Consider the following 57051-nt stretch of genomic DNA (forward strand, 5'->3'; position numbering starts at 1 on the left):
AACACGTCATATGGGCTCCACGTGGAGTTGCTGGCGATGCCCTGGTAGTACTTCTTGTCGAACACGTTGTTGATGTTCAACTGCGTGTCCAGGTGCTTGTTGACCTGGTAACCCGCCATCAACCCGACCAGCGCATACGCCTCCTGCTCGACATGGTAGTTGCCGAACACATTGCTGCCCTTGTTGAAGGTCGCGCTCTGGCTATAGAGGTTGGCCCCCACACGCCACTGCTTCAGATCACCCTGCAACTGGTACGTGGTACTGGCCTTGAACATATGACGCGGCAGGTCGGTGTCGAACAGCCGGCCTTCCTTGGCCTTGTCGGCATCCTTCTCGTACTTGGCCTGGGCGAACGTATAGCCGGCGCCCACTTGCCAGTTGGGCGTCAGCGCACCATTGATCTCGAACTCGATGCCCTGGCTGCGCACCTTGCCGGCCGCTTCATAGCACCCGTAGCTACCCACCGGGATGACCTTGCACAGGCTTGCATCCGCCACCTCGGCCGCGCGGTTGAGCTGGTCGATCTGGAACAGCGAAGCACTGGCATTCAGCGCGCCGCCAAAGTACTCACCCTTGATACCCACTTCGTAGTTTTCACCGGTAATAGGCTCGATGCCTTTGCCTTGGCCGTCCTTCTCGGTCTGCGGCTGAAAGATATCGGTGTAGCTGGCATACACCGAATGGTTGTCGTCCAGGTCGTAGATAACCCCGGCATAACGGGTGACGTTGCGCACCACCTTGGTCTTGCCCGAGGTGTAGTACTGGTCGTTGATCTGGTCATAGATGGCCGTGGCGTCGTACCAGTCCAGGCGTGCACCGAGTATCACCTTCAGCGGGTCGGCCAGGTTCCAGCGCGAGGTGAGGTAGAGGCCTTCCTGATCGACCTTGTCGTCGATGGAGTAGATGTCCGGCACGTTCGGTCTGGCAAGGCCACCCGGGTTGAAGCGGTTGATGTCCGGCACATCGACGAACACCGTGCCGCCGGTGGCTTCGGTCTTGAGCTGGCGCTTGCTGGCGCCGACCACCAGTTCATGCTCGCGCCCCAGCAGTGTGAACGGGCCTGTGGCGTAGACATCGTAGGTGGACTGATCGAAGTCGCGGTTCTGGTTGAAGATGCGCTGGCGGTAGGTGGCGTCGTTGTTGCGCTCCAGCACGCCGCCCATCATCTTGAATTCGGACCAGTTTTTCGACGCGCCCAGGTGAAGGCGCCAGTCGTTGTCGAAGCGCTGGTCGAGCTCGACGAACACGGTCTTGTTCTCGACGTCCTGGTGCGACCAGCTGTAGCCGAAGGTCTTGGAGCGAGAAAAGCCCATGTGGCTGCCATCGGGGTTCACCGGCAGGCCGCCCCAGTTGATGTTGTTATTGTCGTTCTGGTCGGACGCGCCCACGGTCAGGGTGGTGCTGTCGGTGAGGTCGAACTCGCTGATGCCGTAGAACACCCCGCGCTCGCGCCCGGCGTAATCCTGATAGCTGCCCTTGTCGTTGTACGCGCCGACGATGCGGCCACGCACGCTGGCGCTGTCGTTCAGCGGGCCGGACACATCCAGCTCGCTGCGGTAGTTGTCCCAGCTGCCGGCGCTGCCGGTCACGCTGGCCTGGAACGCCTGGGTAGGGCGCTTGCGCACCATGTTGATGGCGGCCGACGGGTTGCCGGCCCCTTGCATCATGCCGGTGGCGCCGCGCACCACTTCGACGCGGTCATAGGGGGCCAGGTCGGCGGTGGCCACCCAGTCGGCGTTGTAGGTGGTGGGCAGGCCGTCGAACATCAGGTTGGTGATGGGGAAGCCGCGGGCGAAGAACTCGCTGTTGGCCGGGCGCGCGGCCGACAGGCGCAGCCCGGGCGTGGCCTGCACCACGTCGTCGAGGCTGCGCATGCCCTGGTCGTCCATGCGCTGGCGGGTAATCACCGTGACCGACTGCGGTGTTTCGCGCAGCGACAGCGGCAGCTTGGTGGCGGTCTGCATGGCGCCGGTGGTGTACGAACCGCTGTGCTCGGTGGTCGAGCCCAGGCCCAGGCCGCTGATGGTGGTGGCGCCCAGTTCCAGGGCATCTGCGCTTTGGCTACGGGCAATCAGCAGGTAATTGCCGCTGGCGGTGCGGGTAACCGTGAGGCCGCTGCCGGCCAGCAGGCGTTCGAGGCCATCCTGCACGGCATAGTCCCCACGCAGTGCCGGGGCGCGCTTGCCCTGCACCAGCGCCGGGTCGAACGGCAGGCTGATGCCGGCCACCTGGGCAAAGCTGTTGAGCGACTCTTCCAGCGGGCCTGCCGCCAGCTCGTAGTGGCGGCTGCTTGCCTCGGCGGCCTGCGCGGCCGCACTGGCCAGCGACACGCTGGTGGCACCGGCCAGCAACATACTGCGCAGGGTCAGTGCCAGCACGCTGCGCTGCAAAGGCCGGGTGGGGATAAAAGCAGAAGACATGGACGGCGTGCTCCTTTCGAATGACGAGGTGTATTGCCTGTCTGTCGAAGAGGGTGGCAAAACCCGTAAAAGTTTTTGAGATTTCTTCTCATCAGCCTTACCGGGCGACGATACGGGTCCATAACGGGGTAAAGCGTTCCACCCGCACCGGCAGCGAATCGCTCAGGGCGCTGAGGGCCTGGTCGATGTCATCGAGCTGGAACACGCCCGACACCTCCAGGTGCGCAATGGCCGGGTCGCAGCGCAGCCAGCCGTGGCGATAGCGCGCCAGTTCTGCGGTCAGCTCGCGCAGTTGCATGCGCTTGGCCACCAGTTGCCCGCGCGCCCAGGCGCTGGCGTCGAGGGTGCTGGTTTCGACCCGCTGGCTGCCGATTGCATCGATCAGGTATTGCTCCCCGGCGGCAACCATCACCGGCTGGCCCTTGCCCTGAATCGCCACCACCCCATCCTCGACCCGCAACCGCGTGCCGCTGGCTTCATCACGCACCGCAAAGGCCGTACCGATGGCCTGCAACTGTGCATGCCGCGTGCTGACCCAGAAGCTGCGACGCCCGCCCGCCGTGGCGGCGTCCTTGCCGGTGTCGATAAAGATTTCGCCGCGCCGTAGCACGATCAACCGGCGCTGGGCGGTGAACTGCACGTCCACTGCACTGGCTGTGTTCAGTTGCAGGCGGGTGCCGTCATCCAGCACGAACTGACGGCGCTCGCCCACCTCGGTGGCGTAGTCCGCGCCCCAGGGCACCAGCGTGCTGTCACGCATCGACCAGCCGGTAACGCCGCTGGCCAGCAGCCCCACGCCCAGCAGCTTGAGCGCCTGGCGTCGGCTGTGACGACCGCCTTGCAGGCGTTGCAGCGTGTCCCGCGCCACCGAGCCGGGCAGTGCGGCCAGGCCCTGGAAGGTGGCATCGCTTTTCTGCAGCGCTTGCCAGGCCACCTCATGCAGCGCGTGCGCCTGACGCCAGCGTTGGCAGGCCTCCAGCAGTTGCGGGTTGGCGCCGTCGGACTCGATGCGCACCAGCCAGCCGATGGCCTGGTCCAGCACGTTGTCGGGCAGTTCGGGCAATGGCGGGCGGCTCATCGCTGGGCTAGGTAGCAATGGCGAATGGCGCTGGCCATGTACTTCTCCACCGAACTCAGGCTTACCGCCAGGCGCTCGGCGATCTCCTTGTAGCTCAGGCCCTCCAGGCGCGACAGCAGAAAGGCCATGCGCACCTTGGGCGGCAGGCCGTTGAGCAGGGCGTCCACACGGGTCAGGGTTTCCAGCAGTATCAGCTGCGACTCGGGCGACGGCACCTCGGCTTCGGGCAGGTGTGCGATGGCCTCCAGATACGCCCGCTCGACCCGCTGGCGGCGCACGCGATCCACCAGCAGCCCGTGGGCCACGGTGCTCAACCAGGCACGCGGCTGACGCAACTGCTGCAGCTGCTCCGGCTTGCCGAGGATGTGCACGAAGATGTCATGGGCCAGGTCCGCCGCGTGGTCGCCGTGGCGCATGCGCTTGCGCAACCAGCCCAGCAACCAGGCGTGATGGTTGATGTACAGCGCACGAACATCGGAGTGAGGGGTGGGGGAAGTGGATGGCGACGACACGGAAAACCTCAGCATGATAGCCAGGTGCATTTGAGAATTTGTCGCATCCTAGTGCCAGTGGGCCGTGGACAGCAAGGGGAGAGTGCGTGATGTGGGGGGGCAGGTGGGGTTTTGGTGGGCGGAGCGAGCTCGGTAGGCCGCGTGTGCGGCCCGTGTGTTGCGTCGTTACTCGGGTGCCGCGTTTGCTTCCATGCCGTCCAGCACGGTGTCGATCAGTACGGTGCTCATTTCCAGCGATTGCTGTGCGGCGATCAGCAGCGTCTTGAACTGCTCGTCGGCGCGTTCGCAGGCTTGGGCGGTGGTGTCCTTGGCGCATTGGATCTGGAGCGATAGGTGAACCAGGGCGTCTTCCAGCTCGATGCCTTCGCAGACTGAAAACAGGGGCGGGTGATTGCCGTTGCAACAGCCGAAGGCGGTGTAGGTGGGTTTGCGGCGGGGAGTAGCTGGCGGATCGGGAACGATTTTACTCATTGTGGAGCTCCTTCTGCAGTGGAGCTGCCACCGTTCGCCGCGACGCGAATGGGGTGGCAGCTGTACGCGGGTTCGCGGACCGAGGCAAAAGGAACTCGGCAGACCCGAAGGTCTCCCACGCACAGCCGCCATTACACAGAAAGCAGGCACAAAAAAAGCGCCTGCAATTTGTAGTGGTGGGGCGCTGTAGCGCCTTTTGCATTAGCGGGCCGCGACGCCCGGTCGCTGGATTGACAGCGACGTCGCAAGATTAGCGGGGTTGGGGTGGGGATTCAAGACGTTCTACAGCGGTATGCGCCCCCCCCCTGAAGCGGGAGCCGGATGCTTGTGCATTATTGCTAAGGCAGCAAGGCTGGATCCGCTCGATGCAACTGGCAAAGTTGACAGTTGTGACAAGCAAAATGACGTAGCAAGCTATCCAGGAGCACATAGCCGAGTGCCTTTCCTGGGAGCATCGATCATGAGTGCAACATCCTTCAGCGTACAACTCCAAAACGAAATGGAGGGTAAGATCAATTATTTCCACTACCAAAAGTTCGGCGACCCCGCCTCGGGTACAAAATCCGCATTAACATCGCCCCAAACTACTTATGACTTCAATCTCTACCCCGGCGGAAAGTTTATAGCGACGACCGCCGAGTCCTACCAAACGCAGCTTGAAGATCCAAAACTTCTTCGATTCAGATTTACAAATAATTCAGGTTTTCCTGTCGGGTTGCTCCGCGTATACGGTGAGCCCCCTTATCCCGACTGGGTAATAGCCGCGCTGGAGGACATTCCGGGGGACGAAAGTGACAAAGACGTTCAATCTCAGCGCGAGTCAATAATCGATAGATACAACAAAACGGTTGGGGGGGTGAATACAGGACCGAAGCAGTTTCCAGGGGGGGTACTACGGCGCTGGATCGACTACGAACCTCGCCGTGGCGACCCCTCTAAATGGTACGCATGGCTGCTACGTCCAGGAAGGTCAACTAGTGTGGCGGTAATCGAAGGAAGCGTATGGGCGGTGAGCGAAGCAAAAAACGAAGACTGACCTTTTCCCCTGGCAGCGCAACGGGGAGCTTGGGTGCTGTACAGAACTCAAGTGACCCTAGTTCAGCTCTCGCGTCGTCAGCATTTTTAAGTAGTGCATGCGTTGAACAGAGGAGGGTGATTGCCGTTGCAACACCCTCCCTTTTTGAGTGGAGCTGCCATCTGATGTTCGGGTGGCGCAGTAGCAGTGCGCGAGGCCCGTTCGCTGGATTGCCTGCGAGCTTGCAAGGTTAGCGGGTTGGGCGCGGGGCTTCTACACGCTCTACACCTGTATGCGCACCCCCCATGAAGCGGGAGCCGGATGCTTGTGCATTATTGCTCAGGCAGCAAGGCTGGATCCGCTCGATGCAACTGGCAAAGTTGACAGTTGTGACAAGCAAAATGACGTAGCAAGCTATCTAGGAACACAAAGCCGCGTGGCTATCCTGGGAGCATCGATCATGAGTGCAACATACTTCAACGTGCACCTCCAAAATGAAATGGAGGGTAAGATCAATTATTTCCACTACAAAAAAGTCAACGACCCCACCACGGGTACAAAATCCCCATTAACATCGCCCCAAACCATTTATGACTTCAATCTCTACTTCGGCGGAAGGTTTATAGCGACGACCGCCGACTCCTTAACTGTGCCGCCTGAAGGGCCAGAAACTCTTCGATTCAAATTAACAAATAATTCAGATTTTAAGTTCTATCTGATTGAGCTGGACTCTACCGACGTTGTCATTATGGAATGGCTCAACTCAGACAATTCTACGAAGAAAGCCCCCTTCAAGCCTCATTATACAATGAGGCCACTGTTGCCCAATGTGCCTGTGACGTTGGAGGTCCCCAACGGAAGCCACTGGTATGTGGACGTGGTGTCAGATCGGAACCGCACCTAGCCGCGCAATGAGGAGCTTGGTTTTGTAGAAAACTGAAGTGACGATAAATGCGTTCTCGAGCTGTCAGCAGTTGCCACATAAGTTCCAAACATTGGAGGTAGGCAACGCAAGTCAATGGGAAGTAGATGACTACATCGGCGGTCGCGCCAAGCAGGTAGTGTTCGTGCGCGGCTTCGACCGCCTGCCGGTGCCGGTGTATTTTCGTGGCATCTACATCTTTATGTGACACATCCCACACAACTCCAGGAAGTTTCTCCATATCTGAGAATTCCTTGCCCTCGTACCCTTTTGCCTTCATGGACCACCCAGGGCGCTTCGCCCCTGCCTAGGAAGGCTATCCCCGATGTCTGCTTCCCCCACAGCGTCCACGCCCAGCGAGCGTGAGATCCAGATTGCGATTGCCCCACTCGAAACCCTGCTCAGTGAAGACCTCGGCGCTGCCGCCGTCTCTGTCGACCACTGGCTGCGCGAGGCCACCTACGGCCTGGTGAACCTGCAACTGCTGCGCCAGGCCGGCGAAAATGTGCCGGTGGTCTGTAATGCCCTGGCCGGTGTGGATGTACTGATCGACATCCTCACGCTGCTGGAAAGCCCGTCCCCCGACCCGCTCGACTGGGTCAGCCTGGGCATCAACCTGATCGGCGTAGTGCCGTTTCCCCCAGGCCTGGCCAAGGCGCGCATGGTGCTGCGCCCGGTGCTGCAATTGACCCGCCAGACCCTGCGCCGTCGCCCGGGGGCGAACATCGGCGCGGTGATCCTGGAGATCATCGACGGCCACCTGCATGCCAACATCCGCGGCGCCCTGGAACACTACGTACGCGAGGCGCTGGCCCAGTTGCCGGCCATGCTCGGCGAGGCCGCCGACACCGCGCGCCTGTTGTTCACCACGCTGGCCAGGGCCATAGAAGCCGCTGCCCGGGGCCAGCTCGACGCCGCAGCCAGCCACCAGTTGTCACGCACCCAGATGACCCAGGCGGCGCTGTACGACTCGCTGCTGAGCACTGACGCCTGGCGCCTGGCGCTGTCGGCCTTGGCCAATGCCTCCGAGGGCAACCTCAAGGCGGCCTACAACCATGTCGCCAGCCACTTCGGCGAGGCGCTGGAAAGCCTGATGCGCCCGCTGGTGCACACACTCGACGGGTTGGCTGCGTCGGTGCCGGATCGCCTCGAAGCCCTGGGCGCCCCTGGCATGCAAAACAGCATTGCCTGGCTGCTGAGCCGCCTGCTGGAAACCGTGCTGGCACACCCCGCCAGGCGCGGCGTTGCCACCAGCATTCGCCCCGGGGTCACCCAGCAGGCGCGGCACATCCACAGTGAAGGCCCGACCGAGGTGGTCAGCCGCCAGGTCAGGGCCAAAAAGGCCCCCAATACCGACAAGAATGGTATCTGTCCCTGTACCGGCCACAGCATCGGCCATGTGCTCGGCGACGAGACCGTCGTTCATCAGGACTTCGCGTTGTCCGGCCCGTTCCCGGTGGATTGGGCCCGGGTCTACAACTCGCGGCTCGACGCGCTGGATAGCGGCACCATAGGCGCACGCTGGATCACCGAGTTCACCACCTGCATCGATGTGGTCGACAAGGGGCTGGTGCTGCATGACAGCGATGGACGCAGCCACGACTTCCCGTGGCTTGAGGTCGACACCTGGCACCACGACCCCATCGAGTACCTGACCCTCAAGCGCACCAGTGCACATCAGCTGACCCTGGTGCGGGGCCAGGAGCGGTTCGAAACCTATGCCCAGGTCGGCGAGCGCTTTTACCTGACCCACATTCGCCTGCGCAGCGGTGCCGGTGCCATGCTGCATTACGAGCATCGCCACAACGGCCAGCCGGTGCTGTCCGATATCAACACCTACCAGGACGACGACCTGAGCAAGGTGCACCTGCAACTGGGCACCCTGCTGGATGAGCAGGGGCATATCCAGGGTGTGTGGCAGGTGGTCGATGGCAAGCCGCTGCGCCAACTGTGCGCCTATCACTACGACGGCGCGGGTGACCTGGTGACGGCTCAGGATGAAAACGGTGCCGCCTGGCACTATGAGTACCAGCATCATCTGATCACCCGTTACACCGACCGCACCGACCGTGGCCTCAACCTCGAATGGGATGGCACAGGCCCGCACGCCAAGGCGATTCATGAATGGGCGGATGACGGCAGCTTCGAGACCCGTCTGGCGTGGGACCCGAACATCCGCCTGACCTACGTCACCGACGCCCACGGCCAGGAAACCTGGTACTACTACGACGCCCTTGGCTATACCTACCGCGTCGTACATCCCGATGGCCGCGAGCAATGGCTGTTCCGTGATGCACGCAAGAACATCATCCGCCACGTGCACCCCGACGGTAGCCAGGACCGCTACAGCTTTGATGAGCGTAGCAACCTGCTGCAGCACATCCGTCCCGACCACAGCACGCTGCACTACGCCTACGACGACCATGACCAGCTGATTAAGATCCGCGATGCCGAGGGTGGCCTTTGGCTGCGCGACTACGACGAGCGCGGCAACCTGGTAGAGACGGTCGACCCGCTGGGCAACAAGACCGAATTTGCCTACACCCCAAGCGGCCTGGTAAGTGCGATCAAGGACGCCAACGGCAACCAGAAGGCGCTGGCCTACAACGACGCCGGGCAACTGCTCGAGTACGTCGACTGCTCCGGCAAGACCAGCCAGTGGGCCTACAACGACTTCAGCCAGCTGGTGCAGTTCGCCGACGCAGCGGGCAACTCGACCGCCTATGAGTACAAGGCCGGGCAACTGTCCAGGGTCACCCACCCCGACAACACCGAAGAGCGCTTCGAGCGTGATGCCGAAGGCCGTCTGCTGGCGTACCTCGACGCGCTCGACCGCTGCACCACCTGGACCTATTCCGGCGCCGGGCTTCTGGCCGAGCGCGTCGACGCCAACGAGCACACCCTGCGCTACCGCTGGGACAAACTGGGCCGGCTGATCGGCCTGGAAAACGAAAACACCAGCCAGGCGAGCTTCGTGTACGACCCGGTCGGTCGCCTGTTGCAGGAGACCGGCTTCGATGGCCTGACCACCCGTTATCAATACGACCCGTACAGCGGTCGCCTGACCTCGACCCAGGTCGGCCAGCGCCGCATCGACCTGCGTTTCGACCCCATGGGGCGGCTGGCCGAGCGTACCGCCAGGCTGGGCGATCAGTCCCAGACCGAGCGCTTTGCCTATGACGGCAACGGCAGGCTGATCCAGGCGATCAACGCGGCAAGCCAGTTGCAGTGGTTCCATGACGAGGCGGGCAATCTGACCCGCGAGCATCAGCATTACCTGGGGTTGCAGCAGCCGGTGGTGGCGGTGTGGACGCACGAGTACGACGTGCTCAACCAGCGCATCGCGACCGTGCGCCCCGATGGCCACACGGTCAGTTGGCTGACCTACGGCAGCGGCCACCTGCTGGGCATGAAGCTCGACCAGCACGACATGCTCAGCTACGAGCGCGATGACCTGCACCGTGAAGTGGCGCGCCATCAGGGCAACAAGCTGATGCAGACCCAGGCCTGGGACCCGGCCGGACGGCTGCAGGAGCAACTGCTAGGCAGCCACGACGGCAAGTCCACGTTGCTCAAGCGTCAGTACCAGTACGATGGCGCCGGGCAACTCACCGACATTCACGACAGCCGACGTGGTCAGTTGGACTACCAGTACGACCCTGTCGGTCGCCTGTTGCAGGCCACCAGTCGCCTGGGGGTGGAGACATTCGCGTTTGACCCGGCCGGTAACCTGCTGGACGAGAAGACGCAGCAGCTCAACCGCCCGCTGGACTTGGCCCCGAAACGCAACAGGTTGATGGACAACCTGCTGCGCGAATACGCCGGTACGCACTACAGCTATGACGAGCGTGGCAACCTCGCCGAACGGCTGCACAACGGCGTGCGTGCGCAGTTCGCCTGGGACCTGTTCGACCGGCTGCAGAGCTACAGCGACGACAAGCTCAAGGTCGAGTACAGCTATGACGCCCTCGGCCGGCGACTGCACAAACACTCGGTTGCGCATTACTCGAACAAGCCGCAGGCCGGCACGGGCTGGAATCAACTTGAACGGGCCAAGCGCCAGCGTGAGCTGGACTGTGGCTTCACGCTGTTTGGCTGGGACGGCGACACACTGGCGTGGGAAAGCTCCCCGCCGCGTGATGAAGGCGATACGGGCCGTACGGTGCATTACCTGTATGAGCCGGGCAGCTTTGTGCCGGTGGCCCAGGCCCTGCGCAGGGGGCCGGTGCGGCTGCACAAGCAGCCGGACTGGAGCCAGCGCAGTTACGACTTCGACCAGGACCCGTTGTGGCAAACGCACATGCCGCCGCAGGCGTTTGATGCGATTGCGTGGTACCAGTGCGATCACCTGGGCACGCCAATGGAGCTGACCGACCACAATGGCGAGATGGCGTGGGCGGGGCAGTACAAGGCGTGGGGGGAGGTGCGTGAGGAGCGCTCGGGCTGGGCAAGGCAGGTTGGGCTAAGTAACCCAATACGGTTTCAGGGGCAGTATCACGACCGGGAGACTGGGCTGCACTACAACCGGTATCGGTACTATGATCCGGGGGTGGGGCGGTTTGTTAGCAAGGACCCGATTAGTTATTCGGGTGGGTTGAACCTGTACCAATACGCACTAAATCCGACGGATTGCGTTGATCCATTGGGTTTGGCGGGGCGAAAAGTAGCTAAACCTCGTATTGATCCTGGCAATCGAAAAGAAGGCTGGCAACATATTGATGAGCGGCATGTGAGTGGCACCCATCCAGGGGGCCATGGCGACCTGTTTCCTGAGGGGACAACGCAAGAACAAATTCAGACGGCATGTGAGTGTCTTGTGAAAAAGGGTAATAGAGTTTCTGATCCTAGTAGCAGAATGCAAATCTATGAGAAGCGCATAAAAATAAATGGTCGCACCGACCGGGTTCGAGGTGTATTCGACTCTCATGATGGAAATAGGACAATTACGGTTTTCCCTGTTAGAGGAGGCTAATAGTTATGGAGTTCTACATTTCGAGATCCGAAGAGGGCGGTGAGCCAGAAGGATTTGACTTGGGGGATATGAGGCTTTCCTCTGGCGATCAAGGTATAGACTCCAAGGATGATTCAAGACTTCGGATGATGATATATTTGTCAATTACCTCCTTAATTGATGGCTTGGTGAAATTGAAAAGCACAAAATCTTTTGAATTTATCGGAGTTGATTCATCTTTTGCGTTATTATTTAAGATTAAAGGAGAAAGGCTTTCTATTTTTTATCAGGGTCGTTTTTTTGCCGAAGCTAGTTATCGTGTTTTTTTAGGGGTTATTGATCGTGAAGTCGATAGGTTCCTTGCTGAAGAAGGAATTTCTATTGTCGATCCGGTTTTTGGGGACGTGGAGGCTTCTAGGAAAAAAATCAAATCCTCAATCAACACTAAATAGAACGTGTGGCAGTTTCCGTTGGTTACGACGGTGAGACCAGGCTGCATTACAACCGGTATCGGTACTATGATCCGTGGTAGGGCGATTTAGTGGGCAGAGCCCGATTAGTTGTTCGCGTGGATTGAATATGCAATGCCGCGCCCCGGTGTTTTACATTAAAAATACGTATGCTGAGATTCAAATAGATGAAGTTACATGGGTTGTACGCAAAGATAATAAAAAAAGAAGCCTACAATGATCTGCGTTCCATGGCGGGCGCGTTCGACGATTTTGAAGAATTCCCCATCATTTCACGGGACAGCAGATTAAAAAAATTACAAAGGAAACTCGAGAAAAAAGACATCTCGGATTTTCTATTGGGGCTTGCTGTTTTCGTATTGAATACCGTACGTGCACTCGCCCGCAGCAATCAAAGGCAGTTAGAGCTGACTGCCATCACCTTCACACGCTTCGATGCCAGCGGTGGCTCCACGTTGGTGCCCCAACTCTTCATATACCCAAGTACTGCAGCCGGCGCACTTCGCCAAACGCTTATCAAGAATCAACCTGAAACGGACTCAATGGAAATGACCAAGGTCAAGCAGCTGTTCACGACCTGCGGCTTCGTTGAGAGCTTCGTTTTTCTAGAGAGCAGGTTCTTTGACCACGCCTGCAACGAGGAACTTGTACGTATTTATGCCATCCCTCGACAGACGATGTAGCGCGCCTGGAGGGTAGGGGGTTCGATGCGCTTGCCGGCACTCCGCTGACACCTTGCCGTCGAGCGCAAAGCCGCTAGAAGCCCCGCTTCTGGGTTGGTCAATTCGCTATATATTTTTTTGTACAGCGTTGTAACGTCCTGTGAACAACGCTAGCATTCCTGCCGTTTGGCCCTGCGCCATCCCGCTTTCCCCCTAAAGCAACCACCGGCTGATCACCTCCTGGGGAGGTCGTGACCAGAAAAACCGTCGGTCGCTATATAAAATAATACACAACGTCGCCCGGGCGCCGCCTACGTCAAGGCCGACACAGGAGCAGCAATGAAGCCGCTAACACCGCACGCCCTGATGGTTGCCGTCGCAGCCCTGGGCGCTGAATCCGCCCTCGCGGAGCAGAAAAACACCTTCACCCTCGGCGAAATCCAGATCTCCGCGCCCCAGGACGAAACCCTGTCCACCGGCGGCTCGGTCATCGACCTGAAGGACATCCGCCTGCACGACCGCGAAACCGTCGCCAGCGCGCTCACCCTGGCCCCCGGCGTCAACCTGGGCTATATCGGCGGTCGCGCCGAGCAAGTGGTGTTCGTGCGCGGCTTCGATCGCCTGCAGGTGCCGGTGTATATCGACGGCATCCCCACCTACGTGCCCTACGACGGCAACATCGACCTGGGCCGCTTCACCACCTACGACCTGTCGCGCATCCAGGTGGACAAGGGCTTTGCCTCGCTGCTGTACGGCCCCAACACCCTGGGCGGGGCGATCAACCTGGTTACCCGGCGCCCGGTGCAGGAATTCGAAGGCGAAGTGGGCGGGGGGCTGGAGCTGACCGACCACGGCAACGTGAACGCCTACCGCACCTACGCCAACGTGGGTTCCAACCAGGGCGCCTGGTGGATGCAGGGCGGGGTGTCGTATGTGGATTACGACTACACCCTGCTGCCCGACGACTTCAAACCCACCAACAACCAGCAAGGCACCGGCCGGCGCGAGAACAGCGACCACCGCGACACCAAGTTCAGCTTCAAGCTGGGCTTCACCCCCAACGAAACCGATGAATACGTGCTCGGCTACGTTCAGCAGGAGGGCAGCAAGGGCCAGCCCACCTATGCCGGCAAGCTGCCGCCGACCGGCCAGCGCGCACGCTGGTGGGAGTGGCCGCGCTCGGACAACACCAGTGTGTTCATCGCCACCAAAACCGGCTTTGGCGAGCACTTTCTGAAAACCCGCGTGTACCACGACACCTTCAAGAACTCGCTGGAAAGCTTCGCCTACCGCAACGGCGTGGTGGGTAACCTGCAGAAGGGCTTCCCGAGCAAGTACGACGACGAGAGCACCGGCTTCTCGGTGGAAGGCGACCTGGCCATGACCGAGAACAACCGCCTGGGCATCGCCTACCACTTCAAGGATGACGTGCACCGCTCCCGCGATGGCGACAGCCCGCAAACCCACTTTCGCGACCAGACCCAGTCGATTGCCCTGGAAGACACCCTGCGCCTGAACGAGATTTTCAGCGTGGTGGGCGGCGTTTCCTACAACTACCGCAAGAGCCTGGATGCCGAAAACTACGGCACCACCGCCAGCTCGCCCAAGCAGGCCGTGCTGTACGACGAACCCACCGGCAGCAACGACGCGGTCAACGCGCAGCTCGGCCTGTTCGCCAACACCAACCCGCTGCTGGGCACCGATGACAACGGCCAACTGCGCCTCACCGTGGCGCGCAAAAGCCGCTTTGCGACCATCAAGGACCGCTACTCGACCCGCTTCGGTACGGTCATCCCCAGCCCGGACCTGAAGTCCGAACGCGCCACGCACTACGAGTTCGGCTACAGCGGCCAGGTTGCCCCGCAATGGCAGCTGGACGCGGCGCTGTTCGTGGCCAATATCGAAGACTCCATCCAGAAGGTCACTGTGCCCGCGCAGGACAACTGCGCCGCGCCCTGCGGCCAGTTCCAGAACATCGCCAAGGCGCGCAACCAGGGGGTGGAGCTGGGCATCAACGGCGACCTGGGCGAGTGGGAGCTGGCAGCCAACTACACCTTCCTCGACCGCGAGAACCGCAGCGACCGCGACCTGCACCCCACCGACACCCCGCGCCACAGCCTGTTTGGCTCGGCCTCGTGGAACCTCGACGCCTGGAAGCACACCGCCAGCGTGGAGGCGGCCTCGCGTCGCTACAACACCTCCGACGCCACCCAGATGGCACCGGGCTACGCGGTGTACAACCTCAAGACCGGCTACCGCTTCAGCAACGACGTGCTGATCGAGGGCGGCGTGCGCAACCTGTTCGACCGTCTGTACGAGTACAGCGAGGGCTACCCGGAAATGGGCCGTCAATACTTCGTGCAATTCAATGTGCCGCTGTAACTGCTGGCTGGCGGGCCTGCTGCTGGCGTTCAGCGGCCTGCTGAGCGCGGCCCCGCAAAGCGTGGTGGTGATGACCAGCTACCCCGAGGAGGTGATGACGCGGGTGGAGGATGGCTTCGCCCAGGCCCACCCGGAGTATCGCCTGCAGGTCCTCTGGCGCCAGGGCTTCGATGCCTTGCCGTACCTGCTGCAAGCCAGACAGGGCGGGGTGGATGTGTACTGGGCGCCGTCGCCGGGCAACTTCACCCGGCTGGCGAAGGCGGGCAGTTGGCAGCCGCTGGGTATCAGCCTGGAGGGCCTGCCGGCGCAGATCGGCGGCCTGGCGTTGCGTGATCAAAAAAACCTGTACCAGGCGACTGAGCTGGCAGGTTACGGCTTTGCCATCAACGCCGCGTCGCTCGCCGAGCTGGGCGTGCCCACGCCCAAGGACTGGCCCGACCTGCTCGACGCCCGGTTGCGCGGGCGGGTGGCGCTGCCCGACCCGGGCCGCGTCGGGTTTGCCCCGGTGCTGCTGGATATCGTGCTGCGCGCCTATGGCTGGGAGCGCGGCTGGGCCCTGTGGAGCGAGCTGGCCGGGCAGGCGCGGCTGGTCACGCGCGGCGGCACGCTGGTGAGTGACGAGGTCACCAGCGGGCGGGCAGCGGTTGGCTTGTCGATCGACTTCTTCGTCGCCTCGGCCAAGGCCAATGGCGAGCCGGTAGACTTCGTGTACCCGGCCCACGGCGGGCTCAACCCGGCATTCATCGCCATTACCGCAAGCACCCAGGCGCCGGCCGGTGCCCGGGCGTTCGCACGGTACGTGTTGTCCGACGCCGGGCAGGCGCTGCTGGCCGATGCCGACATTCGCAAGCTGCCGGTGCGCCCGAGCGTGTATGCGCAGCTGCCCGCGCAGTACCACGACCCGTTCGTTGCCGCAGGGCACGGCGCCTATGACTACGGCAACGGCAGCTCGCGCGAACGCCTGGCGCTGATCAGTTCGCTGTTCACCCAATGGCTGGGCCTGCCCCACGAGGCGCTGAACGAACTCTGGACGCGGCTGCACGCGGCCGAAGCGGCGGGGCATGACGTAGCCGCCATACGTCAGCTGTTGACCGCGCCGCCACTGACTGCCGGGCAAGCCGAGGCCAAGCCGTTGCTGGGCCTGTTCGCGGCACGTCAGGACAAGGGCATGGCCCACGAGCCGGCAACCGACCAGGATGCACTGGGCCGCACCGAGATCACCTGGCAGTTCCAGGCCGCGCTGCAGCGGGCAGAGGCGGCGTGGTTGCTGGAGGGGCTGGGTCAGTGACCGTTGTGCGCATCGCCGGGCTGTCGATCGGTTTGCTGGTGAGCGCGCTCGCCAGCGCCGATGTCACCCACACTGCGGTCAACCGTGAAGCCTATGCCCAGCCCTTCGCCGGGCTGGACGAAGGCCAGTTGGAGCGTTTCTTTCGAGGGCGCAGCCTGTTCCGGCAGGCGTGGGTGGTCGCACCGTCTCGCGATGAAGCGGTGGATGGGCTCGGGCCGTTGTACAACCGGGTGTCGTGCATCGCCTGCCACCCCAAGAACGGTCGTGGCCAGGCGCCGCAGCAGGGGGAGGCGATGCGCAGCCTGTTGCTGCGCCTGTCCGTGCCGGGCCGCGATGCCCACGGCGGGCCGAAGCCTCATCCTGTGTATGGCGACCAGCTCAACGACCAAGGTGTGCCCGGCGTGCCGGGGGAAGGGCGGGCCCATGTGTACTGGCAGGAGCACGCGGTGCAGCTGGGCGATGGCGAAACCGTGATGCTGCGCATGCCGCGTGTCGAACTGCGCGAGCTGGCCTATGGGCCACTGGACGGGGTGTTGACCTCGGCGCGGGTGGGCTCGCCGGTATTCGGCCTCGGTTTGCTGGAGGCCATCGAGGCCAGCACGCTGCAGTCCATGGCGGCTGAAGCCAAGCCCGAAGGCGTGACCGGGCGCGTCAATCAGGTATGGAGTGTGGAGCGACAGCGTGCCGAGGCGGGCCGCTTTGGCCTCAAGGCCAACCAGCCCGACCTGCGCCAACAGATCGCCCACGCCATGCTGGGCGACCTGGGCATCACCTCCACCCTGGCACCTGAGCAGAACTGCACCCCTGCCCAACAGGCCTGCGCGCAGGCGCCCCACGGCGGCGAGCCGGAGCTGGACGCGATGCAGCTTGGTGACCTGCATTTCTACCTTGCCCACCTGGCCGTGCCTGCGCGCCGGCAGCAGGCCGAGCCTGCGGTTGTGCAGGGTGAAAAACTGTTTGCCGCGATTGGCTGCACGGCCTGTCACCGGCCTGAACTGGTCACGGGCACACACCCGCTGTACCCGGCGCTGAGCCAGCAACGGATCGCGCCGTACACCGATTTGTTGTTGCACGACATGGGCGAGGGGTTGGCCGATGGCCGTGAGGACTTTCTCGCCAACGGCCGCGAGTGGCGCACCCCTGCGCTGTGGGGGCTTGGGTTGGGTGAGCGGATCAACCCCGGCAGTGGCTACCTGCACGACGGCCGAGCGCGCACGCTGGAGGAAGCCATCGTGTGGCATGGCGGTGAAGCGCAATTGGCCCGGCAGCGCTATGTAACGCTGGGGGCGAAGGAACGGGCGGCGATTCGGGCGTTTCTTGAATCGTTGTAGGGGCCTGTGCCTGCGCAACGAAAGCGATCCTTGAAATCTGCGGGCTGCCCCTTTATGGTCTCGCGAAATAGGGAGAGTTCTGACTGATGGCACGGATAGGTTTGATACTGACACCCGGTTTTGCGGACTGGGAATATGCCTTTATTGCCGGGACCGCATCCCCGTTTTATGGAATAGACACCCGATTTTTCACCCCAGTTGCCGGGCAGCTAAGCTCGCAGGGCGGGCTGGCTGCAAGGGTCGACAGCACGCTGCAGGACTGCCTTGATTGGAAGCCGGACGTTGTAGTCGTTATTGGCGGCACGGCCTGGGAAGGCGAACAGGCACCGGATATTTCGGGCTTTCTTCGGGCAAGCCGTGCAAGTGGGGCGACCATTGCCGGTATCTGCGGGGGAACACTGGCGCTTGCGAGGGCCGGGCTTCTGAACACGGTTGCGCATACCTCGAACAGCGCGGGCTTCCTGCAACAGAACGCCGCAGGGTATGAAGGGCAAGCACACTATAGAAACAGCCCGGTTGCGGTGATTGCAGACCGCATCATTACTGCCCCAGGCCCTGCGCCCGTCAGCTTCACCTGCGCCGTGTTCGAAGGCGCCGGGCTGTCTGCAGAGGCTGTCACTCAGTTCAGGGCAATGCTGGCAGCGGAACACGGTTGACCCGCAGCGTAATTCAGCATGAGAAGGCTAGGGCATGAAGCCCTAGCCAACAGCAGCAGTCACTTTTTCTTTTTCGCAGGTTTATCTGCCTTGTCCGACTTCTTGGCCTTCTCGGGCTTGCTGTCCGATTTTTTTGCAGATTTCTTGGGTTCGGCATCTTTTTTCTTGTCTTTCTTTTCTTTCTTTTCAGAGGCTTTGGAAAGAGCCGATGCCGCAGCTGATTTCTTTGCCGATGATGACTTCTTGTCTTTCAAATCCTTGCTGGCTTTTGAAGACCCGTCTTTGCTTTTCTTCTCGTCCTTAGCCACGTTGACCACCTCTGATAGCGCTTGCCGGTATTGGCACGTTGCCTGTGGGATCATCCACATGCTGATCATTAGGCGAGTTCGCCCAGAGGCGGTTCAAATTATTTGAGGCGCTGGGCAGGGCCTTGGCGGATGTTGCGTCAGGTACCGGGGCTTGGCATGCCCGGCAAGCTGGCCAAGCTTGCATGGGCCTGCAGCAGTTGCTCTACTACGGGCCTTTCATCGATAGCGCTGATGATTACTATCAAAGGGCCCGCCTGTCGGCGCGGCAAAACCCGCTTGTATAATCGCCTTCGATTTTTCCCCGCTTCCCGCGCCTGCTCAAGGCGTCATTTCCCCCATGGAACCCAGCACCATGCCAAGCGCAAGCCAGGCCCCTAGCGGCCTTCCCGAACACAATCAACAGAGCGTCAAACAGCAGTGGCTAGCGATTCTCTCGGTCGCGGTGGGCGCCTTTGCCCTGGTGACCAGCGAATTTCTGCCGGTGGGCGTACTCAACGATGTCGCCAGCGACCTGGGCATCAGTGCCGGTCATGCCGGCCTGATGGTGACGCTGCCCGGCATCATGGCCGCACTCGCCGCGCCCTTGCTGTCGGTGGGCATCGGCGCGATGGACCGGCGCTACCTGCTGATCGGCCTGACCCTGATCATGATCATCGCCAATGCGGTGGTGGCCTACGCCACCGACTTCAGCCTGCTGCTGTTCGGCCGTGTGCTGCTGGGGGTGAGCATCGGCGGGTTCTGGGCCACGGCCATCGCCCTCAGCGGCCGCCTGGCCCCCAAGGGTGTGGGGGTAGCCCAGGCCACCTCGATCATCATGGTGGGTGTGACCCTGGCCACCGTGCTGGGCGTGCCCGTCGGCACCTGGCTCAGTGGCCTGATGGGCTGGCGCATGACCTTCCTGGTGACCGCGCTGGTGGGTGTACCGGTGCTGCTGGCCCAGGTGTTCCTGCTGCCGCGGCTCAACCCCGACAAGGCCATTCGCATCAGTGACCTGCCGGCACTGTTCATCAATCCGCAAGCCCGGGTCGGCCTGATTGCGGTGTTGCTGATCGGCCTGGCGCACTTTGCCGCGTACACCTACGTGGCACCGTTTTTCAAGCAAAGCGCCGGCTTCGATGGGCCGACCATTGGCTCGCTGCTGTTGCTGTATGGCGTGGCCGGGGTGCTGGGGAATGTCTTCGCCGGGTTTGCCGCCAACCGCAGCGTGCGTTACACGCTGATGCTGGTGGCGCTGATGATTGCCGTCAGCACGGCGCTGTTCCCTTACTTCGCCACCGGCATGACCGGTGCGGTGATGCTGATCGCGCTGTGGGGCTTTGCCTTCGGTGCCTTTCCGGCCTGCGCCAGTATCTGGATGTTCGTGGTAGCGCCCAAGGATGTCGAGCGCGGCATGCCGCTGTTCGTGGCTTTGTTTCAGGTGATCATTGCGCTGGGGTCGTTCTTTGGCGGGCGCATCGTCGACCAGATGGGCAGCTCGGTGCTGCTGAGCCTGGCCACGGCACTGGTGGGCTGCGGGTTTGTCACGGTGCTGGTGCTGGGGCGCAAGGTCAGTAACCGAATGGCGGTTCAGCCTTGCTAGCAGCCCGGCGTATGGGCTGACGTCAATCTTGATGGGGCCGCGTGTGCGGCCTTGCAGATCGCTGAGATTCGATAGCACCCAAATCAGCACTTCATTGCTGATCTACGGCGCATAGAAACACCCGCCCAGCGGGTCAGTCCACACCAGCTCCCCGGTAGCGGGGCGGCGCATCAGGTTGTCGAGCTTGGCATCCACGTCACATTCATGGCGCTGCGCAAATTCCGCCGCGCTGGCGAGTGTGATCAACACCCCCGCCAGCGCGGGATGCTCACCGGCCAAGGCCAGGCACTGTTCAGCAAGCACGGCGTTGGCCGGCAGATCATCATTGTCGTCGAGCAACCCCGACAGCAGGCTGGCAAGTAACGGCTCGCTGGCCTCATCCACGCTTATCAACCTTTCCACTTCGGCCAGCCAGTAGAACTCGTTTTCGCTTCCCCTGAATGAAGCGTCAGAGGGCCCCACGGCGCCATAGTCGTGAATGACCTCGACGACATTACGGTTGCCCTGGGCCCACTGCCGGGCAAGAAAATTGTGGCCGCAACCTTCGAGCGTGAGGCGATAGAGCCTGGTACCGTGCTCGAACAGCATGCTGCTCGAACCCTGGCAAAGGAACGTCGCCTGGTTCAGCGGCGCGCTTGCCAGAATCGCCTGGAAGTGTTTGCCCGCCAGCACCGGTTGATCAGCCATGCCCATTCCCCCCGCTGAAGTTGCCGACCCCTGATGCTTGAACAGCCGCTTTCGAGAGCAGGCCAAGCCTGCTTCTCGGGTGATCCCTTTCCCCAAGCCAGTTGGGGATCAAGGCGCCTTGCGCCGCAAAGTGCTCGACATGCACCACGGTGATTCTGCCGTCTGTGTAGGCCACGGCGTTGATCATCTTCCATGCGCCGGGGCGGGCATGGCGCAACAGCGCGTAGGCAGACGCGACATAGTTCATCCCCGTGCCCAGGCCGAACATCACGATCAGTCGGGTCTCTTGCGGCAGGTCGCGAAGAAAGGCCGTTGTACAGTTGCTGGCCACCGACTTGCCGAACGGGCTGGCAATGAACTTGTCCAGCATCCCGCCGCCTGATCCTTTCCAGGTACCAGCCTTGCGGTCGTGGCGCTCTACGGTGCAACGGATGAGCGATGCGAAATGAAAGCGCCCGTCGTCGTCCGCAATAAGGCGGTCCACCTGTTGCTTGAGCCTGTCAGGCGGGGCGGCGGGGATAAGGCCCACGTGGGCCAGAATCTTGCCCACATTGAGACGACTGCCCTTGTAGGCGATGTCGTCGTGAGGTGTGCTGGCAAGTGCCCCCGCCTGAGTGGGGCCCTTGGAGAAGCCCAGCACAACCACCTCTGGCGTAGTACTGCCCCATGCCAGCGGGTTTGCCGTAATACGCCACTCGCCCTCGGTGCGAGTGGCTACATCGAATGCTGGCGCACTCTCGGTGTGGCAACGCGAGCAGGAGACTCTGCCGTGACGGGGTAAGCAACTCATCAATCCTCCCAAGGTGCCGACGTTTGAAGTAGCAGGGCGCCACAAGATGGACTCGATCCGGCTATTACGCGGCAACTGCGAGCAGCGTAGTTGACGTTGTTTACTTTGCCATCAGCGTGTCTACCGCCCGTTTGTGCTTGGCCAATAGCCGACATGGCGCCTAGCCGGGCACGCGTGCTTCAGTGAGGCCAAGTCGAAGGAAGCTCAATGCATCCTTGTAGAGTGGGTGCCATGCGTCGGATGGCTCGCTATGGAGTGGATGCCAGAAAAACCTGAACGCGTGCCCTCCGTCATCCTGGGTAAAGTGAACCCAGGTGTCGGGAAGCTCGTGGGTGACGTGACACTCATGAAATGCCCACACATGCCCGGTTACCTCAGCGCGCCACACGCCAAGATTTCGTCCCACCGTGCCATTAATTCCGGCTTCCTCGAACAGTTCTCGTACAGCAGCGTCTTCACTCGGCTCACCTGGCTCCACACTTCCCTTGACCAACTGCAGGCCCGCCAACGGATGCGCGAACGCCAGAATCTCCAACGTTTCACGGCTGCGCAGCACCACCGGGCAAGCTTTATCCACTGCCATGTTGTTCTCCCCTTGGCTCATTGCTGTTGAGTGTTGAGCGCGTCGAAAGCTGAACGATGTCAGCTGCCTTCAACACTGCACGATCTTAAAGCATCCATCCGGCTCTGCCGGGTTTTTGCCTCCCTCCCAAGTTCAGGACAAACCAGGCAGCACACTGATGAACCCTGCCCACATGTTGCAGTTTGTTGCCGCAGCCAGATGCCTGGCCTTGAGGTTGACGCAAATCAAGCTGCTGCCTATGGGGTTCGGGAGACCATGGCGGCACGAAAGGAGCGGATCGACAGCAGGCCAACGCCTCGATCCGCATGCGCCACATTGCATAAGGAGCCCCACATGAGCCCGTTGAAGCACGTACTGGTTGCCACCGATTTGTCCACTTCTGCGCGCAACGCAGCAGAGCGGGCCGCACTCCTGAGCCAGGCGCAGCATGCCGCGCTGGACCTGCTCTACGTTGCCAACCCCGCGCCTTACGAGCGCCTCAAGCAGGTTGTGGTACCCGATGAAAACCTGTTGAATCGCGTGCTGGAAAGTGCCGGCGAAAACCTGCGTGCAGTGGCTGCCATGCTGTTCCACCGCTACGCCATCTCCGCTGGCACACAGGTCGCGCCCGGTTCGGTGGCTACCGAAATCACCCGTGTGGTGCAAGACAAACACACCAACCTGCTGGTATGCGGGGCCAAGGGGCAGAACCTGGCGCGCCGCCTGCTGGGCTCCACCGTGCAGCGCATGCTGAGCCGCATGCACTGCCCGATGCTGGTGGTCAAACAGGCCCCGCGCGAGGCGTACCGCCGCGTGCTGGTGCCGGTTGATTTTTCGCCTTCGTCGCTGCGTGCCATCGAGCTGGCAAAAGCCGTGGCCCCGCAGGCCGAAATCATTCTGATGCACGCGTTCGAAGCGCCCTTCGAGGGCAGCATGCGTTTTGCCTACATCGACCAGGACACCCTCACGCACTACCGCAACGCCATCAAGAAGGATGCCGTGGAGCAACTTGCGGCCCTGAGCGAAGCCGCCGGCCTGCCCAATGCTCGGCAGATCGTGGCACACGGCGACGCAGCCTGGCGGATCGTGGAAACCGAGCAGGAGCTGGACTGCGACCTGATCGTGGTCGGCAAGCAGGGCGAAAGCGCGCTGGAAGAGCTGCTGGTGGGCAGCGTCACCAAGCACGTGCTGAGCGAATCGCAGTGCGATGTGTTGGTGTCGATCTAGGGTCTGTAGGTAGGGCAGGGGGCCGGAAACGCTTGGCACAGCACACGCGATAACGGTTCTGTCGCAAGCGCCGTGAGGCGTTGGTGGCATCCGCAAGGCCCATGTTGCGGATGATGGCGTAATGGTATTGTTGGCTACCGTTACGCCATTCATCAATCGGCACAGAAGAAGTGCTTCATGATCGACACCGCACAGATGGCCCTGATTCTTGATGCGCTGCCCGACCCTGCCTTCATTCTGTCGCGCAGTGGCAAGTACGTTGCGGTGTTTGGTGGCCGCGACGCGCGTTATTACCACGATGGGTCCGGCCTGATCGGCCTGTATATTTCAGACCTGATCAATGCCGACAAGGCGAACTGGTTTCTGGAGCAGATTGCCCGGGCACTGGCCACGGGAAACCTGCTGGTCGCCGAGTACGAGCTGAGCAACAGGGACGTGAAGGGCCTGCCCGATGAGGGCCCCAAGGACCCCATCTGGTTCGAGGGGCGCATCCAGGCCCTGAACTTCAGGGTGGACGAAGAGGAGGTCGTGCTGTGGGTCGCCAGCAATATCTCCGAACGGCACACACTGGAAGTCAGGCTCAGGGAACTGAGCGATACCGACCAGCTCACCGGTCTGTTCAACCGCAGAAAGCTCGAACATGACCTGAAACTGCACCACGAGTCCCTGACACGCTATCGCGTGCCGACGTCGGTGTTCCTGTTCGATCTGGACAACCTCAAGAAAATCAATGATACCCAGGGACACCACGCCGGTGATCAGATCATCCAGGCGGTGGCCGAGATATGTCGTTGCGCGCTGCGCGCAACGGATTTCGCCTGCCGCCTGGGTGGCGACGAGTTTGTGGTGGGCCTGCCTAATACCGAGCGCGAGCAGGCGCTGCAGCTTGCCGAGCGTCTGCATGAGCGCTTCCGAAAAGAGCTGAGCCGCTATTGGGCAGGCGACACGGTGGTCACCGTGAGCATTGGCGCAACGGCCATGCTGCCCGAGGACCACGCTTACGAGGACACCTTGAAACGGGCCGATCGTGCCCTGTACGTGGCCAAGAGCATGGGCAAGGACCGGATTGTGTGGCTCTGACGCCAGGGTATGGCCAATGTCAGAAAACCCTTGACCTTCCAGACGTGGCAAGTCGGATAAGTACGCGAACGTTGCTTTGCCCCCGCAAAGCAGGTCGACACTCGTGCGAAAGGCCATGTGATGAACGTCAAACGCGTAACCCTTTTCACCGCGGCGCTAAGCGTCGCGCTCACCAGCGTCGGGTGCAAGGAGACGGCACCCGCGACTGAACCCGCCAAGCCTCCCAGTGTTCCGGTAGCCGAGGTGATCGTGCGCCCGGTAACGCCCCATGCCGAATTCACCGGGTCGCTGACCGCGATCAAGCGGGTCGAACTGCGCCCGCGGGTGGCCGGCTACATTCAGGCGGTGAGCGTGCCAGAGGGCCGCATGGTAGAGAAGGGCAGCCAGCTCTTTGTCATCGATCCACGGCCCTTCCAGGCCGCGCTCGACGCCGCCACCGCACGCCTGCAGGAGGCCCGGGCGGCGTGGCTGCTGGCCCAGGCAGACCATGCCCGAGCCCGGCAACTGTATGCGCAAAAGGTCGTTGCGCGGGACCGGCTCGACAGCGCAATTGCGGCGCTCGATGCGGGCCAGGCCCAGGTCGATGCCGCAAAGGCCGCGCTGGACGCTGCAAAGCTCGACCTGAGCTTCACGCGGGTTACTGCACCGATCAGTGGGCGTGTAGGGCAAACCCTGGTCACCGAAGGCAACTACGTCACCAATGGGGTGACGCCACTGACCACCATCGTCTCTGTCGACCCCCTGCATGTGTACTTCGATGTGGACGAGCGCACGTACCTGCGCTCGCTCGCATCAAGCCGCCCTGGCACGGGCGCGCAGGCGGCGAAGGTGAGTGTGGCGCTGGCCACCGACAAGCAGTACGCGCGGCCCGGCCGCGTCGATTTTCTGGCCAACGCCGCCGATCGCAACACCGGCACGCTGCGTGTTCGCGCAGTGGTCGACAACCCCGACGGGCAGCTGACGCCCGGTTTGTTTGCCAAGGTGAAGCTTGAGACCGGCACGCCACAGGCCAGGGTGCTGATCTCGGACCAATCGATTTCGACCGACCAGGGCAGCCGCTACGTACTGGTAGTGGGCAAGGACGACAAGACCCAGTACCGCCCGGTCGAACTCGGCCCGATGGTGGAGGGCTTGCGCGTGATCGAAAAAGGCCTGCAGCCCGGCGAGCGCATCGTGGTCAAGGGCCTGGTGCGCCCAGACATGCAGGTTACGCCGCAGCCCAGCTCGATCGAGGGTTCGCCCGTCAAGGCGCAGCAAACCCTGGGGGCGGCGCAATGACATTCCCGCGCTTCTTCATCGATCGTCCCATTTTTGCCATCGTCCTCTCGATACTGATGATGATTGCCGGCATCGTCGCCTTCTTCCAGCTGCCGCTGAGCGAGTACCCGGCGGTCACACCGCCGACCGTGCAGGTGACGGCGTCCTATCCGGGGGCCAACCCCCAGGTAATCGCACAAACCGTGGCCGCGCCACTGGAGCAGGCGATTACCGGGGTCGAGGGCATGCTGTACATGGCGTCGCAGTCTGCCACCGATGGCCGGATGGTACTGACCATCACTTTCGCCCAGGGCACCAATGCCGATATTGCGCAGATCCAGGTGCAGAACCGCGTTTCGCGGGTTCTGCCGCGCCTGCCGGCAGAGGTGCAGCACCAGGGCGTGGTCACCCAGAAGACCTCGCCGGACATGCTGATGGTGGTTCACCTGCTGTCTCCCGACAAACGCTATGACCCGCTCTACATGTCCAACTACGCCTACCTTCAGGTGCGCGATGAACTGTCGCGCCTGCCCGGCATCAGCGATGTGCTGGTGTGGGGCGCCGGGGAGTACAGCATGCGGCTGTGGCTCGACCCGGACCTGATCGCCGCGCGCGGGCTAACCGCAGGCGAGGTGATCGAAGCGGTGCGCGAGCAGAACGTGCAGGTGGCGGCGGGGTCGGTCGGCCAGGCGCCCAACGCCACCGCTGCGTTCCAGGTAACCGTGAACACCCTGGGGCGGCTGACCGATGAGCAGCAGTTTGGCGACATCATCATTCGCACCGGCGACGACGGTCAGGTCACGCGCCTGCGCGATGTGGCCCGTATCGAGATGGGCGCCGACTCTTACGCATTGCGCAGCCTGCTCGATGGCGAACCGGCCGTTGCGCTGCAGATCATCCAGAGCCCGGGCGCCAATGCCCTGGACGTTGCCCAGGCGGTGCGCGAAACCATGCAGCGGCTGGAGGCGAACTTCCCGGCGGGGCTCACCTCGCGCATTGCCTATGACCCCACGGTGTTCGTGCAGGCCTCGCTGGAGTCGGTGGCCATCACCTTGCTGGAGGCGATCATGCTGGTGGTGATCGTGGTGGTGCTGTTTCTGCACAACTGGCGCGCGTCGCTCATCCCGCTGATGGCGGTGCCGGTGTCGCTGGTGGGCACCTTTGCGGTCATGCACCTGATGGGCTTTTCGCTCAACACCCTGTCGTTGTTCGGCCTGGTGCTGTCGATCGGGATCGTGGTGGACGATGCCATCGTGGTGGTGGAGAACGTCGAGCGTCATATCGAGAACGGCGAGGCGCCGGCCCAGGCCGCCAGGCTTGCCATGGACGAGGTGACCGGGCCCATCATCGCGATCACCTCGGTGCTGGCTGCGGTGTTCATCCCCACGGCGTTCCTCAGCGGCCTGCAGGGCGAGTTCTATCGCCAGTTCGCACTCACCATTGCCATCTCGACGATTCTGTCGGCGGTCAATTCGCTGACCCTCAGCCCCGCACTCGCCGGGTTGCTGCTGCAGCCACGCCAGCACGGCAACACCCCCGACCCCCGCAGCCTGCGCGGGCGTGCCCGGCGGTTGCTCGGCACCCTTGGCCGGCCGTTCCAGCGTGCACCGCAGGCCTATGGCAACACGGTGCGCAAGGTGGTCCGGCTCAGCGGCCTGGTGCTTGTGGTGTACGTCGGCCTGCTGGGGTTGACCGCGTTCGGCTTCAATGCCGTGCCACCGGGCTTTGTACCGATGCAGGACAAGTACTACCTGGTGGCTATCGCCCAGTTGCCCAACGCGTCGTCGCTGGACCGCACCGAAGCGGTGGCCAGGCAGATGTCGCAATTGGCCCTGGCCGAGCCGGGCGTCGAAAGCGTGGTGGCGTTCCCGGGGCTTTCGATCAACGGTTTCGTCAATGTGCCCAACGCCGCGGTGATGTTCATCATGCTCGACCCGTTCAAGGAGCGTGCCTCGCCGGACCTGGCTGCAACCGCCATCGCCGGGCGCCTGCAGGCCAGGTTTGCGGGCATTCCCGATGGTTTTCTTGGGGTGTTCCCGCCACCCCCGGTGCCCGGCCTGGGTGCCACCGGCGGCTTCAAGATGCAGGTCGAGGACCGCAGCGGCGCGGGGCTGGAGGCCCTGGTGCAGCACACCCGCATCCTGATGATGAAGGCCACCGAGTCGGGGCAGTTGGCCGGGCTGATGACCAGCCTCGATATCAATGCACCGCAGCTCGACGTGGTCATCGACCGGGCCCAGGTCAAGAGCCAGGGCGTGCGCCTGACCGATGTGTTCGAGGCGCTGCAGGTGTACCTGGGTTCGCTGTACGTCAACGACTTCAACCGCTTTGGCCGCACCTACAAGGTCACGGCGCAGGCCGACACGGACCACCGCATGCAGGCCGAAGCCATCGGCCGCCTGCAGGTGCGCAATGCGGCCGGGGCCATGCTGCCGTTGTCGGCGTTTGTCAGCGTTACGCCAAGCTCCGGCCCGGACCGGGTGATTCACTACAACGGCTACCCCTCGGCGGACATTTCGGGGGGCGCGATGCCGGGCGTGAGTTCAGGGCAGGCGGTTGCGCTGATGGAGCGTCTGGCCGGGGACATGCTGCCTGAAGGCATGACCTTCGAATGGACCGACCTGACCTACCAGCAGAAGCTGGCCGGCGATTCGGCGCTGTTCATCTTCCCGCTGTGCGTGTTGCTGGCCTACCTGATTCTGGCGGCGCAGTACAACAGCTGGCTGCTGCCCCTGGCGGTGCTGCTGATTGTGCCGATGTGCCTGTTGAGCGCGATCATCGGGGTGTGGCTGATGGGGGGCGACAACAACGTGTTCGTGCAGATCGGGCTGATCGTGCTGGTGGGCCTGGCCGCCAAGAACGCGATCCTCATCGTCGAGTTCGCCCGTACCCTGGAAGCGCGGGGGGCGAGTGTGCTGGAGGCGGTTGTGGAGGCATGCCGGTTGCGCCTGCGCCCGATCGTGATGACGTCCCTGGCCTTCGTCGCTGGCGTCGTGCCGCTGGTGCTTGCCAGCGGCGCAGGTGCCGAGATGCGCCAGGCCATGGGGGTGGCGGTGTTTGCCGGCATGCTCGGGGTGACGCTGTTCGGGTTGTTCCTGACCCCGGTTTTCTATGTGGTGATCCGTGGCCTGGCGGCCCGCTTCGAGCGGCACACGCCCACAGCCCAGCCTGCCCTGGAGGAGCGCCGTTCATGAGCCTTTGCTATCGAGCTGTTCTGGCGCCCCTGGCCACCCTCATGCTGCTGGCCGGGTGTGCTGCAGTGGGCCCCGACTATGTTGCGCCGTCGCTGCCGGCAACGCAGCTTCCCGCACGCTTCGATGAGCTGCCTGCCGGGCTTGGCCCCGGTAGCGTCGAGGCCCGGTGGTGGGGTGCCTTTGACGAGCCCGCATTGACCGCGCTGGTGCAGCGGGCGCTTGCCGCCAACCATGACATCGCGATTGCAGCCGTGCGGCTCGAAGAAGCCAGGGCGATGTTGCGCGAAAGCCGCCAGGGTTTCCTTCCGCGTGGCGGCCCTGCGCTCAGCTACGAGAACCGCCGCTGGAGCGAAGTGCAGACACCGGCTGGCCAGTCGCGGCAGAACGAAACCTATCGGGGGGCGGTCGATGCGTCCTGGGAAATCGACCTGTTCGGCCGCGTGCGCCGCTCGGTGGAGGCCGCACGCGCCCAGGCCGGTTCGCGCGAGGCGTTGCTGCGCGGGGTGCAGGCGAGTGTGGCGGCCGAGGTGGCGGCCACCTGGTTCGAGCTGCGGGGCATCGAGGCCGAGTTGGCGGTTGCCGCCGATACCCGCCAAAGCCAGCGCGACAGCCTGAGCATGGTCGAACGCCAGGTGAACGCCGGGGCGGCCACCGAGTTCGACCGGCTGCGGGCCGAAGCCCTGTTGCGCTCGGTCGAGGTGAGCGTGCCCGAGCTGGAGCGTCGGCGTGATGCCTCGGTCAACGCCCTGGCGATCCTGCTGGGCGAGCCGCCGCAGCGGTTCACACCACCGGCCGCCGAGCCTGGGGATCAGGCGCTGGCCCTGCGCACGATCGCCGTCGGTGAGCCCACGGCGTTACTCTGGAGACGCTCCGACATTGCCGCCGCAGAACGCGCCCTTGCGGCCGCCACGGCGCAAATCGGGGTCGAGACGGCGGGCCTCTATCCCGAGGTGCAGGTGCAGGGCTCCATCGGTGTGGTCACCGGAAGCCTCGACGGGATGAGTGGCGCGGGCGCGCTGTCGAGCTTTATCGGCCCGATGATTCGCTGGTCGCTGCTGGACACCGGGCGTGTGCGTGCCCGCATTGCCGCCAGCGAGGCACGCGCCAGGGAGGCGTTGATCGTGTACGACCAGACGGTATTGCGCGCGTTGCAGGAAACCGATGATGCCTTCAAGGCCCACGGGGCTGCGAGCAATACCCTGAGGCTGCGATTGCTCGAATCGGCGGCCAACGGCGAGGCGGCGCGGCTTGCCCGGGCGCGGTTCTCGGAGGGCGAGGGCGTCTACCTGGATGTGCTTGAGGCCGAGCGCGCCGATTACGCCAGCCGACGCGCCCTGACCGCTGCACGTACCCGACAACGCCTGGCGGTTGTGGGCATCTACAAGGCGCTGGGTGGTGGCTGGGAAGTCTGCGCGCAGGCCCGGCAGCCGTGCGACGGCGCCTCTCTCTAGCCTTCCATCAGACAAAAATAATCCCCGAAACCGGGGATTATTTTCATACGGCTTCCACCAGCGTGTTACTGCTGTTCAGTAGCGTCGGGCAACGCATAGGCAATGATGTAGTCGCCCACATCAGGTGAATGGCTCATGCCGCCCGCCGAGATCACCACATACTGCTTGCCGGTCGCCGGCGACTGGTAGATCAGCGGTGCTGCCACTGCACCTACCGGCAGGCGGGCTTTCCACACCTCCTTGCCGGTGGCCGAGTCCAGGGCCCGCAGGTAGTAGTCCTGGGTGCCGGCAAAGAACACCAGCCCCGAGGCGGTCGAGGTAGGGCCGCCCAGCGTCGGCATGCCCAGCGGGATCGGCAGGTGGGTCTTGAGGCCCAGGGGGCCGGTGTCCTGCACGGTGCCCAGCGGTACCTGCCACACCAGTTTCTGGGTGTTCAGGTCGATGGCGCTCATGCTGCCGAACGGCGGGGTGTTGCACGGCACGCCCAGGGGGGATTGCAGGATGTCGATTTTTACCCCGCCATAGATGCCCGCCACTTGTGGGCGAATCGTACCCATGAAGCCCGGCACCTCATCGGTGGAAACCTTGAACTTGCTGGTGTTTTCCTTGGTGACCAGCGCCATGCGCAGCGGTACGCGCATGTCGTTGACGAACATCATGCCGGTGTTTTCGTCGATGGAGATGCCACCCCAGTTCATGCCACCCAGCAGGCCCGGCCATTCGATGTAGGGCTTTTCGGTCGGCGGGGTGAAGGGGCCCACATACACCGAGTCCTTGAACATGATGCGGCAGTACAGCTGGTCGAAGGTGCTCACGCCCCACATGGACTTCTCGGTCAGGGGCTCGGCACCAATCACCGGCATGCCCACCGAGTGCGGTTGGGTCGGTGCCAGGTGTTCGCCTTCGGCGGCGGGGGATGTGGGTACGGGCAGCTCCTGAACTTCAGTCACCGGCTGGCCGGTGCGGCGGTCCAGCACGAAGATGTTGCCGGTCTTGGTGGTCTGGATCAGCACCGGGGTCTTTTCGCCCTGGGCGTTCTTGATGTCGTACAGCACCGGTTGCGACGGCAGGTCGTAGTCCCACACGTCGTGGTGCACGGTCTGGTACACCCATTTGGCCTTGCCGGTCGAGGCATCGACGGCCACCACGGCCGAGCCGTACTTTTCCTTGGCCTGGTTGCGGTCGCCACCCCAGTAGTCGGGTGGGCCGTTGCCGGTGGGCAGGTACACCAGGTTCAGTGCCTTGTCGTAGGTGGGCACGGTCCACACGTTGGGGGTTTCCAGGGTGAACTGGTGGTCGCTGGCGGTTGCGTCCTGGCCTTCAGGCGCACCGATGTCCCAGGCCCACACCAGCGCACCGGTCACCACGTCGAAGGCACGCACGGCGCCCGACGGCTCCTTGGCGACGATGTCGCGCACCCAGCCGCCGACCACGGTGAGGTGGCCCATTACCACGGGCAGGGAGGTGGGGTGGTAGCGCTTGCTGTTCTCGGTGGGACCCATGCCTTTTTTCAGGTCGACATAACCGTTGTCGCCAAAGCTCGGGCACAGGGTGCCGGTGTGTGCGTCCAGGGCAAACAGGCGGGCGTCGACCGACGACACCAGGATGCGCTGGCGGCACTGCTGCTCGCCATACGAGGCCTTGACCTCGGCGCTCAGGCTGTCGTCCTTGTCGATGTCGTGGTAGCCCACGCCGCGGCACGTCACGTGCTCGGCGCTGCGCGCGTGCGGGTCGAACTTCCAGATCGGCTTGCCCGTGTCGGCGTCGAGGGCGGTGATCAGGTTTTCTGGCGTGCATGAATACAGCACGTTGCCGATCTGCAGCGGGGTGTTCTCGTCCACGCCGGCACCGGCGCCCGTGGTTCTGCGGCCGGTGCGGTAGATCCAGGCCACTTGCAGGTCCTTGACGTTCGCCGGGGTGATCTGGCTGAACGGCGCAAAGCGCGTGCCCGAGGCGTTGCGGCCGAAGAACTCCCAGTTTTCCGGCGCGGCGGGGGCTTCGGTTGGCGCAGGCTTGGCCGTGGAGGCGAGCGGGGTGGAGATTGCACCGTGCGGGTAGAACGCCGCCACGAAGGTCGCGATCAGCCCCGCGAACACCGCAAAGCCGAAGCGGTTGGCCAGGCGTCGGGTGCTTGCCGAGGTGCCGGGCAAGGCTGCGCCGACCCACAGGCTGAGGGTCAGGATGATTGCCGGTACCACCAGGCGTGGCAGCAGCTCCCAGTAGCTGAACTGGCCGACTTCGTAGAATGCCCACACACAGGTTGCCAGGGCGATGGCTACCGAAAGGGCGATGCTGGCGCTTTTGCGCAGGAACATCAGCGCTGCCAGCAGCAGGTATGCAACGCCTGCGATCAGGTAGTACGGCGAGCCATCGAGTGCTACCAGTTTGAAGCCGCCGTAGATCATCGCCAGCGATACGAGCAGCACCAGCAGGGCAAACAGCACCCTTGCGGTGGTGCCGAGTGCAAACTTCCGAGTTTGCGGTTGATGGTCATCCGTCATTTTTTTCATACGTTCCGTTAGTCAATGGAAAGTGCACGCAGGCTCTGCGCAGGGGTCAAGGCATTCAGTCGGCAGCGGTAAAGATCGAACCCGTGGGGTGTGGCGATCAGCGCGCAAGGGCGTGCGCGATCATTCGATACGGGGGGCGCCGAAGGCTCTGGGAAAGGGTGTTGGCGTTGGGATGGCCTTTGCGGAGTCGGCGCGGTAGGGCTGCCTGAAAACGGTGGCCAGTTTAGGCGGGCGAGGCGGGGCGGATAAATGCTCAAGGTCGAAAAGCATTGTTGGGGAAACAGTAACAATGGGGACGGTCGGTAGGCCGCGTGTGCGGCCCGTGGAACGAAAGGGAGGCAGCTGTACGCGGGTTAGCAGACCAGGGATCAAGGACCCCGGCGCGCATGAATGCGCCCCGCGTACAGTCGCCATAACACCCGACGACAAAGGGTGACGGCCGTAAGCAGGATGGTAGACCGGGACTCCAGGAACCCAGCGCGCACGAATGCGCCCTGCGTACAGCCGTCATAAAACGAAACAGCGGGTGCAAAAAGGTGTCAGCTGAGACGGATGGACGCTTGCACGTCCTAAGGTGCTCGGGCTAGCAAACCCGAAAGGATGCAGCTATAGCTCGGTAGCCCACCTTTGCAACAGGCCGCCACAACCCAAAGCAGGCATATTAGCTTCTGGATCAGTAGGTAGCCCCCGCCAGTCCTAAAATCGAGACGGCGGTTCATTTCCAGCTTTGATCTGTGAAAAGACATGGTCTGGATCTGCCTGGCACCAATATCTGAACAGAAGGCGAGGTTCGGTATCCCCAAAATACTGACTCAGGAGGCTCTCGGCGGGGATTAACAATTTAGTTTCTGGCCATTGCTGAGCTAAAACACCTATGTGTTTGCCAGACGAACAAATAATCCACGTCGCCTTGCCTCCACTGATGTCAGGCAGGTAACCCATACCTTGGATCGCTTCGAACAAAGCGCGCAGTGTTACTGCAGGATCAAGCCTGATTGATGTCCTGTGACTTTCCAGATCATCCCCTGCATGCACGCTATCCCGATCAATTTGAATGACCAACATGAATGTTCCTTTTTAGCGTTGTGAGATTACTAGAATGCCAGCGTAGGAATGCCAGCTATCTGTCTACAGTCCGCTTATGGCCAATTGCTGCCGTTAACCACCGGCAGCCTTGGGTCCGTTAGCGACGGCCGAGACCGTGTTTGCCCAGTAATCTCGAATCGCACTCGCCGCTGCGTTTTCTCCAGCATCACCGTGGCTGCTGATGACCCTCTATGAAGGACGGGCAGTTGTTTGTTCTTCTGCACCTTCAACTGCTGAACAGCCCGACAACCCCTCCAACTGCACATACTCAATGCGGTGCCGTCCGTTGTTTTTAGCCGCATAGAGCTGCTGGTCCACGGCTTTGATGAAGTCTGTAGGCCTGTCCCACTCGCCTGGCGCCATCGAACCCGCGCCTATGCTGACAGTCAGGCGGTGGTCATGTGGCGATAGCGCATGCACGATGGACTGCTTTTGGATCAACCGCTGGCAGCGCTCAGCCACTTTACGCGCCACCTCGGCATCGGCTTCGGGCAGCAGCACGATAAATTCTTCGCCGCCATAGCGAGCCACAAGGTCGCGTGGGCCATCCAACGCCAAACTCAGCGTCTGGGCAATCGCTATCAAACATTTGTCGCCTTGAATATGGCCGTACAAATCGTTGTACTGCTTGAAAAAATCGACGTCCAACAACAGCAGCGACAATGGCCGGCGCTCGCGGCGCGCACGTTCCCACTCCAACTCGAAACAGCTGTCGAAGCGACGGCGGTTGGCGATATTCGTCAGGCCGTCCTTGAACGAGAGCACCTCCAGTTCCTTCTGCAAACTCAGCAACTGGTCTTCGGTCTTCTTGCGTTCGCTGATGTCGAACATGAAGCCGATCAGCGCTTCGACTTCGCCCCTGTCATTGCGCACCACGTGCACAACGTCGCGGATCCACACATAGCCGTTGTCCTTGGTCAGCGCTCGGTAGTCCGCCTCATGGTCCACGCCAGCCTTGGATTGCGTCACGCAGAAGTTCACCACATGCTCGCGATCTTCTGCATGCATGCGCATGGCCCAGTCTTCCACGCTCACCCAACTTTCAGGGCTCCAGCCCAGCAACGCCTCGATCTGAGGGCCGATGTAGGTGAACTTCATCGAGGCCCAGTCAATCTTCCAGGGAATCGCCTTGGTCGACTCCAGAAGGGTTCTGTACACCTCACTGTCATTGACAAGCTCGCTTGCATCGGACATACACGATAGCCCTCGGAACCCTATGGATAAGCCACTTTAGCAGCACTGGCAGGGCAAGTACTGAGTACCGAGCCATGGGTCGGTACATGGCGACATGGAAGAGGTTGCGGGCACGCTGAAAGCCCTTCGTATTCTGCTACTCATCTGTTTTGGTCGTCAGATCACCGGCCACTTCCTTGGCCAGCGCCATAAACGCACGGGCAGCCGCAGATTGATAGACATTCTTGCGCTGCATCAAGACCGCTGTGCGCTCTAGCCGATGCGGCCCCAACTCGACAGACACCAACTCTGGGTGCTCCTGCGCTAGGGCAGCCGGCAGCAAGGTCGACAGCGTGGTTCTGCGCACCACCTCAATCAACGCACCAATTACATTGGCCTCCATCACCACGCGCGGGCGAATGCCGTGCTGGTTGCAATAGCGGTCGATCTGTTCGCGGGTGGCGAACGCTTTGCTGAGCAGAATCAGCGACTGCGCATTCAGCGTCTCCAGGCCGACAGCCCGCGCCCCGGCCAGCGGATGTCGGCTACCAACGACCAGGGCAAGCGTTTCAACCAGTAGCGGATAGGCTTCGATGTCTGGCGCATGCACCTCATCAAACGCAATCCCCACATCCAGTTCGTCCCTCAGCAGCAGGTTCTCCATCTGCTCCTGGGCCAGTTCATGCACGTTCAGCGTGATGTTCGGGTAACGGCTGTGAAAGGCTTCCACCAACGGCCCGACCAGGTAGGTCGTGAAGGTTGGCGTCACCGCTATGCGCAGCGTTCCTCGACTGAGATCGCCCACATCATGGATCGCCCGCTTGCCTTCGCGCAGCTCCTGCGCCGCCCGCAATGCATAACGCAGGTACACCTGCCCGGCATCGGTCAGGCGTGTTTTGCGCCCTGAGCGATCGAACAACTGCGCCCCGAGGCTTTCCTCCAGCTGGCGCACTTGCTGCGACAGCGCGGGCTGCGAAACATGCAGTGCCGCCGCGGCACTGGTAAAGCCCTGATGTTCGGCGACCGCAAGAAAATACTGAATATGGCGCGCCAGCATGCCTGTACCTATAAGTTTATCTGATGCAGATAATCATATATGAGACTTTTACCTTATTGCACGGCCTCCGTAACCTTTGCCTCATCGCATCGCGAACCAACGGAGTCAACCATGCAAGACATCATCGACGGTTTCCTTAAATTCCAGCGCAATGCCTTTCCTGAACGTGCCGGCCTGTTCAAAGACCTGGCCAACCAGCAGAGCCCGCGGGCGCTGTTCATCTCCTGCTCCGACAGCCGGCTGGTGCCGGAGCTGGTCACACAGCGTGAGCCGGGCGACCTGTTCGTCATCCGCAATGCGGGCAACATCGTGCCGTCCTACGGCCCTGAGCCAGGCGGTGTGTCCGCCTCGGTGGAGTACGCGGTCGCAGCCTTGAAAGTCAGCGACATCGTGATCTGCGGGCATTCCGACTGCGGCGCCATGACCGCCATCGCCACCTGCAAATGCCTGGACAACATGCCCGCCGTGGCCGGCTGGTTGCGCTACGCCGATTCCGGTCGGGTGGTCAACGAGGCCCGCCAGCATGTCGATCAGCACGCCAAGGTCGCCTCGATGGTGCGCGAAAACGTCATCGCGCAGTTGGCCAATATCCAGACACACCCCTCGGTACGCCTCGCGCTGGAAGAAAAGCGCGTGACGTTGCATGGCTGGGTCTACGACATCGAAAGCGGCTGCATCCAGGCCTTCGACAGCCGCACCGGCAAGTTCGTGTCGCTGGCCGAAAGCCCTACCGCTTGCGTTGCTACCCACTAACCCTAGTTTCTACCCACGGAGATATCCCCATGATCCAATCACAAATCAGCCAAGACACTCGCCTTGCCCTGACCGACGTCATCCTGTTGGCCAAGGCCCGCAAAGACCTGTCGTTCGCTCAGATTGCAGAAGGCACCGGCCTGCACGAAGCTTTTGTCACCGCCGCCTTGCTTGGTCAGCACCCGCTGCCGGCCAACGCAGCCCAGGTGGTTGCCGACACCCTGGGCCTCGACGCCGATGCCGTGCTCCTGCTGCAAAGCATCCCGCTGCGTGGCAGCATCGGCAACGGCATTCCTACCGACCCGACCATCTACCGCTTCTACGAAATGATTCAGGTCTACGGCACCACGCTCAAGGCGCTGGTTCACGAGAAGTTCGGCGACGGCATCATCAGCGCCATCAACTTCAAACTGGACGTCAAGAAGGTCGATGACCCAGACGGCGGCTCCCGCGCGGTGATCACCCTGGATGGCAAGTACCTGCCGACCAAACCGTTCTGATCACCCCACCCATGGGGCCCGGCGCTGCATGGCTGCCGGGCTCCATGTTCTTGAAAATGTGGAGGAGGGCCTCTGAACATGAAGGCGTTACCTGTACTGATAGCGAGTTTTTTCTGTGCTGCGGCGATGGCCGACGAACCGATACCGGTTGAGCAATACAGCTATGCCCAGCACCTGGACATCGCCCGCGTCATTTCCATCAGCGAAGTCGCGCACGTCTGCGCCGTGGTACCTGTGCTCATGACGTATGAAGACTCCAAGGGCCAGAAACACATTCTTGAATACCGAGTGATGGGTAACGGCTGTTCCAACGGTTGAGCTGCCCATGGTTCGTTTTTTACCGATGCGCCTTGGGGCAGCATCATAGAGGGCCAACGTCATGGATCTGATCTTTCGCAATGTGCGCATCGACGATACAAAACCGCTGATGGACGTAGCGGTGCACCACGGCAAGATTGTCGAGATCGCGCCGACAATTTCAGTGCAGGCCGTGCAGGAAATCCAGGGCCACGGCCACGTGCTGATCCCGGGCTTTGTCGAAGGGCACCTGCACCTGGAAAAAGCCAACATCATGCATCGCAAGGCCAATCGCTCCGGCACGTTGAAGGAGGCGATAGCGGTTACCGCCGAGCTCAAACCCACGTTGACTCGCGACGACATTCTCGCGCGCTCCACTCAAGCACTACGTGCGTTGGTGCAGTCCGGCACAACCCACGTACGCGCCCACGCCGAATTCGACCCGGTGCAAGGCTTCACCGGCTTTGATGTGGTGCTGGAACTGCGCGACAAGCTGCGCGACGTCATCGACATCCAGGTGGTGGCCTTTCCGCAGGAGGGAATACTGAAACTACCGGGCATGCAGGCAATGATGGTTGAGGCCATGGAGAAGGGCGCAGATGTAGTGGGCGGCATTCCCTACAACGACGACTCGGCCCATGACCACATCGACTATGTATTCAACCTGGCCAGGCGCTACGGCAAGGACATCGACTTCCATCAGGACTTCGCCGACAACGCCGAACACATGACCATTGAGTACCTGGCGCGCAAGACCATCGAGCAAGGCTATCAAGGGCGCGTATGCGTCGGTCACCTGACCAGCCTGGGTGCCGTGGCGCCGCACAAACAGCGGGAGATCATTGCCTTGATTCGCGAGGCTGGCATCAGCGTCATGTGCCTGCCCGCCACCGACTTGCACCTCGGTGCGCGCGGCGACAGCCATGACGTGCGCCGTACCCTGACGCCGGTGCGGGCCCTGCGTGATGGCGGCGTGAATGTGTGCCTTGCCACCAACAATATTCGCAACGCATTCACCCCGTTTGGCACCGGCGACTTGCTCAACATCGCGCAATTGGCGATTCCGGCCTGTCACCTGGGCGGGGCGGATGACCAGGCCACGGTACTGTCGATGCTCACTACCCATCCGGCGAAAGCGCTGGGGTTGAAGGATTATGGGTTGGTGCCGGGTGCGCCTGCTGACGTGGTGTTGCTGGAGACGCATTCGGTGGGTGACGTGATTCTCGACCTGCCCACACGGTTGATGGTGCTAAAGCGCGGGAAGATCGTGGCGACGTCGGCCTGTCAGCGTTCGGTGGCTTTCTGATCCAGTTCGATGCATGCGGCTGTTCGTGCGGAGCTGTCACTTCGCTCGCCCACCACCCGGCTCACCCCGCACGAACTGCCTGGCCGTTCAACATGAAGATACTGGTGAGCATAGGGTCCGTCCAAGCGGCCGTTACAGCCGCTTGAAATCGCCCTATCGACCACTGCTCACGGCTAGTTCTCGTAGCGCAGCGTGACGGCAAAGTTGCGGGGTTCGCCGTAATAGTTTCCGGTGTCCTGGCTGAAAATCGCGGTGTAGTACTTCTCGTCGAAAACGTTGTTGAGGTTCAACTGAACGCTCAGGTTCTGGTCGATCCGGAAGTTGGCATTCAAGTCCACAAGGTTGTAGGCACTCTGCGAAATACTGTTCAGGTACAGCTTGCTCTGATGGTACACGCTGGTTCCGACTCGCCATTGGTCCAGGCTACCTGGCAACTGGTAGGTGGTGGCGGCCTTGAACAGTCGCTGTGGCGAGTTCTCTGTCCCATAGGTGTCACCCTTCCTGCTACCCGCCACGTATTCTGGATGGCTGTAGGTGTAGCCCATGGAGGCATTCCACCCGGGCATCAACTCGCCCGAGACCTCGGCATCGAACCCGCGGTTTCGTACTTTGGCGCCCTCGGTGTAGCACCGCGAATCGCGCGTGGGCCCACACACGCGCCCAGCCTCGGGCACGACCTGCGCAAGGCCTGTCTGATCCACCTGGAACAGCGCCAGGGAGGTATTGAGCCTGCCATCGAACAGTTCGTTTTTTACGCCCACTTCGTAGTTGCTGCCCGTTGTGGGTTCGAGCAGTTTGTTGTCGACGCTGTAGTTGCTCTGCATCTTGTAGATCTCGGTATAGCTGGCATACACCGAGGTAGTGTCATTGACGTCGTAGACGATGCCGCCGTAGGGGATGATCTTGCGGTTTTCCCTGAAGCGGTCCGTCTCCCACGGGCCCTGGGTGTCGTAGTCGACCCAACTCAAGCGGCTGCCCAGGATCACGTGCAGATCATCGAATGGGTTCAGGCGAGTGGCTGCATAGATCCCCTTGTCCTTGCGCACATGTCGACTGGGCGTCAGGCTGCCGACTATCTGCGGTTTCGGGAATGTGGAGGTATCGAAGTCCAGAATGTCGACGATAGGGTTCACGCTGGACGAGCCTGTGACGTATTGCAGCCTGTCACGCCGCAAGTTGGTACCGATCACCACCTCATGCTTGCGCCCCAGCAGGTTGAACGCACCGTTGAGCGCCGCGTCGAGATTGATCTGTTCATCATCGTAGCGGGCGCTGTTCGGCCAGTACTGCATCGTCGAGTCGGTGTCCTTGGTGTGGTACCCAACCTGAGCGAGAAAATCCGAATTGGACCAAATCAGGTTAGTGGCGACGGTGAGGTTCCAGTCCTCATTGAAGCTGTGCTTGATATCGGCAAAGACGTTGCGGTTGATCTTGTCCAGGTACGCCCACTTTCCAGCGAACGACTTCGACCGCGAGAAGTTGTATGAGCTGCCATCCAGGTGGGTAGGCAAACCGCCCCAATCGTAGCCGCCACTGTTGTCCTGCTGGAAGGACGCCCCCACTGCAACCGTGGTCGAGTCATTCAGGTCGACTTCGCCGATGGCGTAGAACAGTTGGTTGTCCTTGTCAGCGTAGTCCTGGTAGCTGTTTCGACTGTTGTACATCAGGACCGTACGGCCACGCACGGTGCCTTCTGCGTTCAAGGGGCCGCCAACGTCGAGTTGCGTGCGGTAGTTGTCCCACGAGCCAGCACCGATCTCTGCCTTGAGCCGGTATTCACGTGTCGGTCGCTTGCGAACCATGTTGATGGCCGCAGACGGATTACCTGCCCCTTGCATCAGGCCGTTTGCGCCTCGAACAATCTCCACCCGGTCATACATGGCCATGTTGTTCACCGACATGACGTCCATCGAGAAGCTTTCCGTGACGCTGCTCGGCAGGCCATCGAATTGCAGGTCGTCGACCTGGAACCCTCGCGAGTAGTAAAGCGGACGCTCAGTGCCGAACCCCTTGACCGTGCTGATGCCCGTGGCTGCCCTTGCAACGTCTTCCAGGGACTGCATGTTCTGGTCGTCCATCTGCTGACGCGTGACGACGCTGATCGACTGCGGCGTTTCGCGCAGCGAGAGATTCATCCGCGTCGCTGTGGTGGTGTTACCTGTGGTGTACGACCCCGAATCCTCGGTGATGGTGCCCAGCCCCGAGCCTGTCACGTTGGTCGCGTCCAGTTGCAATGAACCCGACGGTGCAACCGGCAGCAGCACATAGCTGTTGTCCCCACCTGCAACCGCCTGCAACCCGGACCCGCTCAGCAACACGGCAAAGCCCTGGTCGATGCTGTAGCGGCCATTGATGCCCCGGCTCTGCTTGCCTTCGGTCAGCCCGTTGTCGAACGACAGCACCACGCCTGCTTCGGTGGCAAAGCTGTTCAGCACAGTGGCCAGCGCCCCGGCTTCAATGGCAAATTCCTGCTGATGCAGCGTACGGGCTGTTACCTGGCCTTCAGCCGCGTGGCCAAGTGCTGGAGTGGCCATCAACAACGATGCGCCAAGTAGGGCAAGGCATAGCGCGCTTGGGGTGTTCAACGTGGCGGTGCAGAAGCCTGGAAGGGGATGCTGCATGCTTACTCCTGATGCGGTTGTTGGCATTTTGTGAGGTGTCTGCAAAAGGAGTCGCGTAGCCGAGAGGAAAGTGACAACGCGTTTCGAAATTTTTTCCTGGCCTGATTTTCACGGCCAGAAGTCGATTGCTCTCAGGCCATCATTTCACTATATTGCGATTAATTCTTATTCACTGTTTGGCCTGGATATGCCGTCTGGCAACCTTATCGCGACCCTCTACAACGACCATCAACCCTGGCTCATCAGTTGGCTGCGCAAGCGCACCGGGTGTTCGCAGGCGGCGGCAGACTTCGCCCAGGACACCTTTGTTCGCGTGCTGCTCGCCGAGCGCCGTGAACCCCGGGCGGCCATGCTCAATGAGCCTCGGCATTTTCTGGTAACCATCGCCAAGCGGGTAATGATCGACAGTTTTCGCCGTCAGTCGGTGGAGCGTGCCTATCTGGAAGTGCTCGCCGCGCAGCCCGAGTCGTTCGAGATTTCTGCCGAAGAACAGCTTTCGTTGCTCCAGACACTTCTGGAGCTGGATCGCATGCTTGACGGCCTGGGCGTGAAGGCCAAAACGGCGTTCCTGATGTCGCAAGTGCAAGGGCTGACCTACCCTCAAATCGCCGAGCACCTGCAGGTGTCCGCCAGCTCGGTAACCAAGTACATGGCCCGGGCCACCGAACGCTGCCTCCTGTACCTGATGGACAATCCGTGGTGACCACCGACGCCCAGCGCCAAGCACTTCGCCATGCGGCGCAGTGGTTCGCGCAGCTGTGCGCGAACCCTGAAGACGCGGCGCTGCGCGCGCAGTGGCAACGCTGGCACTGCCGGAGGGCGGAGCATGAATGGGCATGGCAGCAGTTGACCGAATTGCAGGCGCGCCTGGGCGGCATGCCGCAGCAGTTGGCCTGGAACGTCATGGAAAAGTCCACGCTGCGCGAAAGCGGCCCGAATCGCCGCACGCTACTCAAGGGGCTGTTGCTGGGCGCCGGCGCCAGTTCATTGGCATGGCAGGGATATGACGTTGCACCCAGATGGATGGCCGACCTCAGAACGCGCACCGGAGAACAGCGCCAAGCGGCTCTTGCCGACGGCACCCTGCTGGTGTTGGATACCGATACCGCGCTGGATGTCATGTTCAATGCCAGCACGCGCTTGCTGGTGCTTCGGGCGGGGGAGGTCCATGTAACCACCGGCAAGGACTCACGTCCGTTGCTGGTGCGCAGCGCACAGGGTGATCTGCGCGCATTGGGCACTCGCTTCGCCGTGCGCCAACTCGACGGGCTGACACGCCTCAGCGTCTACCAGCATGCCGTTGCGGTCCGTCCTGAGCAGGCTGAAGGCGAGGTCGTGATCGAGCAAGGGCAATCGGTGACACTTGATCGTCAGCGACTGTTTGCCACGCAGCCGTTGAAAAAAGGCGAAGAGGCCTGGGCTCAGGGGCGGCTGGTAGTGGAGGGCTGGAGGCTGGATACACTCATCAACGAGTTGCAGCGCTATTGCCCCGGCTATCTGGGCTGCGCCTCGGAGGTCAGCCACTTGCGGGTGTCGGGCTCGTACTCGCTTGGCAACATCGAGCTGACATTGAACACTATCGCCCGTTCGTTACCCATCCGAATCCAGCAGATTACCCGTTACTGGACGCGCATCCTGCCGGTTTGATGATTTACGACTTTCGAAGGCCGGTGGCTCAGACATCGGCTCGCACGGTCCGCTTTTGGCACCACTGCCGCTCGGCCAGCAACTCACCCACCGAGCGGCAACCCGTTTCACACGCCAGCTTCGCCTATTTCAACGGAACGTAGATATCCGTCTGCCATTGATCCTGCGGTGTTTCGGGAAACACGCTCAGGTAATGGAAGAACAACGGTTGATCCCGAAGCTCTTCGTTACTGGAGGGTAGCCAGTCGCGGTAAAGCGGGTAGATGGATTCTCCGATGTAGTCAGGCGACCCCGTATGGCGAATCACGGCGCAACGCCCTGCCGGGATGACCCGTTCATGCACGCCGAATTCGTTGGGCAGCACGGCCTCGTCTATCTCGCCGCAAATCGCGAACCTGAAGGCCTCTGCGGGCGTGGTATCGGGATTGTCATAGGGGATGCCAAACGAGCGGCTCACGGCTACTGGCGACTGACCGCTCTGCATGCGCCACTGACGAAAACGACTGACGCTTTGACTGACGAGGCCGGGCGCCCCGCAATGTTGAAGCGCCGCCACGCGGGTTTCGGCGAACGCTACGGTACGTATCTGCATGGTGATACTCCTGGAAAAGTGAGGGACAACGAAGACCGCATTCCAGACCTGCCAGCTCGGTGCCTTGGCGAACGCACTCGGCGCCATGCCAAAGGCGCGCCTGAACGCCCTTGAAAAGGCCTCGGGGCTTTCGAAGCCAGCACCCAGTGCTGTCTCCAGCACGGACTGACCCGGTGAACCGACCAGTTGATGCGCAGCGCGCCGAAGCCTCATCAACTGCACATACTGTGCAACCGGCACGCCTACATACGCCGTGAATTGCCGGTGAAAATGAAACACCGAGAAGTTGGCGACGCGGCTCAGTGCACTCACCGAGAGATCGCCCTCGAGGCAGGTATCGATATAGGCGAGTACGGCGTCGAACCGTTTTGCGTAGGCATGGCTGTTGCTTGAGTCGGTCACCGAACAAAACCTCCTGAAGATGCGGTGAGCAATAGCATCCGCCTTTGCCCCCTCGTCGTGCCTAGCCGGGTTTGCTCTGATAGGGGTTGCTGCCCCTATGCAAGCCGAGCCAGTTCCCGCGCCACCATCGCCGCCTGCTGCGCACTGGCAACATTGGTAAACCCCATTACCAGCCCGTGCCTGGGCGCACCTGCCAGGTACCACTGCGATAGCGGCTCCACCGCCAGCCCGGCGGCCCGCGCGCGCTTGGCCAGTTTTACATCGTCCACGCCGGGCAAACCGGCTACCAGGTGCATGCCGCCTGCCTGGGTATCGATCAGCAAACGCTCGCCCAACTGCTGCTGCAATGCCTCGATCAGCCATTGCCGGCGCCGGGCGTACAGATTGCGCATCTTGTTCAGGTGCCGCGCAAAGTGGCCTTCGTTGATAAACGCCGCCACGGTGGCCTGCAGCAGGTAAGGGCAGTGGTTGTGCAGCCGGTCGGCCTGGCGGGCGAAGGCCTCGCACTGCTGCGCCGGCACCACCAGGTAGGCCAGACGCAAGCCGGGGAACAGCACCTTGCTGAAGGTGCCGGTGTAGAGCACGCGGCCCTGCTGGTCGAGGCTCTTGAGGGCGGGCAGGGGCTTGCCGCGATAACGGTATTCGCTGTCGTAGTCGTCCTCGATGATCCAGCTGCCTTGCCGGTTGGCCCACGCCAGCAGCGCCAGCCGGCGCGGCAGCGACAGCGACACGCCCAGCGGGCTCTGGTGGGTGGGGGTGACCACGGCAAAGCGCGCATCCACCGCGCGGGCGATGCCCTGTTCCACATCCAGGCCCTGGTCGTCCACGCTGACGGGCACCAGCTGCGCGCCGGCTTCCTGCAGGGCGTTGCGGGCCATGAAGTAGCCGGGTTCCTCGAGCCAGCAGCGGTCGCCCGGCTGCATCAGCGTATGGCAAATCAGGTCGAGGCAGGCGCGATAGCCGGCGCACACGAACACCTGCTCGGGGCGGCAGGTGATGCCCCGCGAGATGCCCAGGTAAGTGGCAATCGCCGCCCGTAGCGGTGCGTGGCCGCGTGGGTCCGGGTACACCAGGCTTTCCAGGCCGCCTTGACGCAGTTGCCGGCCGGCCAGCCGCGTCCACAGCTTGCGCGGGAAGGCGTCCAGGGCCGGCAGGCCCATCTGCAAGGGCAGTGGCAGCTCGCCGGAATGGGTGGTCGGGTAGGTGCTGGCGGCCAGGCCATGGCCCAGTTGGGGTGGGGCAACCGGGGTCAGTTGCGGGGTGACCACCGTGCCGGCGGCGCCGCGCGCCATCAGGTAGCCTTCGCCGATCAACAACTGGTAGGCCGCCTCCACGGTGCCCCGCGCCAGGTTCAGCTCGGAGGCCAGGGCGCGAACGGCCGGCACGCGATCACCTGGGCGCAGGCGGCCGTCGGCGATGGATTCGCGAAAGCGCTGGTAGAGCTGACGATAGATCGGCGCCTGCTGGCTGCGGTCCAGTTCGAAGGAAAGCATCTTGGCCTAGTCGTTTATTCATTTTTCGGCCCTGTAGCTTAAGCCATTGCTTGCTTAAAGTGGGCGCTCTTGAAAAGCGGACGACGACCATGGCCTACACCCTTCAACACCTCGAAAGCCACGCAGCCTTTGAAGCCAGCTTTGAACTGATGCGTGTACTGCGCCCGCACCTCAACGACCTGGCCGACTATGTGGCGCAGCTGCAGCGTCAGTCGGCGCAGGGCTACCGCTTGTTGGCGGCGTGGGAGGGTGAGCAGGTGGTGGGCCTGGCGGGCTACCGCCCGCTGGAAAACCTGTTGTACGGGCGCTTCATCTATGTCGATGACCTGGTGGTAAGCCCCGACCTGCAACGCGGCGGCCTGGGCGCGCAGTTGCTGAGCGCCGTGCGTGACGAGGCGCTGCAGCGCGGTTGCGATCACTTCGTGCTGGATACCGGCCTGCACATGCCGCTGGCCCAGCGCTTCTATTTTCGCCAGGGGCTGCTGGCCCGTGGCATGCACTTCACCCAGAGCCTTAAGTCGGGGAGCCCGCAATGAACAACGTACTGCTGCTCAACGCCAGCCCGCAGGGGCCGGTGTCCCATGCCAATCAACTGGCGCTGGAGCTGGTCGCCACCTTGCGCCGGCGCCACCCCGGGCTGCAACTGATCGAGCGTGATCTGGGCGCGAGCCCGCTGCCCCCGCTCGATACCGATTACGCCCGCGCCCTGACCACCCGCACGCCATTCGACGCACCCACTTTCGAGGTGTCCGAGGCGTTGATCCAGGAACTGGAGCGCAGCGATGTGCTGCTGATTGCAACGCCCATGCACAACTTCATGCTGCCGGCCGCGCTCAAGCTGTGGATCGACTACGTGCTGCGCATTCACCGCACCTTCAGTGCCGGCCCGCAGGGCAAGGTCGGTTTGCTGCGCGACCGCCCGGTGTACGTGCTGGTGGGCTCCGGTGGCATTCACCAGGGCGAGGCGGCGCGCCAACCAGACTTTCTCACGCCGTACCTGCGCCATGTACTCAACACCCTCGGGCTGTTCGACCTGCACTTCACCTACCTGCAGGGCCTGGTGGGCAGCGAGCAGGCGGTGCGTAGCGCAATCGACGCCGGCCGCGCGCGCCTGGCGCTGGAGCCCTTGTTCAACCCACAGGTTTGCGCCTGATCCCTTTCACTTCACTGGAGTTTCACCATGAGCCAACTCAGACTGCCGTTCGCTTCCCTGTCGCCTGAGGCCTACCAAGGCCTGCTCGCCACCAACAACGCACTGGCCGCCAGTTCCCTGGGCCTGCCATTGATCGAACTGGTGTACCTGCGCGTTTCGCAGATCAACGGCTGCGCCTTCTGCCTGGGCAAGCATTCGCAAACCCTGCGTGACAGCGAGGTGGCGCAAGCCAAGCTCGATTGCCTGGCCGGCTGGCGCATCAGTGGGCTGTTCAACGAGCGCGAGCGCGCCGCACTGGCCTGGGCCGAGACGCTGACCCACGTCAGCGAAAAGGGCGCCCCCGATGCGTTGTACGAGCCCTTGAAAGCCCATTTTTCCGACGTCGAGATTTCCGACCTGACCTTGGCGGTGGCGTTGATGAATGCGTTCAACCGGCTGGCCATCGGCATGAACCTCTGAGCGCGTTCTACTGTTGTGGGTGCAAGCGCCGGCACGGCATCATGGGGGTTCATCAATCAGGACAACGCCATGGTCACCCCGACGCTTCATCTGATGTGCGGCAAGATCGCCTCCGGCAAGTCGACACTGGCCAAGGCCCTGGCAACCGAACACGCGGCGATCTTGCTGAGCGAGGATCACTGGCTCTCCAGGCTGTACCCGCAGCAGATCCACTCGGTGGCCGACTACGTGCGCCTTGCCCGCCAGGTGCGGGCGGTGATGGGGCCGCTGGTTACCGACATGCTCAGGGCGGGCACCAGCGTGGTGCTGGACTTTCCGGCCAACACGCCTGCCGATCGCCAATGGCTGCGCGCCCTGGCCGACGCCGCACAGGTGCCGCACTGCGTTCACTACATCGAGGCAAGCGATGAGACTTGCCGGGCCAGGCTGCACCTTCGCAACGGCCGCGCCGAGCATGAGTTCGCCGCGACCGACGCCGAGTTCGATCTGATCACCAGCCACTTTCGGGTGCCCGACCCCGAGGAGGGGGTCGAGATCAGCGTTCACCGGCTCTGACCCTCGGCGCGCACAACTCAGTAGAGTTCGATCAACTGCCGGTCGATCGTGGCGCCCGGCATCATCTGCAAAAGCCCGGTGCCCAGTTCGTCTGCCGCGGCTTGCAGTGCCTCCAGGGGCATTGCAGGCAGGCTTTCGAGGATGAACCACATCTGCTCTGCATCGGCGTCCAGGCGCGTTCGGGTTCCCTGACGCCAGTTCCAGCGCCGACACGTCACACCCAGGTCGTCGCGCCAGATCACTTCACCCTTGTCGGGCGATTCGTTGGCGGCGCTGCCGTCCTTGATGGTGTCGAACAGCTCCGTACCGGTGGCAACGGTCAAACGCGGCACACCTATGTAGGCAGCGAAATTCTCGCCGCCGACCGGCACGGCGAACCTGAGGCTGATGGCGTTGTACAGGTCGACAATGGGGTCGATACTCGGCAGCACGGCGTCGCGCAGCACGCGCTTGCGCAGTGCCTCGGCCGAGCACGGCGTGCGCTGCGGCTTGGCGCCGAACAGCCGGAAGGTGTGTGCCCATGCCGCAAGGTGCGCCTCTGCCCAGTCCGGGGCGCCGGCCGTGACCGCCTCACAGGCCTGCGCCAGGGCGTTGGTCGCCACCTCGGGCCGGGTGATCGGCGTGGCTTTGACGCAGATGCTCATGGCACGGAACCCCGGTGCTATCTCTGCAATCTGCGGGTCAAGAACAGGCACGACAAACGACATGTATTTCTCCAGAAGGCAGGGGGAGCAGAACAGGTGCGCATTCTTGAACGGTGAGCCGTATCAGATCCAATGATTAGGCCTCATGCCTTATCAGTTCTTCTTATCCTGCAGATGGGGTGGTGCACGCACCTGTGTATTACACACGCTCGGCGGCTTGTATGATGTCGGCCGGTTTTGGGCTTTGCGGCAAGCCCTGTTCAACGGAGTGGCAGTTGCAATGATTGTGGTAGTCGAAGGTATCAGCGCCAGTGGCAAGACCACCTGGTGCACAAGTCACGCCGAGCAACAGTTGATTGCCGAAAACGGGCGTTTTGAGAACGAGCCCGATCGCGCGGCAGATCCGCTCGGGGCGGCTGGGTTCTGGGCCGAACGCAACGTCGATCGCTGGCAGGCGGCGCTGGCCATGGAGCAGCGCCATTCGCGGGCCGTATGCGACAGCGACCCGCTCAAGCTGCATTACATCTGGAGCCTGTGGCAGATCGGCGAGGCCAGTGAGCGCGACTGGCAGGTGGAACTGGACGCCACCCGCCAGACCTTCGCGCAAGGGCGCATCGGCTTTGCCGACGCCTACCTGGTTGCGCGCATCGACCCGCAGCTGGCACGGGAGCGGGCCCGGGCCGACAGCACGCGTCGGCGCAGCAGGTTCGAGCTGCACGTGCGCCTGCAGGAAGCAGTGCTGAACTGGTACGGCGCCATCGAGCAGGTACTGCCCGGCAGGGTGCAATTCGGTTTGCCCGCGCAGTTGCCCACGTTGCAGCGCCTGGAAGGGCGCTATGCGCTGGAGGCCTTTGACCAGATGATCGCCTCGCTACCCAGGCCACGGCATGTTTGACGACTATCTCAAGCGCTGGCAACTGACTGTCGATGGCGAGCCGTTCGACTCGCTGAACGGCACCCTGCTGCCGGTGCGCCAGCAGGGCAGGCCAGCCATGCTGAAGATTTCACACGTTGCCGAAGAACAGGCGGGCAGCCTGCTCATGGCGTGGTGGCAGGGCGAGGGGGCAGCGCCGGTACTGGCTCACGACGGTCAAGCCCTTCTTATGGTGCGCGCGCAAGGTACGGATGCACTGACGCAGATGGTCAAGGACGGGCACGACGAGCAGGCCACGCGCATTCTTTGCGCGGTTGCCGCCCGCCTGCATGCACCGCGCGCCACGCCCATGCCCGCCCTGGTGCCACTGGAGCAGTGGTTCGAGGGGTTGTGGCACGGGGCCGACAGGCACGGCGGTGTTCTGCTGCACTGCGCCAGCACCGCCCGCGAACTGCTGGCTGCGCCGCGCGATGTGGGGGTACTGCATGGCGACATCCACCACGGCAACGTGCTCGATTTCGGCGCAGCCGGCTGGCTCGCCATCGACCCCAAGGGGCTGTATGGCGAGCGGGGCTTCGATTACGCGAACATTTTCTGCAATCCCGATGGTGAGCAGGCGCTGGTACCGGGGCGCTTCGCGCACCGGGTCGAGATCGTCGCCAAGGCCGCCGGCATGGAACCTCGTCGGTTGTTGCAGTGGGTGCTTGCGTGGTCGGGCCTGTCGGTCAGCTGGCTGCTCGAAGACCATCAACCACCGGGCGGCACCCTTGAGGTGGCGAAACTGGCCGCAGCGGGGCTTGGTTATATGGAGTGACTGCGCTCCATGCGGGTCGATTGATGGAGCGCTGTCGCTCCGTTTGAAACCACAGGCGTGCAGGTGGGCTGCTGCTGGCCGACGATCGTGCGCGATGCATCAGCCAGATCGCGTTTGCAGGTTTTGCTGGCGCTGCGCGCCAGTTCGCGGGCAAGGCCCGCTCCTACGCCCTTCGGGCAGAAGCCACAGGGCTGTAGGAGCCAGCATTGCTGGCGAACGAGCGCGAAGCGGTCGTAGAACCTGCGTGCACGGTGCATCAGCCAGATCGCGTTCGCAGGTTTGCTGGCGCTGCGCGCCAGTTCGCGGGGCAAGGCCCGCTCCTACGCCCTTCGGGCAGAAGCCACAGGGCTGTAGGAGCCAGCATTGCTGGCGAACGAGCGCGAAGCGGTCGCAGAACCTGCGTGCACGGTGCATCAGCCAGACCACCCGCAACCCTCGCGCCTAACCCTCGGCAGCCCCTTCCAGAATCCTCGGCCCCGGTCCATCCTGCCCCAGCGCATCCCCCGGGTTGCGCAACGGGCAATCATCCAGCGACAGGCAGCCACAACCGATGCAGTTGTCCAGGCTATCCCTCAATGCCTCCAGCGTCCGGATGCGCGCATTCAGGTTCTCGCGCCAGGCCGATGACATCTCACCCCACTGCGCCGCCGTCAATTTGCTGTTGGGCGGGTAGCGGCTCATCGCATGCTTGATCTCTTCCAGCGGAATCCCGGTGCGCTGCGCCACCTTGATGATCGCGATGCTGCGCAGCACCAACGCCGGAAATCGCCGCTGGTTGCCGGCATTGCGCGTGCTGGCGATCAACCCCTTGGACTCGTAGAAGTGCAAGGTGGAAATCGGCACGCCACTGCGCCTGGCCACCTCGCCGATGGTGAGCGAGCGCGCACCATCCATCGTCTTTTCTGCCGCCACGTGTGTTGACCTCAAGTTAAGTTGAGGTTTTATAGTCCGGCCCGATCTTTCCTGCAACCGCTTTGCCGTGCCGATGCCAGCCGTCGGCACGGGATGCGCTGTGCAGCGAACACACCACACCGATGAGCGGAGCAAAGATGGGCAAGAGGATGCTGTTGGGAGGGGGCGCCGCTGTTGTGTGCGTGCTGGCCGTCGTCATGCTGCTGACCAGAAAGGACTCGGCGGCGCACGCCACTGCGGCGTGGCCGGTGACCAAGGTCGCGCTGGCCACCGTCACCTCGCGTGAGGCGCCCCGCCAGACCTTCGCGGCCGGCGAGCTGGAAGCCGCCCACCAGGTGCAGGTGGCCGCAGAAACCACCGGGCGCATCACGCGCATCGCCTTCGAGTCGGGGCAAAGGGTCAAGGCCGGGCAACTGCTGGTGCAGCTCAACGATGCCCCCGAGCAGGCCGACCGGGTGCGCCTGAGCGCACAGCTGCGCAATGCCCGCACCCTGCATCAGCGCATCAGCAAGCTGCGCACCGCCAATGTCACTACCCAGGAGCAACTCGACAATGCCACCGCCGCCGTGCAGATGGCCGAGGGCGAACTGCAGCAGGTCGATGCACGGATTGCGCAGAAGGCGATCCGGGCCCCCTTTGCCGGCAAGCTGGGCATCCGTCGTGTGCATCAAGGCCAGTACCTGAATGCCGGTGACGCCGTGGCCAGCCTGGTGGACGCCACGCAACTGCGGGTGAACTTCTCGCTGGCCGAGCATGCCGCCCCGGGCTTGCAGGTGGGGCAGACCGCCGCCCTGGCGGTGGATGCACTGCCGCAAAAGACCTTTGCGGCGCGCATCAACGCCATCGACCCGATGGTGGGCAAGGCGCGCGCAGTGTGGGTGCAGGCCACCCTGGCCAACCCGGACGGGCAGTTGCAGGCCGGCATGTACGCCAGCGTGCAGCTCGCGGCGGCGCAGCCGACCCGGGTGATGGCCGTGCCGGAAACCGCCATCACCTATACCGCCTACGGCCAGACCGTGTTCATTGCCAACCACGACCCGGAACGCGGCCTGAGCGTGCACCGCGTGCAGGTGACCACCGGCGAGCGCTGGAAGGGCCAGGTGGAAGTCACCTCCGGGCTCAAGGCGGGCGACCGCGTGGTGGTCTCGGGCCAGCTCAAGCTCAGTGACGGCATGCAGGTGGAGCAGGTGGCCAATGACACGCTGCACAACGCCGACGGGGGCGACGCCTCATGAGGTTCACCGACAGTTTTGTGCGTCGCCCGGTGCTGGCCCTGGTGGTCAGCAGCCTGATCGTGCTGGCCGGCCTGTTCGCTCTGGGCAAGCTGCCCATCCGCCAGTATCCGTTACTGGAAACCGCCACCATTACCGTCAGCACCGAATACCCGGGTGCATCGGCCGAACTGATGCAGGGCTTCGTGACCCAGCCGATCACCCAGGCGGTGTCGTCGGTGGAAGGCATCGACTACCTGTCTTCGTCGTCGGTGCAGGGCCGCAGTCTGGTGACCCTGCGCATGGAGCTGAACCGCGACTCGACCCAGGCGCTGAGCGAGACCATGGCCAAGGTCAACCAGGTGCGCTACCGCCTGCCGGACAAGGCCTACGACCCGGTGGTCGAGCTGTCGGCCGGGGATTCCACCGCCGTGGCCTATGTGGGTTTTGCCAGCGACACGCTGTCGATTCCCGAACTCAGCGACTACCTGTCGCGGGTGGTCGAGCCGCAGCTTTCCGGCATCGACGGCGTGGCCAAGATCCAGACCTTCGGTGGCCAGACCCTGGCCATGCGCCTGTGGCTGGACAGCGAACGCATGGCCGGGCGCGGCGTGACCGCCGCCGAGGTGGCCGATGCCGTGCGCAGCAACAACTACCAGGCCACGCCCGGGCAGGTACGCGGCCAGTTCGTGCTGGCCGACATACGCATCGATACCGACCTGACCAGTGTCGAGGCCTTTCGCGACCTGGTGATTCGCAATGACGGCACGGCGCTGGTGCGCCTGCGCGATGTGGGCACGGTCGAACTGGGCGCCGCGGCCACCCAGACCAGCGCCACCATGGATGGCCGCCCGGCGGTGCACCTGGGCCTGTTCCCGACGCCTGCGGGCAACCCGCTGGTGATCGTCGACGGCATTCGCAAGCTGCTGCCGCAGATCCAGCAGACCCTGCCGCCAGGGGTCAACGTGGCGCTGGCCTACGAGACTGCACGCTTTATCGAGGCCTCGATCCAGGAAGTGCTGCACACACTGGTCGAGGCGATCGTGATCGTGGTGCTGGTGATCTGGTTGTGCCTGGGCTCGTTGCGCAGCGTAGCCATCCCGGTGCTGGCGATCCCGCTGTCGATGCTCGGCGCGGCCGGGCTGATGCTGGCGTTCGGCTTCAGCCTCAACCTGCTGACCCTGCTGGCGATGGTGCTGGCCATCGGGCTGGTGGTGGACGACGCGATCGTGGTGGTGGAGAACGTGCACCGCCATATCGAGGAGGGCCAGACGCCGGTGGCCGCCGCGCTGGTCGGTGCCCGCGAGATCGCCGGGCCGGTGATCGCCATGACCCTCACGCTGGCCGCCGTGTATGCCCCTATCGGCCTGATCGGCGGGCTCACCGGCACGCTGTTTCGCGAGTTCGCCCTGACCCTGGCCGGGGCGGTGATCGTCTCGGGGGTGGTGGCCCTGACCCTGTCGCCGGTGATGAGCTCGCTGCTGCTCAAGCCCGGCCAGCAGGAGGGGCGCATGGCCAGGCTTGCCGAGAAGGTGTTCGGCGGGCTGGCCAGCGCCTACGGGCGGGCACTGGCGCACTCGCTGTCGCGTCGCTGGGTCAGCGGCGGCGTCGCCTTGCTGGTGTGCCTGAGCCTGCCGTGGCTGTACCTGCAGCCGCAACGCGAGCTGGCGCCACCCGAGGACCAGGCCGCGGTGCTCACCGCCATCAAGTCGCCGCAGTACGCCAGCCTCGACTATGCCGAGCGCTTCGCCAGCAAGCTCGACCAGGTGATGCACAGCCTGCCGGAAACCACCGACACCTGGATCATCAACGGCACCGACGGGCCGGCCAGCAGCTTCGGCGGCATCAACCTCAGCCTGTGGCAGGCCCGCGAGCGCTCGGCCGATCAGGTCCAGGCCGACCTGCAGCAGGCCGTGAGCGAAGTGGAGGGCAGCAGCATCTTTGCCTTCCAGGTGGCCTCGCTGCCAGGCTCCAGCGGTGGCTTGCCGGTGCAGATGGTGCTGCGCAGCGCGCAGGACTACCCGGTGCTGTACCAGACCATGGAAACCCTCAAGCAGCGTGCCCGCGACAGCGGCCTGTTCGCGGTGGTGGACAGCGACCTGGACTACAACAACCCGGTGGTCAAGGTGACGGTCGACCGCGCCAAGGCCGCCAGCCTGGGCATCGGCATGCAGGCCCTCGGCGACTCCCTGGCCGTGCTGGTGGGCGAGCAGTACATCAACCGCTTCGCGCTGTATGGCCGCTCGTATGACGTGATCCCGCAGAGCACCCAGGATCAGCGCCTGACGCCCCAGGCCCTCGAGCGCCAGTATGTGCGCAGCGAAGCGGGGCAACTGGTGCCGTTGTCTGCCGTGGTGCGGCTGCAGATGACGGTCGAGCCCAACCGGCTGCTGCAGTTCGACCAGCAGAATGCGAGCACGCTGCAGGCCATCCCGGCACCGGGGGTTTCCCAGGGGCAGGCGGTGGCGTTTCTGCAGGCGCTGGCCAGCGAACTGCCGCCGGAGTTCAGCCATGACTGGCAGTCCGAGTCGCGCCAGTATGTGCAGGAAGGCAATGCACTGGTGCTGGCGTTTCTCGCCGCGATGGTGGTCATCTACCTGGTGCTCGCGGCCCAGTACGAAAGCCTGGTGGACCCGCTGATCATCCTGGTCACCGTGCCGCTGTCGATCTGCGGCGCACTGCTGCCGCTCGCACTGGGCTGGGCCACCCTGAATATCTACACGCAGATCGGGCTGGTGACCCTGATCGGGCTGATCAGCAAGCACGGCATTCTGATGGTGGAGTTCGCCAACGAGATCCAGCTGCGCGAGAACCTCGACCGTGCCGGGGCGATCATCCGCGCCGCGCAGATTCGCCTGCGCCCGGTACTGATGACCACCGCCGCGATGACCTTCGGCGTGATGCCACTGCTGTTCGCCAGCGGCGCCGGTGCCAACAGCCGTTTCGGCCTGGGTGTGGTCATTGTCTGCGGCATGTTGATAGGCACGCTGTTCACCTTGTTCGTGCTGCCCACGGTGTATGCCTGGCTGGCCCGTGACCATCGCGTGCACAGCCCGCGCAAGCAGCAACTGGAGCAGGCCGAGCAGGGCCTTGCGCTTGGGCACAGGGAGGCAAGGCCATGAAGGTGTTCAGCCGTTATCCGCTGTTGCTGGGCGCCGTGGCGTTGCAGGGTGCCTGCAGCGTCGGGCCGCAGTATCACGCCCCCGAGGTGGCGCCCATTCATGTGGTCAGCCCGCAGGCGCAGGCCTTCGCTGCGACGCCGGTGCAGCCGACGTCAGCCTGGTGGACCTTCTTCGACGACCCGCAGCTGGAACGCCTGATCGCCAACGCCCTGGCCCACAACCACGCCATCGAGCAGGCGCATGCCAGCCTGCTGCTGGCCCGTGCCCATGAGGATGAACAGGCGCTGGAGCGCCTGCCGACGGTGACCAGCAGCGCGAGCTACCAGCGCAGCCTGGCGCAGCAGGCCAGGCAGGGGCAGCCGCCGGCCCGCAGCCTGTCCGAATCGTGGCGGGCGGGGCTGGACCTGCAGTGGGAGCTTGACCTGTTCGGCCGCCTCGATCACTTGGAGCGCGCCGCCCAATCCCGTGCGCAGGCCTCCGCGGCCGACCTGGAACAGGTGCAGTTGAGCATCGCGGCCCAGGTGGCCCAGGCCTACTTCGAGGCCCAGGGGCTACGCCAGCAAGGGCTGCTGGCCGAAGAGGCGGTGCGCAGCTGGCAGGAGACCGTGCAGTTGACCCAGGCGCAGTTGCACGCCGGCGCCGGCCTGCCCGAAGCGCTGGAGAGCGCGCAGAGCAACCTGCTGCTGGCGCAATCGACTGTGGCGCCACTGCGCAGCCAGTTGCAGCGGCGCCTGTACCGGCTGCAGGTGCTCACAGGCCAGCGCCCCGGCAGCTTCGCCATCGCGCTGGGTGACATGCCGCCGATGCCATTGGCGCGCCAGCTGCCACTGGGGGATGTGGATCAGCTGATCCGCAACCGGCCCGATGTGGTCCAGGCCGAACGGCTGCTGGCTGCCCGTGTGCAGGATGTGGGCGCTGCCACTGCCGACCTGTACCCACGTTTGAACCTGGGTGGGTTCATCGGCTTCTTTGCCTTGCGTGACGGCGACCTGGGCAGTGCGGCGCGGGCGTTCGAGCTGATGCCCGGCCTGACCTGGCCAGCGTTCGACCTGGGCTCGGTGCGGGCGCGCCTGCGCGGTACCCAGGCGCTGGCCCAGGGCGAGGCGGCGCACTTCGAACAGGTGCTGCTGGTGGCGGTGGAAGAGGTGGAGGGCGCAGTCACGCAGTTGGCCGAGCACCAGCGCCACCTGCTCGGCCTGGTGCAGGCGGCGCGGCATGGCGAGGCGGCGTTCGCCATCGCCCAGCAGCGCTATGGCGCAGGTTCGGGCAGCTACCTGGCGGTCAAGGACAGCCAGCGCGACCTGTTGCGTCTGCGCCAGGACATCGCGCGGGCACAGGCCGCCTCCTATGGCAACGCCGTGGACCTGTACAAGGCCCTGGCCTGGCGCGCGCCTGCCGGCAGGACGCTTAGCGCAAACACCCTGAACAACTGATGAGGACCGCTTCGTGGATACTGCAACTTCACTGCTGATGTTTCAGATGGTACTGGCCGCAGGGTTCACCCTGTGGTTGAGCATCGCCCTGGTCAACAACCTGCAGGCCTTTGCCAGTTCGGCGGCGGCCGTCGGGGGCACGCT

50 protein-coding genes (2 of these 50 only partly in view) are annotated in these 57051 nt (G+C 63.0%); 32 read left to right on the plus strand and 18 right to left on the minus strand.

The window, feature by feature from the left end; all coding sequences use genetic code 11:
• From ACPRTJ_RS22375 to ACPRTJ_RS22390, 4 genes are all read right to left on the minus strand, one after another.
• A protein-coding gene (locus ACPRTJ_RS22375; protein WP_196932408.1) for a TonB-dependent siderophore receptor crosses the window boundary here: on the minus strand, nt 1–2420 show its 5' portion. Its footprint begins 46 nt before the window's first position; 2420 of the gene's 2466 nt are visible here — the first part of the coding sequence; its start codon is at nt 2418–2420; its stop codon lies beyond the left edge, outside the window.
• A 97-nt stretch (nt 2421–2517) separates the two neighbouring features.
• Nucleotides 2518–3498, minus strand: coding sequence for a FecR domain-containing protein (locus tag ACPRTJ_RS22380; RefSeq protein ID WP_286899318.1), 981 nt, complete (start codon nt 3496–3498; stop codon nt 2518–2520).
• The gene (locus tag ACPRTJ_RS22385; protein ID WP_426427306.1) at nt 3495–4010 is read right to left on the minus strand and encodes a sigma-70 family RNA polymerase sigma factor; all 516 of its coding nucleotides are present in this window, start codon (nt 4008–4010) and stop codon (nt 3495–3497) included. The genes ACPRTJ_RS22380 and ACPRTJ_RS22385 overlap by 4 nt, the downstream gene beginning before the upstream one ends.
• A gap of 165 nt (nt 4011–4175) precedes the next feature.
• The gene (locus ACPRTJ_RS22390; RefSeq protein WP_078480112.1) at nt 4176–4481 is read right to left on the minus strand and encodes a DUF6124 family protein; all 306 of its coding nucleotides are present in this window, start codon (nt 4479–4481) and stop codon (nt 4176–4178) included.
• Nucleotides 4482–4941: 460 nt separating this feature from the next.
• Between ACPRTJ_RS22390 and ACPRTJ_RS22395 the strand changes: the two genes are divergently transcribed.
• The 10 genes from ACPRTJ_RS22395 to ACPRTJ_RS22440 all read left to right on the plus strand — a co-directional run bounded on the left by ACPRTJ_RS22395 (nt 4942) and on the right by ACPRTJ_RS22440 (nt 18158).
• Nucleotides 4942–5517: a hypothetical protein gene (locus ACPRTJ_RS22395; protein WP_426427307.1), complete on the plus strand. Its 576-nt coding sequence runs from the start codon at nt 4942–4944 to the stop codon at nt 5515–5517.
• Nucleotides 5518–5821: 304 nt separating this feature from the next.
• Entirely contained in the window at nt 5822–6400 is a 579-nt protein-coding gene (locus tag ACPRTJ_RS22400; protein WP_426427308.1) for a hypothetical protein, read from the plus strand.
• A 37-nt stretch (nt 6401–6437) separates the two neighbouring features.
• Nucleotides 6438–6626: a hypothetical protein gene (locus ACPRTJ_RS22405; RefSeq protein ID WP_275726974.1), complete on the plus strand. Its 189-nt coding sequence runs from the start codon at nt 6438–6440 to the stop codon at nt 6624–6626.
• 117 nt (nt 6627–6743) lie between these two features.
• Entirely contained in the window at nt 6744–11390 is a 4647-nt protein-coding gene (locus tag ACPRTJ_RS22410; RefSeq protein ID WP_426427309.1) for an RHS repeat-associated core domain-containing protein, read from the plus strand.
• A gap of 5 nt (nt 11391–11395) precedes the next feature.
• Nucleotides 11396–11821: a hypothetical protein gene (locus ACPRTJ_RS22415; protein WP_426427310.1), complete on the plus strand. Its 426-nt coding sequence runs from the start codon at nt 11396–11398 to the stop codon at nt 11819–11821.
• Nucleotides 11822–12006: 185 nt separating this feature from the next.
• Entirely contained in the window at nt 12007–12522 is a 516-nt protein-coding gene (locus tag ACPRTJ_RS22420) for an Imm15 family immunity protein (RefSeq protein ID WP_426427311.1), read from the plus strand.
• A 318-nt stretch (nt 12523–12840) separates the two neighbouring features.
• Nucleotides 12841–14883 (plus strand): TonB-dependent receptor plug domain-containing protein, encoded by a 2043-nt coding sequence (locus ACPRTJ_RS22425; protein WP_426427312.1) that lies wholly within the window; start codon nt 12841–12843, stop codon nt 14881–14883.
• Nucleotides 14870–16171 (plus strand): ABC transporter substrate-binding protein, encoded by a 1302-nt coding sequence (locus ACPRTJ_RS22430; RefSeq protein ID WP_426427313.1) that lies wholly within the window; start codon nt 14870–14872, stop codon nt 16169–16171. The genes ACPRTJ_RS22425 and ACPRTJ_RS22430 overlap by 14 nt, the downstream gene beginning before the upstream one ends.
• Entirely contained in the window at nt 16168–17502 is a 1335-nt protein-coding gene (locus ACPRTJ_RS22435; RefSeq protein WP_426427314.1) for a di-heme oxidoredictase family protein, read from the plus strand. Before ACPRTJ_RS22430 ends, ACPRTJ_RS22435 begins: the two co-directional genes overlap by 4 nt.
• A gap of 86 nt (nt 17503–17588) precedes the next feature.
• On the plus strand, nt 17589–18158 hold the full coding sequence (locus ACPRTJ_RS22440) for a DJ-1/PfpI family protein (protein WP_078480301.1): 570 nt from the start codon (nt 17589–17591) through the stop codon (nt 18156–18158).
• Between the two features lie 59 nt (nt 18159–18217).
• On the opposite strand, the gene ACPRTJ_RS22445 is transcribed toward ACPRTJ_RS22440, so the two are convergent.
• Entirely contained in the window at nt 18218–18466 is a 249-nt protein-coding gene (locus tag ACPRTJ_RS22445; protein WP_231390615.1) for a hypothetical protein, read from the minus strand.
• A gap of 352 nt (nt 18467–18818) precedes the next feature.
• On the opposite strand from ACPRTJ_RS22445, the gene ACPRTJ_RS22450 reads away from it, so the two are divergent.
• Nucleotides 18819–20045, plus strand: coding sequence for an MFS transporter (locus ACPRTJ_RS22450; RefSeq protein WP_043859956.1), 1227 nt, complete (start codon nt 18819–18821; stop codon nt 20043–20045).
• 102 nt (nt 20046–20147) lie between these two features.
• Here the strand turns inward: ACPRTJ_RS22450 and ACPRTJ_RS22455 are convergent, their stop codons facing one another.
• From ACPRTJ_RS22455 to ACPRTJ_RS22465, 3 genes are all read right to left on the minus strand, one after another.
• Entirely contained in the window at nt 20148–20732 is a 585-nt protein-coding gene (locus tag ACPRTJ_RS22455; protein WP_426427315.1) for a hypothetical protein, read from the minus strand.
• Nucleotides 20725–21372, minus strand: a complete 648-nt coding sequence (locus tag ACPRTJ_RS22460) for a hypothetical protein (RefSeq protein ID WP_200893446.1) — start codon at nt 21370–21372, stop codon at nt 20725–20727. Before ACPRTJ_RS22460 ends, ACPRTJ_RS22455 begins: the two co-directional genes overlap by 8 nt.
• Before the next feature lie 310 nt (nt 21373–21682).
• On the minus strand, nt 21683–22105 hold the full coding sequence (locus ACPRTJ_RS22465) for an NUDIX hydrolase (RefSeq protein WP_078480302.1): 423 nt from the start codon (nt 22103–22105) through the stop codon (nt 21683–21685).
• Between the two features lie 333 nt (nt 22106–22438).
• On the opposite strand from ACPRTJ_RS22465, the gene ACPRTJ_RS22470 reads away from it, so the two are divergent.
• From ACPRTJ_RS22470 to ACPRTJ_RS22490, 5 genes are all read left to right on the plus strand, one after another.
• A complete protein-coding gene (locus ACPRTJ_RS22470) occupies nt 22439–23311 on the plus strand; it encodes a universal stress protein (protein ID WP_426427316.1) in 873 nt (290 codons plus the stop codon).
• Nucleotides 23312–23488: 177 nt separating this feature from the next.
• Nucleotides 23489–24391 carry a GGDEF domain-containing protein gene (locus ACPRTJ_RS22475; RefSeq protein ID WP_054916663.1) on the plus strand — a complete coding sequence of 301 codons (903 nt, stop codon included), beginning with the start codon at nt 23489–23491 and terminating at the stop codon, nt 24389–24391.
• 120 nt (nt 24392–24511) lie between these two features.
• Nucleotides 24512–25669, plus strand: coding sequence for an efflux RND transporter periplasmic adaptor subunit (locus ACPRTJ_RS22480; protein ID WP_426427317.1), 1158 nt, complete (start codon nt 24512–24514; stop codon nt 25667–25669).
• Complete coding sequence (locus tag ACPRTJ_RS22485) at nt 25666–28842, plus strand: efflux RND transporter permease subunit (RefSeq protein ID WP_426427318.1); 3177 nt, start codon at nt 25666–25668, stop codon at nt 28840–28842. Before ACPRTJ_RS22480 ends, ACPRTJ_RS22485 begins: the two co-directional genes overlap by 4 nt.
• Nucleotides 28839–30293 carry an efflux transporter outer membrane subunit gene (locus ACPRTJ_RS22490; RefSeq protein ID WP_426427319.1) on the plus strand — a complete coding sequence of 485 codons (1455 nt, stop codon included), beginning with the start codon at nt 28839–28841 and terminating at the stop codon, nt 30291–30293. The genes ACPRTJ_RS22485 and ACPRTJ_RS22490 overlap by 4 nt, the downstream gene beginning before the upstream one ends.
• 65 nt (nt 30294–30358) lie before the next feature.
• Here ACPRTJ_RS22490 and ACPRTJ_RS22495 read toward each other — a convergent pair whose 3' ends face one another.
• The 4 genes from ACPRTJ_RS22495 to cynR form a co-directional block, all read right to left on the minus strand.
• On the minus strand, nt 30359–32794 hold the full coding sequence (locus tag ACPRTJ_RS22495) for a membrane-bound PQQ-dependent dehydrogenase, glucose/quinate/shikimate family (protein WP_196932442.1): 2436 nt from the start codon (nt 32792–32794) through the stop codon (nt 30359–30361).
• Nucleotides 32795–33499: 705 nt separating this feature from the next.
• Entirely contained in the window at nt 33500–33868 is a 369-nt protein-coding gene (locus ACPRTJ_RS22500) for a hypothetical protein (protein WP_078480310.1), read from the minus strand.
• Between the two features lie 210 nt (nt 33869–34078).
• On the minus strand, nt 34079–35083 hold the full coding sequence (locus ACPRTJ_RS22505) for a sensor domain-containing diguanylate cyclase (protein ID WP_081315089.1): 1005 nt from the start codon (nt 35081–35083) through the stop codon (nt 34079–34081).
• 136 nt (nt 35084–35219) lie between these two features.
• Nucleotides 35220–36119: a transcriptional regulator CynR gene (cynR, locus tag ACPRTJ_RS22510; RefSeq protein ID WP_116054324.1), complete on the minus strand. Its 900-nt coding sequence runs from the start codon at nt 36117–36119 to the stop codon at nt 35220–35222.
• Between the two features lie 111 nt (nt 36120–36230).
• On the opposite strand from cynR, the gene ACPRTJ_RS22515 reads away from it, so the two are divergent.
• The 4 genes from ACPRTJ_RS22515 to ACPRTJ_RS22530 all read left to right on the plus strand — a co-directional run bounded on the left by ACPRTJ_RS22515 (nt 36231) and on the right by ACPRTJ_RS22530 (nt 38975).
• Nucleotides 36231–36872, plus strand: coding sequence for a carbonic anhydrase (locus ACPRTJ_RS22515; protein WP_054914637.1), 642 nt, complete (start codon nt 36231–36233; stop codon nt 36870–36872).
• Nucleotides 36873–36901: 29 nt separating this feature from the next.
• Complete coding sequence (cynS, locus tag ACPRTJ_RS22520) at nt 36902–37372, plus strand: cyanase (RefSeq protein WP_043861410.1); 471 nt, start codon at nt 36902–36904, stop codon at nt 37370–37372.
• Nucleotides 37373–37450: 78 nt separating this feature from the next.
• Entirely contained in the window at nt 37451–37690 is a 240-nt protein-coding gene (locus tag ACPRTJ_RS22525) for a DUF2790 domain-containing protein (protein WP_058540084.1), read from the plus strand.
• A 61-nt stretch (nt 37691–37751) separates the two neighbouring features.
• Nucleotides 37752–38975 (plus strand): amidohydrolase family protein, encoded by a 1224-nt coding sequence (locus tag ACPRTJ_RS22530; protein WP_213605695.1) that lies wholly within the window; start codon nt 37752–37754, stop codon nt 38973–38975.
• A gap of 173 nt (nt 38976–39148) precedes the next feature.
• On the opposite strand, the gene ACPRTJ_RS22535 is transcribed toward ACPRTJ_RS22530, so the two are convergent.
• A complete protein-coding gene (locus tag ACPRTJ_RS22535; protein ID WP_058540085.1) occupies nt 39149–41596 on the minus strand; it encodes a TonB-dependent siderophore receptor in 2448 nt (815 codons plus the stop codon).
• A gap of 187 nt (nt 41597–41783) precedes the next feature.
• On the opposite strand from ACPRTJ_RS22535, the gene ACPRTJ_RS22540 reads away from it, so the two are divergent.
• Entirely contained in the window at nt 41784–42299 is a 516-nt protein-coding gene (locus ACPRTJ_RS22540; protein WP_213607531.1) for a sigma-70 family RNA polymerase sigma factor, read from the plus strand.
• Entirely contained in the window at nt 42296–43243 is a 948-nt protein-coding gene (locus tag ACPRTJ_RS22545) for a FecR domain-containing protein (protein ID WP_213605694.1), read from the plus strand. The genes ACPRTJ_RS22540 and ACPRTJ_RS22545 overlap by 4 nt, the downstream gene beginning before the upstream one ends.
• 124 nt (nt 43244–43367) lie before the next feature.
• Here the strand turns inward: ACPRTJ_RS22545 and ACPRTJ_RS22550 are convergent, their stop codons facing one another.
• Both ACPRTJ_RS22550 and ACPRTJ_RS22555 read right to left on the minus strand, forming a co-directional pair.
• Nucleotides 43368–44237, minus strand: a complete 870-nt coding sequence (locus ACPRTJ_RS22550) for an AraC family transcriptional regulator (protein ID WP_426427320.1) — start codon at nt 44235–44237, stop codon at nt 43368–43370.
• Nucleotides 44238–44332: 95 nt separating this feature from the next.
• Nucleotides 44333–45730, minus strand: coding sequence for a PLP-dependent aminotransferase family protein (locus tag ACPRTJ_RS22555; RefSeq protein ID WP_213605692.1), 1398 nt, complete (start codon nt 45728–45730; stop codon nt 44333–44335).
• A gap of 89 nt (nt 45731–45819) precedes the next feature.
• Here ACPRTJ_RS22555 and ACPRTJ_RS22560 point away from each other — a divergent pair, with 89 nt between their 5' ends.
• The 4 genes from ACPRTJ_RS22560 to ACPRTJ_RS22575 all read left to right on the plus strand — a co-directional run bounded on the left by ACPRTJ_RS22560 (nt 45820) and on the right by ACPRTJ_RS22575 (nt 47897).
• The gene (locus tag ACPRTJ_RS22560) at nt 45820–46266 is read left to right on the plus strand and encodes a GNAT family N-acetyltransferase (protein ID WP_213605691.1); all 447 of its coding nucleotides are present in this window, start codon (nt 45820–45822) and stop codon (nt 46264–46266) included.
• Nucleotides 46263–46883: an FMN-dependent NADH-azoreductase gene (locus ACPRTJ_RS22565; protein ID WP_213605690.1), complete on the plus strand. Its 621-nt coding sequence runs from the start codon at nt 46263–46265 to the stop codon at nt 46881–46883. Before ACPRTJ_RS22560 ends, ACPRTJ_RS22565 begins: the two co-directional genes overlap by 4 nt.
• A gap of 27 nt (nt 46884–46910) precedes the next feature.
• Complete coding sequence (locus ACPRTJ_RS22570) at nt 46911–47342, plus strand: carboxymuconolactone decarboxylase family protein (protein ID WP_213605689.1); 432 nt, start codon at nt 46911–46913, stop codon at nt 47340–47342.
• Nucleotides 47343–47411: 69 nt separating this feature from the next.
• Nucleotides 47412–47897, plus strand: coding sequence for an AAA family ATPase (locus tag ACPRTJ_RS22575; protein ID WP_078480319.1), 486 nt, complete (start codon nt 47412–47414; stop codon nt 47895–47897).
• A gap of 17 nt (nt 47898–47914) precedes the next feature.
• On the opposite strand, the gene ACPRTJ_RS22580 is transcribed toward ACPRTJ_RS22575, so the two are convergent.
• The gene (locus tag ACPRTJ_RS22580; RefSeq protein WP_043861399.1) at nt 47915–48604 is read right to left on the minus strand and encodes a B3/B4 domain-containing protein; all 690 of its coding nucleotides are present in this window, start codon (nt 48602–48604) and stop codon (nt 47915–47917) included.
• Nucleotides 48605–48821: 217 nt separating this feature from the next.
• Between ACPRTJ_RS22580 and ACPRTJ_RS22585 the strand changes: the two genes are divergently transcribed.
• Both ACPRTJ_RS22585 and ACPRTJ_RS22590 read left to right on the plus strand, forming a co-directional pair.
• Entirely contained in the window at nt 48822–49436 is a 615-nt protein-coding gene (locus ACPRTJ_RS22585) for a hypothetical protein (protein ID WP_426427321.1), read from the plus strand.
• Complete coding sequence (locus tag ACPRTJ_RS22590) at nt 49429–50229, plus strand: aminoglycoside phosphotransferase family protein (protein WP_426427322.1); 801 nt, start codon at nt 49429–49431, stop codon at nt 50227–50229. The genes ACPRTJ_RS22585 and ACPRTJ_RS22590 overlap by 8 nt, the downstream gene beginning before the upstream one ends.
• Here the strand turns inward: ACPRTJ_RS22590 and ACPRTJ_RS22595 are convergent.
• Both ACPRTJ_RS22595 and soxR read right to left on the minus strand, forming a co-directional pair.
• Nucleotides 50217–50540 carry a hypothetical protein gene (locus ACPRTJ_RS22595; RefSeq protein ID WP_426427323.1) on the minus strand — a complete coding sequence of 108 codons (324 nt, stop codon included), beginning with the start codon at nt 50538–50540 and terminating at the stop codon, nt 50217–50219. The two genes, ACPRTJ_RS22590 and ACPRTJ_RS22595, sit on opposite strands and share 13 nt — an antisense overlap.
• A gap of 130 nt (nt 50541–50670) precedes the next feature.
• On the minus strand, nt 50671–51123 hold the full coding sequence (soxR, locus tag ACPRTJ_RS22600) for a redox-sensitive transcriptional activator SoxR (protein WP_054914623.1): 453 nt from the start codon (nt 51121–51123) through the stop codon (nt 50671–50673).
• A gap of 155 nt (nt 51124–51278) precedes the next feature.
• Between soxR and ACPRTJ_RS22605 the strand changes: the two genes are divergently transcribed.
• The 4 genes in view from ACPRTJ_RS22605 to ACPRTJ_RS22620 are tightly spaced (at most 13 nt apart) and all read left to right on the plus strand, a layout consistent with a single transcriptional unit that may run on beyond the window.
• Nucleotides 51279–52376 carry an efflux RND transporter periplasmic adaptor subunit gene (locus tag ACPRTJ_RS22605; RefSeq protein WP_258658813.1) on the plus strand — a complete coding sequence of 366 codons (1098 nt, stop codon included), beginning with the start codon at nt 51279–51281 and terminating at the stop codon, nt 52374–52376.
• Nucleotides 52373–55474, plus strand: coding sequence for a MexW/MexI family multidrug efflux RND transporter permease subunit (locus tag ACPRTJ_RS22610; RefSeq protein ID WP_426427324.1), 3102 nt, complete (start codon nt 52373–52375; stop codon nt 55472–55474). Before ACPRTJ_RS22605 ends, ACPRTJ_RS22610 begins: the two co-directional genes overlap by 4 nt.
• Entirely contained in the window at nt 55471–56907 is a 1437-nt protein-coding gene (locus tag ACPRTJ_RS22615) for an efflux transporter outer membrane subunit (RefSeq protein WP_426427325.1), read from the plus strand. The genes ACPRTJ_RS22610 and ACPRTJ_RS22615 overlap by 4 nt, the downstream gene beginning before the upstream one ends.
• A gap of 13 nt (nt 56908–56920) precedes the next feature.
• Nucleotides 56921–57051: the 5' end (the start) of a DUF2165 family protein gene (locus ACPRTJ_RS22620; protein WP_123752552.1), read on the plus strand. It continues 355 nt past the right edge of the window; 131 of the gene's 486 nt are visible here — the first part of the coding sequence; its start codon is at nt 56921–56923; its stop codon lies beyond the right edge, outside the window.

This window comes from Pseudomonas palmensis, from assembly GCF_049942755.1.
Classification (GTDB): Bacteria; Pseudomonadota; Gammaproteobacteria; order Pseudomonadales; family Pseudomonadaceae; genus Aquipseudomonas; species Aquipseudomonas palmensis.

What these genes read in the sequence shown, in the direction of transcription:
- ACPRTJ_RS22380 (WP_286899318.1), bottom strand. Translation starts at nt 3,498, where the DNA reads ATGAGCCGCCCGCCATTGCCCGAACTGCCCGACAACGTGCTGGACCAG.
- ACPRTJ_RS22390 (WP_078480112.1), bottom strand. Translation starts at nt 4,481, where the DNA reads ATGAGTAAAATCGTTCCCGATCCGCCAGCTACTCCCCGCCGCAAACCC.
- ACPRTJ_RS22395 (WP_426427307.1), top strand. Translation starts at nt 4,942, where the DNA reads ATGAGTGCAACATCCTTCAGCGTACAACTCCAAAACGAAATGGAGGGT.
- ACPRTJ_RS22410 (WP_426427309.1), top strand. Translation starts at nt 6,744, where the DNA reads ATGTCTGCTTCCCCCACAGCGTCCACGCCCAGCGAGCGTGAGATCCAG.
- ACPRTJ_RS22415 (WP_426427310.1), top strand. Translation starts at nt 11,396, where the DNA reads ATGGAGTTCTACATTTCGAGATCCGAAGAGGGCGGTGAGCCAGAAGGA.
- ACPRTJ_RS22420 (WP_426427311.1), top strand. Translation starts at nt 12,007, where the DNA reads ATGAAGTTACATGGGTTGTACGCAAAGATAATAAAAAAAGAAGCCTAC.
- ACPRTJ_RS22425 (WP_426427312.1), top strand. Translation starts at nt 12,841, where the DNA reads ATGAAGCCGCTAACACCGCACGCCCTGATGGTTGCCGTCGCAGCCCTG.
- ACPRTJ_RS22430 (WP_426427313.1), top strand. Translation starts at nt 14,870, where the DNA reads ATGTGCCGCTGTAACTGCTGGCTGGCGGGCCTGCTGCTGGCGTTCAGC.
- ACPRTJ_RS22440 (WP_078480301.1), top strand. Translation starts at nt 17,589, where the DNA reads ATGGCACGGATAGGTTTGATACTGACACCCGGTTTTGCGGACTGGGAA.
- ACPRTJ_RS22450 (WP_043859956.1), top strand. Translation starts at nt 18,819, where the DNA reads ATGCCAAGCGCAAGCCAGGCCCCTAGCGGCCTTCCCGAACACAATCAA.
- ACPRTJ_RS22455 (WP_426427315.1), bottom strand. Translation starts at nt 20,732, where the DNA reads ATGGCTGATCAACCGGTGCTGGCGGGCAAACACTTCCAGGCGATTCTG.
- ACPRTJ_RS22465 (WP_078480302.1), bottom strand. Translation starts at nt 22,105, where the DNA reads ATGGCAGTGGATAAAGCTTGCCCGGTGGTGCTGCGCAGCCGTGAAACG.
- ACPRTJ_RS22470 (WP_426427316.1), top strand. Translation starts at nt 22,439, where the DNA reads ATGAGCCCGTTGAAGCACGTACTGGTTGCCACCGATTTGTCCACTTCT.
- ACPRTJ_RS22475 (WP_054916663.1), top strand. Translation starts at nt 23,489, where the DNA reads ATGATCGACACCGCACAGATGGCCCTGATTCTTGATGCGCTGCCCGAC.
- ACPRTJ_RS22480 (WP_426427317.1), top strand. Translation starts at nt 24,512, where the DNA reads ATGAACGTCAAACGCGTAACCCTTTTCACCGCGGCGCTAAGCGTCGCG.
- ACPRTJ_RS22485 (WP_426427318.1), top strand. Translation starts at nt 25,666, where the DNA reads ATGACATTCCCGCGCTTCTTCATCGATCGTCCCATTTTTGCCATCGTC.
- ACPRTJ_RS22490 (WP_426427319.1), top strand. Translation starts at nt 28,839, where the DNA reads ATGAGCCTTTGCTATCGAGCTGTTCTGGCGCCCCTGGCCACCCTCATG.
- ACPRTJ_RS22495 (WP_196932442.1), bottom strand. Translation starts at nt 32,794, where the DNA reads ATGACGGATGACCATCAACCGCAAACTCGGAAGTTTGCACTCGGCACC.
- ACPRTJ_RS22500 (WP_078480310.1), bottom strand. Translation starts at nt 33,868, where the DNA reads ATGTTGGTCATTCAAATTGATCGGGATAGCGTGCATGCAGGGGATGAT.
- ACPRTJ_RS22505 (WP_081315089.1), bottom strand. Translation starts at nt 35,083, where the DNA reads ATGTCCGATGCAAGCGAGCTTGTCAATGACAGTGAGGTGTACAGAACC.
- cynR (WP_116054324.1), bottom strand. Translation starts at nt 36,119, where the DNA reads ATGCTGGCGCGCCATATTCAGTATTTTCTTGCGGTCGCCGAACATCAG.
- ACPRTJ_RS22515 (WP_054914637.1), top strand. Translation starts at nt 36,231, where the DNA reads ATGCAAGACATCATCGACGGTTTCCTTAAATTCCAGCGCAATGCCTTT.
- cynS (WP_043861410.1), top strand. Translation starts at nt 36,902, where the DNA reads ATGATCCAATCACAAATCAGCCAAGACACTCGCCTTGCCCTGACCGAC.
- ACPRTJ_RS22525 (WP_058540084.1), top strand. Translation starts at nt 37,451, where the DNA reads ATGAAGGCGTTACCTGTACTGATAGCGAGTTTTTTCTGTGCTGCGGCG.
- ACPRTJ_RS22530 (WP_213605695.1), top strand. Translation starts at nt 37,752, where the DNA reads ATGGATCTGATCTTTCGCAATGTGCGCATCGACGATACAAAACCGCTG.
- ACPRTJ_RS22535 (WP_058540085.1), bottom strand. Translation starts at nt 41,596, where the DNA reads ATGCAGCATCCCCTTCCAGGCTTCTGCACCGCCACGTTGAACACCCCA.
- ACPRTJ_RS22540 (WP_213607531.1), top strand. Translation starts at nt 41,784, where the DNA reads ATGCCGTCTGGCAACCTTATCGCGACCCTCTACAACGACCATCAACCC.
- ACPRTJ_RS22555 (WP_213605692.1), bottom strand. Translation starts at nt 45,730, where the DNA reads ATGCTTTCCTTCGAACTGGACCGCAGCCAGCAGGCGCCGATCTATCGT.
- ACPRTJ_RS22560 (WP_213605691.1), top strand. Translation starts at nt 45,820, where the DNA reads ATGGCCTACACCCTTCAACACCTCGAAAGCCACGCAGCCTTTGAAGCC.
- ACPRTJ_RS22565 (WP_213605690.1), top strand. Translation starts at nt 46,263, where the DNA reads ATGAACAACGTACTGCTGCTCAACGCCAGCCCGCAGGGGCCGGTGTCC.
- ACPRTJ_RS22570 (WP_213605689.1), top strand. Translation starts at nt 46,911, where the DNA reads ATGAGCCAACTCAGACTGCCGTTCGCTTCCCTGTCGCCTGAGGCCTAC.
- ACPRTJ_RS22575 (WP_078480319.1), top strand. Translation starts at nt 47,412, where the DNA reads ATGGTCACCCCGACGCTTCATCTGATGTGCGGCAAGATCGCCTCCGGC.
- ACPRTJ_RS22580 (WP_043861399.1), bottom strand. Translation starts at nt 48,604, where the DNA reads ATGTCGTTTGTCGTGCCTGTTCTTGACCCGCAGATTGCAGAGATAGCA.
- ACPRTJ_RS22585 (WP_426427321.1), top strand. Translation starts at nt 48,822, where the DNA reads ATGATTGTGGTAGTCGAAGGTATCAGCGCCAGTGGCAAGACCACCTGG.
- ACPRTJ_RS22590 (WP_426427322.1), top strand. Translation starts at nt 49,429, where the DNA reads ATGTTTGACGACTATCTCAAGCGCTGGCAACTGACTGTCGATGGCGAG.
- soxR (WP_054914623.1), bottom strand. Translation starts at nt 51,123, where the DNA reads ATGGATGGTGCGCGCTCGCTCACCATCGGCGAGGTGGCCAGGCGCAGT.
- ACPRTJ_RS22605 (WP_258658813.1), top strand. Translation starts at nt 51,279, where the DNA reads ATGGGCAAGAGGATGCTGTTGGGAGGGGGCGCCGCTGTTGTGTGCGTG.
- ACPRTJ_RS22610 (WP_426427324.1), top strand. Translation starts at nt 52,373, where the DNA reads ATGAGGTTCACCGACAGTTTTGTGCGTCGCCCGGTGCTGGCCCTGGTG.
- ACPRTJ_RS22615 (WP_426427325.1), top strand. Translation starts at nt 55,471, where the DNA reads ATGAAGGTGTTCAGCCGTTATCCGCTGTTGCTGGGCGCCGTGGCGTTG.